This window comes from Cupriavidus sp. SHE (assembly GCF_000812445.1).
Taxonomy (GTDB): Bacteria; Pseudomonadota; Gammaproteobacteria; order Burkholderiales; family Burkholderiaceae; genus Cupriavidus; species Cupriavidus metallidurans.
In genome coordinates this window covers 1-56,526 of record NZ_JWMB01000064.1, presented here as the reverse complement: position 1 = coordinate 56,526, position 56,526 = coordinate 1, and the positions used below count along the sequence as shown (strand labels likewise).

The 56,526-nt window shown below is 64.4% G+C and carries 53 protein-coding genes (1 of these 53 only partly in view); 27 read left to right on the top strand and 26 right to left on the bottom strand.

From position 1 onward, the window contains the following. The 4 genes from RN01_RS28460 to RN01_RS28445 form a co-directional block, all read right to left on the bottom strand. On the bottom strand, window positions 1-776 hold the 5' portion of the coding sequence (locus RN01_RS28460; protein ID WP_017510666.1) for an NAD(P)/FAD-dependent oxidoreductase. It extends 472 nt beyond the left edge of the window; the window shows 776 of its 1,248 coding nt (coding positions 1-776); it begins with the start codon at window positions 774-776; its stop codon lies off the left edge, out of view. Then, window positions 776-2,056: an MFS transporter gene (locus RN01_RS28455; RefSeq protein WP_017510667.1), complete on the bottom strand. Its 1,281-nt coding sequence runs from the start codon at window positions 2,054-2,056 to the stop codon at window positions 776-778. The genes RN01_RS28460 and RN01_RS28455 overlap by 1 nt, the downstream gene beginning before the upstream one ends. A 166-nt stretch (window positions 2,057-2,222) precedes the next feature. After that, complete coding sequence (locus RN01_RS28450) at window positions 2,223-3,416, bottom strand: thiolase family protein (protein WP_017510668.1); 1,194 nt, start codon at window positions 3,414-3,416, stop codon at window positions 2,223-2,225. Between the two features lie 2 nt (window positions 3,417-3,418). Further along, window positions 3,419-3,847, bottom strand: coding sequence for a Zn-ribbon domain-containing OB-fold protein (locus RN01_RS28445; RefSeq protein WP_017510669.1), 429 nt, complete (start codon window positions 3,845-3,847; stop codon window positions 3,419-3,421). A gap of 180 nt (window positions 3,848-4,027) precedes the next feature. Here RN01_RS28445 and RN01_RS28440 point away from each other — a divergent pair, with 180 nt between their 5' ends. The 13 genes from RN01_RS28440 (at window position 4,028) to RN01_RS28380 (ending at window position 17,633) form a co-directional block, all read left to right on the top strand. Beyond that, a complete protein-coding gene (locus RN01_RS28440; RefSeq protein WP_017510670.1) occupies window positions 4,028-4,732 on the top strand; it encodes an SDR family NAD(P)-dependent oxidoreductase in 705 nt (234 codons plus the stop codon). Next, entirely contained in the window at window positions 4,732-5,241 is a 510-nt protein-coding gene (locus RN01_RS28435) for a bacteriohemerythrin (protein ID WP_017510671.1), read from the top strand. The genes RN01_RS28440 and RN01_RS28435 overlap by 1 nt, the downstream gene beginning before the upstream one ends. 15 nt (window positions 5,242-5,256) lie before the next feature. Beyond that, window positions 5,257-6,270, top strand: a complete 1,014-nt coding sequence (locus RN01_RS28430) for a fumarylacetoacetate hydrolase family protein (RefSeq protein ID WP_017510672.1) — start codon at window positions 5,257-5,259, stop codon at window positions 6,268-6,270. Further along, window positions 6,267-7,280: a tripartite tricarboxylate transporter substrate binding protein gene (locus RN01_RS28425; RefSeq protein WP_017510673.1), complete on the top strand. Its 1,014-nt coding sequence runs from the start codon at window positions 6,267-6,269 to the stop codon at window positions 7,278-7,280. The genes RN01_RS28430 and RN01_RS28425 overlap by 4 nt, the downstream gene beginning before the upstream one ends. A gap of 62 nt (window positions 7,281-7,342) precedes the next feature. After that, a complete protein-coding gene (locus tag RN01_RS28420) occupies window positions 7,343-9,625 on the top strand; it encodes a CoA transferase (RefSeq protein WP_024569001.1) in 2,283 nt (760 codons plus the stop codon). Window positions 9,626-9,656: 31 nt separating this feature from the next. Continuing rightward, the gene (locus RN01_RS28415) at window positions 9,657-10,394 is read left to right on the top strand and encodes an SDR family NAD(P)-dependent oxidoreductase (protein ID WP_017510676.1); all 738 of its coding nucleotides are present in this window, start codon (window positions 9,657-9,659) and stop codon (window positions 10,392-10,394) included. A 27-nt stretch (window positions 10,395-10,421) separates the two neighbouring features. After that, window positions 10,422-11,696, top strand: coding sequence for an acyl-CoA dehydrogenase family protein (locus RN01_RS28410; RefSeq protein WP_017510677.1), 1,275 nt, complete (start codon window positions 10,422-10,424; stop codon window positions 11,694-11,696). A 12-nt stretch (window positions 11,697-11,708) separates the two neighbouring features. Further along, window positions 11,709-12,764 (top strand): phosphotransferase family protein, encoded by a 1,056-nt coding sequence (locus tag RN01_RS28405; protein WP_017510678.1) that lies wholly within the window; start codon window positions 11,709-11,711, stop codon window positions 12,762-12,764. A 40-nt stretch (window positions 12,765-12,804) separates the two neighbouring features. Beyond that, window positions 12,805-13,575: an SDR family NAD(P)-dependent oxidoreductase gene (locus RN01_RS28400; RefSeq protein ID WP_017510679.1), complete on the top strand. Its 771-nt coding sequence runs from the start codon at window positions 12,805-12,807 to the stop codon at window positions 13,573-13,575. Window positions 13,576-13,591: 16 nt separating this feature from the next. Beyond that, entirely contained in the window at window positions 13,592-14,431 is an 840-nt protein-coding gene (locus RN01_RS28395; protein ID WP_017510680.1) for an SDR family oxidoreductase, read from the top strand. A 99-nt stretch (window positions 14,432-14,530) separates the two neighbouring features. Beyond that, a complete protein-coding gene (locus RN01_RS28390) occupies window positions 14,531-15,556 on the top strand; it encodes an amidohydrolase family protein (protein WP_017510681.1) in 1,026 nt (341 codons plus the stop codon). A gap of 48 nt (window positions 15,557-15,604) precedes the next feature. Further along, on the top strand, window positions 15,605-16,555 hold the full coding sequence (locus RN01_RS28385; RefSeq protein ID WP_017510682.1) for a Rieske 2Fe-2S domain-containing protein: 951 nt from the start codon (window positions 15,605-15,607) through the stop codon (window positions 16,553-16,555). A 16-nt stretch (window positions 16,556-16,571) separates the two neighbouring features. Further along, on the top strand, window positions 16,572-17,633 hold the full coding sequence (locus RN01_RS28380; protein ID WP_017510683.1) for a hypothetical protein: 1,062 nt from the start codon (window positions 16,572-16,574) through the stop codon (window positions 17,631-17,633). A gap of 28 nt (window positions 17,634-17,661) precedes the next feature. On the opposite strand, the gene RN01_RS28375 is transcribed toward RN01_RS28380, so the two are convergent. From RN01_RS28375 to RN01_RS28335, 9 genes are all read right to left on the bottom strand, one after another. Then, a complete protein-coding gene (locus tag RN01_RS28375) occupies window positions 17,662-18,468 on the bottom strand; it encodes an SDR family NAD(P)-dependent oxidoreductase (RefSeq protein ID WP_017510684.1) in 807 nt (268 codons plus the stop codon). A gap of 56 nt (window positions 18,469-18,524) precedes the next feature. Then, window positions 18,525-19,394, bottom strand: coding sequence for an alpha/beta hydrolase (locus RN01_RS28370; RefSeq protein ID WP_017510685.1), 870 nt, complete (start codon window positions 19,392-19,394; stop codon window positions 18,525-18,527). 10 nt (window positions 19,395-19,404) lie between these two features. Further along, a complete protein-coding gene (locus tag RN01_RS28365; RefSeq protein WP_017510686.1) occupies window positions 19,405-19,998 on the bottom strand; it encodes a thiamine pyrophosphate-dependent enzyme in 594 nt (197 codons plus the stop codon). Then, window positions 19,995-20,531 carry a thiamine pyrophosphate-binding protein gene (locus tag RN01_RS28360; RefSeq protein WP_024569000.1) on the bottom strand — a complete coding sequence of 179 codons (537 nt, stop codon included), beginning with the start codon at window positions 20,529-20,531 and terminating at the stop codon, window positions 19,995-19,997. Before RN01_RS28360 ends, RN01_RS28365 begins: the two co-directional genes overlap by 4 nt. A 116-nt stretch (window positions 20,532-20,647) precedes the next feature. Beyond that, on the bottom strand, window positions 20,648-22,126 hold the full coding sequence (locus RN01_RS28355) for an aldehyde dehydrogenase (protein WP_024568999.1): 1,479 nt from the start codon (window positions 22,124-22,126) through the stop codon (window positions 20,648-20,650). 31 nt (window positions 22,127-22,157) lie between these two features. Further along, window positions 22,158-22,931 carry a fumarylacetoacetate hydrolase family protein gene (locus RN01_RS28350; protein ID WP_017512695.1) on the bottom strand — a complete coding sequence of 258 codons (774 nt, stop codon included), beginning with the start codon at window positions 22,929-22,931 and terminating at the stop codon, window positions 22,158-22,160. A gap of 10 nt (window positions 22,932-22,941) precedes the next feature. Continuing rightward, window positions 22,942-23,592: an RraA family protein gene (locus tag RN01_RS28345; protein WP_017512696.1), complete on the bottom strand. Its 651-nt coding sequence runs from the start codon at window positions 23,590-23,592 to the stop codon at window positions 22,942-22,944. 190 nt (window positions 23,593-23,782) lie between these two features. Further along, complete coding sequence (locus tag RN01_RS28340; RefSeq protein ID WP_017512697.1) at window positions 23,783-25,063, bottom strand: MFS transporter; 1,281 nt, start codon at window positions 25,061-25,063, stop codon at window positions 23,783-23,785. Between the two features lie 197 nt (window positions 25,064-25,260). Then, entirely contained in the window at window positions 25,261-26,229 is a 969-nt protein-coding gene (locus RN01_RS28335) for a LysR family transcriptional regulator (protein WP_017512698.1), read from the bottom strand. A 211-nt stretch (window positions 26,230-26,440) separates the two neighbouring features. On the opposite strand from RN01_RS28335, the gene RN01_RS28330 reads away from it, so the two are divergent. The 4 genes from RN01_RS28330 to RN01_RS28315 all read left to right on the top strand — a co-directional run bounded on the left by RN01_RS28330 (window position 26,441) and on the right by RN01_RS28315 (window position 30,992). After that, window positions 26,441-27,868: an aldehyde dehydrogenase family protein gene (locus RN01_RS28330; RefSeq protein WP_017512699.1), complete on the top strand. Its 1,428-nt coding sequence runs from the start codon at window positions 26,441-26,443 to the stop codon at window positions 27,866-27,868. Window positions 27,869-27,896: 28 nt separating this feature from the next. Beyond that, on the top strand, window positions 27,897-28,811 hold the full coding sequence (locus RN01_RS28325; RefSeq protein WP_017512700.1) for an NAD(P)-dependent oxidoreductase: 915 nt from the start codon (window positions 27,897-27,899) through the stop codon (window positions 28,809-28,811). A gap of 175 nt (window positions 28,812-28,986) precedes the next feature. Then, entirely contained in the window at window positions 28,987-30,387 is a 1,401-nt protein-coding gene (locus tag RN01_RS28320; RefSeq protein WP_017512701.1) for an aromatic ring-hydroxylating dioxygenase subunit alpha, read from the top strand. Window positions 30,388-30,431: 44 nt separating this feature from the next. After that, window positions 30,432-30,992 carry a 3-phenylpropionate/cinnamic acid dioxygenase subunit beta gene (locus RN01_RS28315; protein ID WP_024568998.1) on the top strand — a complete coding sequence of 187 codons (561 nt, stop codon included), beginning with the start codon at window positions 30,432-30,434 and terminating at the stop codon, window positions 30,990-30,992. A 101-nt stretch (window positions 30,993-31,093) separates the two neighbouring features. On the opposite strand, the gene RN01_RS28310 is transcribed toward RN01_RS28315, so the two are convergent. Then, window positions 31,094-31,855, bottom strand: a complete 762-nt coding sequence (locus RN01_RS28310) for a DUF2889 domain-containing protein (RefSeq protein WP_024568997.1) — start codon at window positions 31,853-31,855, stop codon at window positions 31,094-31,096. A gap of 128 nt (window positions 31,856-31,983) precedes the next feature. Here RN01_RS28310 and RN01_RS28305 point away from each other — a divergent pair, with 128 nt between their 5' ends. Next, the gene (locus RN01_RS28305) at window positions 31,984-32,784 is read left to right on the top strand and encodes an SDR family NAD(P)-dependent oxidoreductase (protein WP_017511300.1); all 801 of its coding nucleotides are present in this window, start codon (window positions 31,984-31,986) and stop codon (window positions 32,782-32,784) included. Window positions 32,785-32,906: 122 nt separating this feature from the next. Here the strand turns inward: RN01_RS28305 and RN01_RS28300 are convergent, their stop codons facing one another. The 4 genes from RN01_RS28300 to RN01_RS28285 all read right to left on the bottom strand — a co-directional run bounded on the left by RN01_RS28300 (window position 32,907) and on the right by RN01_RS28285 (window position 37,416). Continuing rightward, complete coding sequence (locus RN01_RS28300; RefSeq protein WP_017511301.1) at window positions 32,907-33,671, bottom strand: crotonase/enoyl-CoA hydratase family protein; 765 nt, start codon at window positions 33,669-33,671, stop codon at window positions 32,907-32,909. 45 nt (window positions 33,672-33,716) lie between these two features. Further along, a complete protein-coding gene (locus RN01_RS28295; protein WP_017511302.1) occupies window positions 33,717-34,484 on the bottom strand; it encodes an SDR family NAD(P)-dependent oxidoreductase in 768 nt (255 codons plus the stop codon). 40 nt (window positions 34,485-34,524) lie between these two features. Further along, window positions 34,525-35,703 (bottom strand): thiolase family protein, encoded by a 1,179-nt coding sequence (locus RN01_RS28290; protein ID WP_017511303.1) that lies wholly within the window; start codon window positions 35,701-35,703, stop codon window positions 34,525-34,527. Window positions 35,704-35,784: 81 nt separating this feature from the next. Further along, complete coding sequence (locus RN01_RS28285) at window positions 35,785-37,416, bottom strand: ATP-dependent acyl-CoA ligase (RefSeq protein ID WP_017511304.1); 1,632 nt, start codon at window positions 37,414-37,416, stop codon at window positions 35,785-35,787. Between the two features lie 141 nt (window positions 37,417-37,557). Here RN01_RS28285 and RN01_RS28280 point away from each other — a divergent pair, with 141 nt between their 5' ends. From RN01_RS28280 to RN01_RS28270, 3 genes are all read left to right on the top strand, one after another. Next, complete coding sequence (locus RN01_RS28280) at window positions 37,558-38,454, top strand: TetR/AcrR family transcriptional regulator (protein ID WP_017511305.1); 897 nt, start codon at window positions 37,558-37,560, stop codon at window positions 38,452-38,454. A 210-nt stretch (window positions 38,455-38,664) separates the two neighbouring features. After that, the gene (locus RN01_RS28275; protein ID WP_017511306.1) at window positions 38,665-39,744 is read left to right on the top strand and encodes an amidohydrolase family protein; all 1,080 of its coding nucleotides are present in this window, start codon (window positions 38,665-38,667) and stop codon (window positions 39,742-39,744) included. After that, window positions 39,741-40,592: a fumarylacetoacetate hydrolase family protein gene (locus RN01_RS28270; RefSeq protein ID WP_017511307.1), complete on the top strand. Its 852-nt coding sequence runs from the start codon at window positions 39,741-39,743 to the stop codon at window positions 40,590-40,592. The genes RN01_RS28275 and RN01_RS28270 overlap by 4 nt, the downstream gene beginning before the upstream one ends. Window positions 40,593-40,623: 31 nt before the next feature. On the opposite strand, the gene RN01_RS28265 is transcribed toward RN01_RS28270, so the two are convergent. The 3 genes from RN01_RS28265 to RN01_RS28255 form a co-directional block, all read right to left on the bottom strand. Then, a complete protein-coding gene (locus tag RN01_RS28265) occupies window positions 40,624-40,971 on the bottom strand; it encodes a hypothetical protein (RefSeq protein ID WP_017511308.1) in 348 nt (115 codons plus the stop codon). A gap of 72 nt (window positions 40,972-41,043) precedes the next feature. Next, entirely contained in the window at window positions 41,044-42,075 is a 1,032-nt protein-coding gene (locus RN01_RS28260; protein ID WP_024568996.1) for a hypothetical protein, read from the bottom strand. Between the two features lie 70 nt (window positions 42,076-42,145). Beyond that, window positions 42,146-43,441, bottom strand: a complete 1,296-nt coding sequence (locus tag RN01_RS28255; RefSeq protein ID WP_051385268.1) for a cytochrome P450 — start codon at window positions 43,439-43,441, stop codon at window positions 42,146-42,148. A gap of 291 nt (window positions 43,442-43,732) precedes the next feature. Between RN01_RS28255 and RN01_RS32615 the strand changes: the two genes are divergently transcribed. From RN01_RS32615 to RN01_RS28230, 5 genes are all read left to right on the top strand, one after another. Then, window positions 43,733-44,713, top strand: coding sequence for a helix-turn-helix transcriptional regulator (locus RN01_RS32615; protein ID WP_017511310.1), 981 nt, complete (start codon window positions 43,733-43,735; stop codon window positions 44,711-44,713). A 111-nt stretch (window positions 44,714-44,824) separates the two neighbouring features. Beyond that, on the top strand, window positions 44,825-46,243 hold the full coding sequence (locus RN01_RS28245) for a hypothetical protein (RefSeq protein WP_017511311.1): 1,419 nt from the start codon (window positions 44,825-44,827) through the stop codon (window positions 46,241-46,243). Between the two features lie 7 nt (window positions 46,244-46,250). Next, on the top strand, window positions 46,251-47,708 hold the full coding sequence (locus tag RN01_RS28240; RefSeq protein ID WP_017511312.1) for an acyl-CoA reductase: 1,458 nt from the start codon (window positions 46,251-46,253) through the stop codon (window positions 47,706-47,708). Window positions 47,709-47,785: 77 nt separating this feature from the next. Next, entirely contained in the window at window positions 47,786-48,514 is a 729-nt protein-coding gene (locus RN01_RS28235) for an SDR family oxidoreductase (protein ID WP_017511313.1), read from the top strand. Between the two features lie 31 nt (window positions 48,515-48,545). Beyond that, the gene (locus RN01_RS28230) at window positions 48,546-49,229 is read left to right on the top strand and encodes a TetR/AcrR family transcriptional regulator (RefSeq protein WP_017511314.1); all 684 of its coding nucleotides are present in this window, start codon (window positions 48,546-48,548) and stop codon (window positions 49,227-49,229) included. Between the two features lie 39 nt (window positions 49,230-49,268). Here RN01_RS28230 and RN01_RS28225 read toward each other — a convergent pair whose 3' ends face one another. Then, the gene (locus RN01_RS28225; protein ID WP_017511315.1) at window positions 49,269-50,915 is read right to left on the bottom strand and encodes an NAD(P)/FAD-dependent oxidoreductase; all 1,647 of its coding nucleotides are present in this window, start codon (window positions 50,913-50,915) and stop codon (window positions 49,269-49,271) included. 238 nt (window positions 50,916-51,153) lie between these two features. Here RN01_RS28225 and RN01_RS28220 point away from each other — a divergent pair, with 238 nt between their 5' ends. Then, entirely contained in the window at window positions 51,154-52,428 is a 1,275-nt protein-coding gene (locus RN01_RS28220) for a cytochrome P450 (RefSeq protein WP_024568993.1), read from the top strand. Window positions 52,429-52,496: 68 nt separating this feature from the next. Here RN01_RS28220 and RN01_RS28215 read toward each other — a convergent pair whose 3' ends face one another. The 4 genes from RN01_RS28215 to RN01_RS28200 all read right to left on the bottom strand — a co-directional run bounded on the left by RN01_RS28215 (window position 52,497) and on the right by RN01_RS28200 (window position 56,501). Next, entirely contained in the window at window positions 52,497-52,820 is a 324-nt protein-coding gene (locus RN01_RS28215; protein ID WP_017513390.1) for a 2Fe-2S iron-sulfur cluster-binding protein, read from the bottom strand. A 47-nt stretch (window positions 52,821-52,867) separates the two neighbouring features. Next, a complete protein-coding gene (locus RN01_RS28210; protein WP_017513391.1) occupies window positions 52,868-53,992 on the bottom strand; it encodes an acyl-CoA dehydrogenase family protein in 1,125 nt (374 codons plus the stop codon). Between the two features lie 67 nt (window positions 53,993-54,059). Continuing rightward, the gene (locus tag RN01_RS28205; protein ID WP_017513392.1) at window positions 54,060-55,367 is read right to left on the bottom strand and encodes an amidohydrolase family protein; all 1,308 of its coding nucleotides are present in this window, start codon (window positions 55,365-55,367) and stop codon (window positions 54,060-54,062) included. A 315-nt stretch (window positions 55,368-55,682) separates the two neighbouring features. Continuing rightward, complete coding sequence (locus tag RN01_RS28200; protein ID WP_017513393.1) at window positions 55,683-56,501, bottom strand: IclR family transcriptional regulator; 819 nt, start codon at window positions 56,499-56,501, stop codon at window positions 55,683-55,685. Window positions 56,502-56,526: the final 25 nt, after the last annotated feature.

Sequence of the window (56,526 nt, the reverse complement as noted above, 5' to 3'; positions counted from 1 at the left end):
ATGCCGTTATTCACGGACAAGCCCGCTTCGGCCGCAAGCTCCGTGTTGGGCAGCACTCCAATGCCATAGACCACCAGGTCCGCCGGCAGCCTGCGGCCGTCACCAGTCTCTATGGCGACTACCCTGCCGGCTTCGCCGTGGATGCCGGCAACCGTCTGGCCGAAATCCAGCTTCACGCCCCAACCCATGTGGGCCTCGCTGAACAGCGCAGACATCGGCGTGGACAGGGCGCGCGCCATCGGCCGGTTGCCCAGTTCGATGACATGCACTGACACGCCTTTGGCAGCGGCTACGGCGGCGAACTCCAGCCCGATGAACCCGGCGCCGATTACCACAACATGCCGCGCGGCCGCTAGGCGTGGTGCCAGTGCGTCGGCGTCAGCGAGCGTGCGGATACCGAAGACACCATCAAGGTCTGCACCTGACACCGGCGGCACGCGATTGCGCGCGCCGGTGGCGAGCACAAGATGATCATAGGCCACGCGCTCGCCGCCGGATAACTCTACGCAGCATGCATCGCGGTCGATCATCGTTACGTTCGCTGGTACGCGCTTCACGCTTTGCTGCTCGAACCATTCCAACGGGCGGAAACGCAGCGCCGCCGTGCTGATCTTGCCCAGGAGGTAGGCCTTGGATAGGGGCGGCCGCTGGTACGGCACGCCCGGTTCGTCACCGATCAGAGTGACATGTCCCACATAGCCTTCCTGGCGCAGCGAAGCCGCCACCTGATAGCCGGCTTGGCCGGCGCCTACGATCACCACATTGTTCAGAGACATCAGATTTCTTTCGCCAGGTTCAGGTTGTTGAAGTTGGGATAGCGGCCGAGCGGCAGCAGCATCATTGCACCTGCGGCGAAGACTGCCGCGCAGATTGCCAGCATGGCCGAGTAGGAGCCCGTGGCCGTGTAGAGTCGCCCGAAAAGCCACGGCGTGAGGGCTGAGGCGATGGTAATCAGCGCAACATGCACGCCGAACAGGCGCCCGTAGTCACGCATGCCGAAGTAGCGCGCCGTCAGGTATGCGGCGATATCGAACTCTGCGCCAGCGCCAATGCCTACCAGCAGTGTTGCCAGCGTCAGCATGCCGGTCTGCTCGGCTCCGCTGGTGGCAAGCAGCAGGCAGCCCAGGGCCGGCATGGCAAGGGCAATGGTCGCCACGCCGGGTGCCCACAGGCGGTCGATCAGGTAGCCGACGAGAATCCGCCCGGCGATCAGCGACAGGCCGAAGGCGCCGAATACGTGACTGGCGTCGGCGGCGGACAGGCCCTTGTCACGCAGCAGCGGTACGGTATTGCTGACCATCGACACCATCGCCCCCACCACCATCGCCAGCGCAATATTCAACGCCCAGAAGCGCGCCGAGCGGATGCCCTGGCGAAAGCTCATGCCGTGGGTAGATGGCAACGGTGCCTTACCACTTGCCTCGGTCTCCAGTTGTTCTGCCGGGCTTTGCAGCCATCGCAGCACCAGTGGCAAGACCAGCACCAGCGGAAGCAGCGCAAGCAGCAGGAAGGCGGCCTGCCAGTTCCAGCGCGCAATCGCCCAGGTGATCGCGGTTGGCAGCAGCGTGGCCGACAGGCCAGTGCCCGACAGCATCAGCGCCAGTGCCAGTCCGCGATTGCGCTCGAACCACAGGTTGACGAGGTGTGTCCAGGTGATGTGCATAGTCCCCATGCCGGCGACCGGCAACAGCGCACACATCAGGTAGAGCCACCAGATCGATTTCCCCATCAGAGTCATTAGTGCAAAGGCCGTGGACAGCGCCACCGTGGACGCCGCAGTAACCCGCCGCATACCCCAGCGGTCGTTGAACCACCCGACCAATTGGGCGCCGATTACGGCGCCGCCGAACAGGAAGCTGATGGCGGGCTGCAACTCGCCCCGGGACCAACCAAAGGCGTTTTGCAGCGGAATCATCATCGCGCCAAAGGCATACAGCATCGATGCATTGGCGGCTACTGCCAGTCCGAGCATGGCAAGCACGATAATGCGCCAACCGCGTCGGAACTCGGCGAAGTCAATGGCGGCGGATGGTGGGGGGCGGTTGGGGCTGGACATCGGCTGTCTCCTTCGTCGGTTTGATGACCAACTGACGATGCGTCGCGGGATGCGATGATCAGGTCAGTTGGCCTTAACGACTGTTATTTCTATATAAGAATAGTATTCTACATACAGATGAAATTGATTGGCTCGGTAGATGCCCTATGACACCGGTGCCGTCCCGTTACGGCTCGCGCACCAGCAGCACGCTGCCGCCGAGCGGACCGCCGCCGGCAGCCGCTACCGCGACTTGGTGCTGGGCGATCTGCCGCGCTCCCGCACGGCCCCACAGCTGGCTACAGGCCTCGTGCACGTAGCCGAGCCCGTGCGTCCGGCCGGCTGACAGTTGGCCGCCATTGGTGTTGATCGGCAGACTGCCTGTGCGGGAAATCCGCTTTCCGCCTTCGACGAATGCACCGCTCTCACCGCGCGGGCACAGCCCCAGGCCTTCCATCCACAGCATTGTCAGGATCGAGAATCCATCATAGAGTTGCGCGTTGCCGACATCCGCCGGTTTCAGGTCAGTACGCGACCACATCATGCGGCCGACGTCGAAGCAGGCCATCTCCGTCAGCGAAATTTGATCCCAGGACCACGGTTGGTGTAGTGCCGAGCCGATGGCCTCAAGCCGGATCGGCGCGTTCGGCCCATGCTGCGCAACGTCCGCCCGTGACAGCACGATGGCGGTGGAGGCGTCGCAATGCACGTCACAGTCAAACATGCGCAGCGGCGACGAGATCATCCGCGATGCCATGTAATCATCCATTGTCATCGGCGTGCGGAACACCGCCTTCGGATTGAGCGCAGCATTGGCGCGGCAGGTCAGCGCGATCTGCGCCAGTTGCTCCGGTGTGGTGCCGTACTCGTGGAAGTGCCGCTGCGCATAAAGCGCCATCAGATTGACCCCCGACACCACATTGAACGGCGTGTACCACTGCCAGAAGTAGCTGCCGTCGCGGCCTACCGTCTTGCTGGTGAGTGCGCTGGCCGCCTTGTTCTTCGTGCGGCCGCTGGCCTCGGTGATGGTGCGGAACACTAGTACGTGGCGGCACAGCCCCGCCGCAATTGCCATGGCGCCATTGATCAGCGCCGTCAGTGGGCCGGGTCCTTCGTAGCCGGCGCCGTACCAGTTCACGCGCAAGCCCAGCACGCTCATCAGTGCGTTGGGTCCCACCGGCGAGAAGGGATTTCCATTGTCGTTGTCGCCGGGCCAGCACGCGATGCCATCGATATCGGCGCGCGTGAGGCCGGCATCGGCGATTGCTTCCAGCGCAGCGTCAACGCTCAACTGCATGGCCGAGCGGCCGGAGGGCCGCCCAACCTCTGACTGGCCGATGCCCGTGATGGCGACGTTCTTCTCGTAAAGATGCTCTTTCACGCTCAATTCCCCGCCTCGTCGTCCCGTTGTGCCGTTTGCTCTGCCTCGAACAGGGGCAGCCAGACATCCTCGATCTGCTCGAACTTCACCTGTACCCGCATGCCAATGTGCACCTCATGTGGCGTACTTCCGACGATGTTGGTCACGAAACGCAGGCCCGGGCGTTCGTCGAGTTCGACGATGGCGACCACATATGGCACCGGCAGGTCTGTTGCCCAGGGTTGGTGATTGATGGTGAAACTCGCCACGGTGCCGCGGCCGGAAACGGCCCGGGGCCCCACTGCTGCGGAGAGGCAGCGCGGGCAGACCAGTGCGGGCGGATGGAACAAATGCTGGCAGTCCTTGCAATGACAGATGTTGAGCACCCCGTTGGCGCCGCCTTGCCAGAATGGCGCGGTATCGGGGGTCAGGAGCGGGAGCTTTCTCGGCATGGATCCGGGTTGATCGTCAGACGTTGGTGGCAATCAGCGGTTGACCGCCTTCGGTGCTAATCATAATATATGAACACAAATCGAAAAAATGTATTGAAACAAAAAAGGGCCAATGAGCCCGGCTCGCCATGGCAAGCACCGGAATCCGGGCCCGTGACGACACCTTCGGAGACAACCAGCATGCTCTCGCAGTCCCCCAGGCCTTCGTTCCATTCTCGCGTCATCGTCACCGGTGGCCTCGGTGTTCTCGGCCGCAGCGTCGGTGCCGAACTGGCTGCGCGCGGCGCCCGCGTCGCACTTATCGACCGTGTGCCGGCCACGGACGTGCCAGGTGCGACGCTAGTGGTCGGCGGTACTGATCTCGCGGATGGCGGCAGCGCGGCAGCGGCATTCGCGCACGCATCGCAGCAACTCGGTGGAGTCGATGCACTGGTCAACGTCGCGGGCGGCTTTGCGTGGGAGTCGTTGGAAGACGGCAGCGTGCTGACCTGGGACCGGCTCTATGAGATGAACCTGCGAAGCGCTGTCGTCGCTTGCCAAGCGGTCCTGCCTCACTTGCAGCAGGCTGGTGGGGGACGCATCGTCAATGTGGGCGCGCTTGCCGCGCAAAAGGCGGGGGCGGGCTTGGGCGCCTATGCCGCCTCGAAGGCAGGCGTCGCACGCCTAACGGAGGCGCTGGCGGAGGAGCTCAAGGATCGGGGCATCGCGGTCAACGCAGTGCTGCCAAGCATCTTAGACACACCTGCGAACCGCACCGCGATGCCCGATGCCGACGCCTCCCGGTGGGTAGCCCCAGATGCTCTCAGCGCCGTCATTGCCTTCCTGCTGTCGGACGATGCACGTGCAGTAACCGGCGCCTGCCTGCCGGTGGCAGGGAGAGTGTGATGACGGCGCTCTCATCTTCCCTGGCCGCGACTGCTGCCGGCGCATGGGCGCAACAGGACGATGCGGTGTTGGGCTGGAATGACGGCTTCCTACTTGGTCTTGCGGCGATGGACTCCACCCATCGCGAGTTCGTCGACTGCGTCGCGGCGTTGCAGCGCGCGGCGGACGCAGACCTTCCCGCGCGGCTGGCGGACTTCGCACGGCACGCGGTCGAGCACTTTGCGCAGGAAGAGCAGTGGATGGCCAGCACCGGTTTTCCCGCCGCGCAATGTCATACCGATGAACATGCGGCTGTACTGAACTCGGTGCGTGAAGTCCAGGCCTTGCTAGACGGCGGCGCGGAGGGCCAGGTTGCCCGCGACCTGGCACGCGCATTGGCCGACTGGTTCCCCGGTCATGCCGATTACATGGATGCAGCGCTCTCACACTGGATGAGCAAGCGTATGCATGGCGGACTGCCCGTGGTACTGCGGCGGCGTGCCCCGGCAGCCCTCGATTTTCCCACCTGAAACGAGATCCATCCGATGAGACTAGTCACTTTCCAGGGCGCGGATGGGCAGCACCGCGCCGGCGCCCTGTTCAATCAAGACGAAGCCGTGCTCGACCTGCGGATCGCGAGCCAACTGGTGCGCGGCGGTGATGGTGCAGCGCTGACGAGCGTGCAGGCGCTGATCGAAGGCGGCGAGGCTGCATTGGCCGAGGCGCAATCGCTGCTGGCGCGCACGCCGTCCGACGCAGTGGTGGCGCGCAGCGCGGTGAAATTGCTGGCGCCGGTGCAGCCCCCCACGCAGATGCGCGATTGCTCCTGCTTCGAGTTGCACCTGCGCCAGTGCTTTGCCGCAGCACGCCGTGCACGCGCGTTGCAGACTCCGGACCCCGAGGCAACGCTGAAGGCCATGAACACACGTGCCGATGACCGCGTTATCGATGCCTTCAATCGCCAGCCCATCTACTACAAATGCAACCGCTTTGCCGTGATAGGACCCGACGATGACGTAGTCTGGCCTGACTACAGTGAGCAGCTGGATTTCGAACTCGAGTTCGGTTGCTATATCGCTGGGCGCGCCAAGAACGTGCCGCGGGACCGTGCAAGGCAGTACATCTTCGGCTATACCATCTTCAATGACGTCAGCGCGCGCGACGCGCAAGCGAAGGAAATGAGTGGTATGTTGGGCCCGGCCAAAGGCAAGGATTTCGATACCGCCAACGTGATGGGTCCGTGTCTGGTAACCGCTGACGAACTCGGCGACCCATATGACCTCACCATGATCGCACGCGTCAACGGCGAGGAGTGGGGGCGCGGCAACACCCGCGACATGCGCTGGCGGTTCGAGGACGTCATCGCGCATATCTCCCGTTCAGAGACGCTGTATCCGGGGGAATTCCTCGGCTCAGGGACTGTCGGCAACGGATGCGGATTGGAACATCTACGTTTCCTCAAGCCTGGCGATGTGGTCGAGCTGGAGGTGGAAGGCCTCGGCATCCTGCGCAACCGTGTCGTGCTTCCCTCCGCGGTCGCCGACCTGGCGGCGCAATGAGGGCCAGCTTCACCGGCAGGCAGCGCCGTCGCGTGCTGCCGAGCCTGCTGCGCACAGTCGCCACCATAGCATGCAGTGCACTCGTCGCGGCTGCGCCCGTTCGCGCTGCCGGACAGGACTATCCGGCGCGGCTCCTAACGTTTGTGGTGCCGTTCACGGCCGGAGCAGTGCCAGACGTCTTCGTGCGCGCCGTTGCCAACGAAATCACGCGCACCACCGGCATTCCGGCCATCGTCGAGAACAAGCCCGGCGCCGGATCGATGCTGGCGGCGCGCACGGTGGCCAAGGCCGAGCCCGACGGCTACACCGTGCTGGTCACCGGCAACGTTGTGTTCACTGGCAACCCGCATACCTTCCGCAAGCTGCCCTATGACCCAGTCGCCGACTTCACGCCGGTCACCACGCTCGCCAAGGGGCCGATGTACCTGTACGTGAACCCGCGGAAGCTGCCGGTGGCCGACACCGGGCAACTGCTGCAGACGTTGCGGGCTCATCCGGGCAAGTTCAATTTCGCCTATACGAGCATCACCAGTCGGCTGCCGGCCGAGCTGCTGCAGCAATCGATGGGTGTCAGGATCCTCGGCGTGCCCTATCGCAGCGGGGCCTCGGCGCTGCCCGACCTGGTCAGCGGACAGGTCGACATGCTGTTCACCGATCTCTCTGCGCTGCCTTACGTGAAGTCCGGCCAGCTGAAGGTGATTGCCACCACGGATCTCCGGCGCAGCCCCCTGACCCCTGACGTGCCGACCTTCGAGGAGGCGGGCATCAAGGGCATGGACATCGGATTCTGGCTCGGCGCCTACCTGCCCGCCCACGCACCCTCGGCGGCGGTGACGCGGCTTCAGCAGTTACTCACCGGCGCAACCAAAGCCGCCGAGGTTAGGCGCGTGTATCAGACCTGGGGCACCTTCGAGTTCTTGCTTTCGCCGGCCGAGCTGGCGAAATTCCAGGCGCGGCAGAGCACAGACTGGGGACGGATCATCCGAGCGGCAGGAATCCAGCCGGAGTAAGACCACGGCACAGCCCCGGCCGGAACCAGCGGTATCGCCCATGACATGATGCGGAGACAGCGGTGAGCAATGCACAAGACCAGAGTCCTCAGGCGAACGCCGGCAGCCAGGACATCCTGTCCGGCCTGCGAGTGATCGACCTTGCCACCGGGCTTGCCGGAAGTGCGGCTTCGCTTTACCTGGCGGAAGCCGGAGCCGAGGTGCTGAAGATCGTGCGCCCACGCACGGATGCCGAACGTGACGCGGTGCTGTACCGCGTGCTGGATCGCGGCAAGCGGCGTGTGGCGCTGAACCTGTGCGATGCCGCCGGGCTGGCTGCGCTGGATGAACTTCTTGCCGGTGCCGACGTGCTGGTGCACGATCTGACGCCGAGTGAAGCCGCCGGCTTCTTGCTGGCCGATGCAAATCTCAGGCAGCAGTACCCCTCGCTAGTCATCGCATCGGTGGCAGGCTGGCCGCCGCGCCATTCTATGGCGAACGAGCCTGCGCGCGAGACCCTGGTGCTGGCACAACTTGGGCTCCTTGACGAACAACCCGGCCACCGGCCCGGGCCGGTCTTTATCCGCATGCCGTTTGCCAGCTGGATTGCCAGCTGGCTGCTCGCTGTCGGGGTGATGGCACGGCTGATTGCGCGTGACCGCGATGGCTGCGGCGGTGTGGCGCACACCAGCCTCGCGCAGGCCGCGCTGGTGCCAATGACCATGCACTGGTCGCGCGCGGATAAGCCGAGTCCGGCCTTTGCCAAGGGACTCGACAAGTCCGTGCCGATTCCGCTCCACCAGTGTTCGGATGGCCGCTGGATTCATGTCCACTACTCGCCCGACGCGGCACCGTGGATGGCGCAGGGTCTGGCGGAAATGGGCGAAACGGGTGTGGCCCACGCGAATGCGCAGTGGCCACCGAGCCATGTCGCCCCGAACTTCGGCGCCAACAAGGCCATCATCGCCACGCGCCCCGCGCAGGACTGGGTCGAGCATTTTTGGGCGCACGACGTTGCCGCGCAGATTGCGGTGCCTTTCGGCGAGATCTATGCGGACGAGCAGGCGCGCCAGAATGGATACGTAGTTGCCGTCGACGATCCCGGGCTCGGCACCTGCTGGCAGCCCGGCCCAGCGATCACGATCGCCCCCCCGGCCCGCGTGCGTGGCCCGCTGTCGCAGGTGGTAGAGGATGCGACGCCGGCGTGGACTGCGAAGCGCAATAAGGCGCAACCTGCTGTGGCGCAACCGGCGGAAGGGAGTGGCGCGATAGCGCCGCTGCACGGTCTCAGGGTACTGGATCTCGGCGCCTACCTCGCTGGCCCGTTCGCCTGTATGGTGCTGGCGGACCTCGGTGCCGACGTGATCAAGGTCGAGCCGCCCGCCGGCGACGCCATGCGCCGGTTAGAGCGAATCTTTGCCGGAACGCAGCGCGGCAAGCGGGGCGTTGCGCTCAAGCTTGGCACCCCCGGCAGCCAGCCGGCCTTGCGGGCGCTGGTCGACTGGGCCGATGTGGTCCATCACAACGTGCGGATGCCCGCTGCGCGCAAGCTCGGCATCGCACCCGAGCAACTACGCGCAGGCAAGCCGGAGCTGGTGTGCGCGCACGTTAGTTCCTACGGCCCAGCCGGCCCCCGTGCGGACTGGCCCGGCTTCGACCAGTTAATGCAGGCGGCCTGCGGCTGGGAGGTGGAATGCGGTGGCGCCGGCAATGCGCCGATGTGGCTGCGGTTTGGGGTAGGCGATCATCTGGCGGCCTTGTCGTCGGTGTTTGCTGTGCTGCTGGCGCTGTACCAGCGCTCGCGCACCGGCCAGGGCCAGGCGGTGGCGTCTTCACTGCTCGGCGCGATGCTGATGACTGCCGGTGAGGCCGTCTGCCGGCAAGACGGCAGGCTGACGCCGGTGGCACAGCTAGATGCGGAGCAGACCGGCCTCTCGCCGACGCACCGGCTCTACCGCTGCCGGGATGGCTGGGTTGCCGTCGCCGCACTGGCCGCGCAGGAGGCACAGGCGCTGATGGAGTTGTCCGACGATGACCCCGCCTCCTTTCTGTCTGCGTTGGACGTGCAGGCCGCCCTGACAGCATTGCAGAACGCCGGCGTGCCTGGTGCTCCGGCGCTGGAGGCGCAGGCGCAGCCATTCCTCGACAGCGCGGCACACGCCGCTGCCGGCCTGCACGCCCACTATCCCCATGCCGCATACGGCAACCTTCAGCAGGTAGGAGCCCTCTGGGATTTCGGAGAGCTGCCACTGTCCATCGACCGGGCGCCCCCGGCGCTCGGAGAACACAGCCGCGATGTGCTGTCGATGCTTGGTTTCAGCAGCCAGCAGATCGACGAATTCGCCGCACAGGGACTGATCGCCTGAACGGACCCTGAACATCGAACGGAGATACGCAATGAATGAACTGGATTTCTCGGGCAAGACCGTCCTGGTGGTGGGGGGCTCCAGCGGCATCGGCAACGGTATCGCACAGTCCTTCCGCAAGCGTGGCGCGACGGTACACGTATGGGGAACGCGTCCGAATGCCGCCTCCTATGCCAACTCGCAAGATTCTCAGCTGGACGGCCTGCAATACGCGCAGGTGGACGTGGCCAAAGCGCACAACGTCGAAGCCTGCGCGCTGCCGTTCGAGCGGCTGGACGTGCTGGTGCAGGCGCAGGGCACCGTGCTGTACGACCGGCAGGAATTCCAGGTGGACGGGTTTCGCAAGGTGCTCGACGTCAACCTGACTAGCCTGATGGCCTGCGCGGACAAGTGCTACGCGGCGCTGAAGGCGGCACGGGGCGCGATGATCGTGGTGAGCTCGGCTGCGGCGTTTCATTCGACCCGCGGCAATCCGGCTTATAACGCGTCCAAGACCGGTGCATTCGGCCTGACGCGCACGCTGGGCGAAGCTTGGGCGCGCGACGGCATCCGCGTCAACGGCATTGCGCCGGGGCTGGTCGATACCAAGCTGACGCGTGTGACCACGGGCAACGCCAAGCGGCTGGAGGGCGCGTTGCGCAACATTCCGCTGGGCCGCCTCGGCACGCCCGAAGACATGGCGGGCGCGGCGCTCTTCCTGGCATCGCCGTTGTCGGCCTATATGCTCGGCCAGACCCTGCTGGTCGATGGCGGCATGTTGCTGGCCTGACGCAGAGAACGAAAAGAAGGAGACAGCATGTCCTGGGATTTTGAAACCGACCCCGCCTTCCAGGCCGAACTCGACTGGATCGAGGCGTTCGTGCGCGACGAGGTGGAACCGCTGGAGCACGTACTTGGCAGCCCGTGGGATATTCATGATCCGAAGTTCATCAAGCTGGTGCGCCCGCTGCAGCAGCGCGTCAGGGAGCGCAAGCTGTGGGCCTGCCACCTCGGGCCTGAACTGGGCGGGGCCGGCTATGGTCAGGTAAAGCTCGCGTTGATGAACGAAATTCTCGGCCGGGCCTTGTTCGCGCCGATCGTCTTTGGGTGCCAGGCGCCGGACTCGGGCAATGCCGAGATCCTGGCGCACTACGGCACGCCGGAACAGAAGGCGCGCTACCTGACGCCACTGCTGGCCGGCGAGATCGTCTCCTGCTTTGCGATGACGGAGCCGCAAGGCGGCGCTGACCCGCAGGTATTTGCCACACGGGCGGTGCGCGACGGCGATGACTGGGTGCTCAGCGGGCAGAAGTGGTTCGCTTCCAATGCACGCTATGCGGACTTTTTCATTGTCATGGCGGTGACCGATCCATCGGTATCGGCATACAAGGGCATGTCGATGTTCATCGTGCCTGCCGGCACGCCGGGGCTGCGGATCCTGCGCAATGTCGGCATGGCCGATGAACCCGCCGCGACCCACGCCTACCTGGAGTTCGACCAGGTCCGGCTTCGCCCGGACCAGATGCTCGGCGCGCCGGGCGAAGCCTTCGTGGTGGCGCAGGTGCGGCTGGGCGGCGGGCGTGTGCACCATGCCATGCGGACCATCGGACTGGCGCAGAAGGCGCTCGATGCGCTGTGCGAGCGCGCGCTGTCGCGCCATACGCAGGGCAGCCTGCTGGCCGACAAACAGATGGTGCAGGAGAAGATTGCCGATTCGTGGCTCGAACTTGAACAGTTCCGCCTGCTGGTAATGCGCACCGCGTGGCGGATCGACAAGTACCAGGATTACCAGAAAGTCCGCAAGGACATCGCGGCGGTCAAGGCCGCCATGCCAAAGGTCCTGCACGATATTGCAGCGCGCGCCCTGCACGTGCACGGCTCGATTGGCGCTTCGACGGAAATGCCCTTTGCCGGGATGATCTCGCGCGCGTTCCAGATGGGCTTGGCCGACGGTCCTACCGAGGTGCACAAGATCACTGTGGCCCGGCAACTGCTGCGCGACTACGCGCCGAGCGACACGCTGTTTCCCGCCTATCACCGGCCCACGGCAGCCGCAGCCGCCCAGCGCAAGTTCAGCGCCGTACTCGGCTGACAGGGAGACATCATGACGAATCACGCATGGCAGGAAGCAGTGGATCTCCCCCGGCTGGCGGCATGGATGGATACGCACCAGCTCGGCAGCGGCCCCATCGCGGATCCGGTGCCGCTGGCCGGTGGCACCCAGAACATTCTTCTGCGCTTGCGGCGTGGCGAGCAGGGGTTCGTGCTGCGCCGACCATCGCTGCACGCCGGACCGGAGATACGCGCCACCATTGGCCGCGAAGCGCGGGTGCTGGCTGCACTGCGCGGCACGCCGGTGCCGCACCCGGCGCTGTTCGCTTCGTGCCTGGATGAATCCGTGCTGGGTACGCCGTTCTACCTGATGGCGCCGGTGGAAGGGTTCAATGCCTCCGGCACGCCTCTGCCCGCCATGCATGCTGCCGACGCCGAAGTACAGCGGCGCATGGGTTTCTCGATGGTCGATGCGTTGCTGCGCCTGGGCGAGGTCGATCCGCAGGCAGCCGGCCTGGCCGATTTCGGCAAGCCGCAGGGATTTCTGGAGCGGCAGGTCGCGCGCTGGCGGGCCCAGCTGGCGCAATACGGTGCGCATGCGGGCTGGCCCGGGCCCGATGCACTGCCAGGCGTCGAGGCGGTTGCGCAATGGCTGGAAGCCAACCGCCCGACGCCGTCGCGCACGGGCATCCTGCATGGCGATTTCCATCTCGCCAACGTCATGTTCCGCAACGACGGGGCAGAGGTCGCCGCTGTGATCGACTGGGAACTGGCCACGGTGGGCGACCCGCTGCTCGACTTGGGCTGGCTGGTGGCAACCTGGCCCGATGCGAACGGTCGCGGCGCGGGCAGCATTCGCGTCTCGCCGTGGCATGGCTTTCCCGCGGCGAGCGAGCTGGTGGCCTACTACCGCGAACGCAGTGACCGCGACCTCGGCGCCATCGACTGGTATGTGGTGCTGGCCCGCTTCAAACTGGGCATCCTGCTCGAAGGCAGCTACGCGCGCTCTTGCGCCGGCAAGGCCTCCGTCGAGCAGGGCGAGCAGCATCATGCTTCGGCACTACGGCTGCTGCTGCAGGCGAGCGAACAGATTGCCGAGCTGGCCTGAGCGGCCGCCGGCGTAACCCGAACATCGAGAGGAGACAGAAATGGATATCAATGGAAAGCGCGTGATCGTCACCGGGTCCGCCAGCGGCATTGGCGCCAGCGCGATCAAAGCTCTCGTGGCTGCTGGCGCGAGGGTGGCCGGCATGGACCTGGCCGATGAAGTGGGCCAGGCGGTGGCATCTGCTGCCACGCAGGCAGGACCGGGCGAGGCCCGCTACCAGCGTTGCGACGTCAGCCGCAAGGAAGATGTAGACGCGGCGTTCACTGCCGCCGTGGACTGGCTCGGCGGGCTCGATGCGCTGGTCAATATCGCCGGTGTGGAGCGCAAGTCGGCGGCGGAATCGATTTCGCAGCAGGACTGGGATCTTATGTTCGACGTCAATGCGCGGGGTACGCTCAATACCAATCAGGCTGCTTTCGTCCATCTTCGCGAGCGCGGTGGACGGATCGTCAACTTCGCGTCGGCCGCCGGCGTGATGGGCGTACCGGGCCTGGCGCATTACTCTGCGGCCAAGGCGGCCGTGCTGGGGTGGACTCGCACCGCGGCCAAGGAATGGGGGCGGTATGGCATCACCGTCAACGCCATGGCACCCGCGATGTGGACACCCATGTACGAGAAGTTCCGTGCCCGCCTCGATGACGCTCAGCTGCAGGCGCATGACGCGATGATGGCCCAGCAGGTGCCGCTAGGCGGCCGCCTGGGCGACCCGGACCGCGACATGGCGCCGGTGCTGGTGTTCCTGGTCAGCGACGGTGCCCGCTTCATCACCGGCCAGACGTTGGCGGTCGATGGCGGGCTGATGATCCCCTGACGGCGGGTACGCGCATATGGCTGAACGTCTGAAGGGTCAGGTCGTGCTCGTGACCGGTGCCGCCAGCGGCATTGGCGCCGCCACGGCGCGCGCCATGGCGGCCGAAGGTGCGTGCGTGGTGCTGGCCGATATCGACGCCGTCAACGGCATGCGGCTTGCCGGCGAGCTGGAAGGTACGAGCTTCATCCGCACCGACGTCAGTGTCGAGGCGCAGGTAGCCGCGGCCGTTGCTCACGCGATCGAGCGCCACGGCCATCTTGACTGCATGGTCAACAACGCAGGCCTGGTCGGTGCCTTCGGCTCGATTCTGGAGACCTCGGCCGAGGCCTGGCATGCCACGCTGGCCGTGCTGCTGGACAGCGTCTTTTACGGCATCAAGCATGCCGGGCGCGCCATGGCCGTACGCAAGCGTGGCTGCATCCTGTCGGTGGCCAGCACTGCGGGGGTGATCGGCGGATTGGGGCCGCATGCCTATACCACGGCCAAGCACGGCCTGATCGGGCTGACCCGCTCGGCCGCCTCGGAACTTGCGGCGCACGGCGTGCGCGTGAACGCGGTGGCGCCCGGTACAACGGTCACCAACATGATCGTGCAGGGCCGGGGCAGCCTGGAGGCGGCGCTCGACGCCGCAGCGCGGTCTTCACCGCTGGGCACGCCGCTGATGCCGGAGGAAATTGCCGCGGCCCTGGTCTACCTGGCCAGCGACGACGCGCGCCACGTCACCGCGCACACTCTGGTGGTGGATGCCGGGGTGACCGTAGCTGGCGGCGCCGGCAGTGGCCAGTTTCATACCCGCGCTGCCGGTTTCATGGGGACGATGCCGTCTTCATCACGCAGCGACCAGACGACAGGGTAGTCCACGCTAGCCGCCCCTTACGGGCGGAGCTACACCGGCTGTTTACTTTTTTGGCCTGAGCAATGCAGGCAACTTCACAAAAGCAATGAGGATATATTCATGCTGATCGACGTTCACGCTCACCTGTTCACCCCCGGCATGCTCAAGCGGCACGACTTCTGGGGTCCGTTCATGAAGACCAAGGGCCTTACGGTCGGCCATTTCTCGCTAGGCACCACACAACCTTCCAAGGCAAAGGACGACGATGAGGCCGAGGCGAACCTGCTCGCGCGCATGACGCATGACGCCCGACGCAAGCTGATGGCCGAGCGTGGAGTGGACAAGCTGGTGCTGTCGACGCCGTCACACGCCTTCATGTACTGGGCCAGCGAGTTTGGCACCGAGTACGCGAAGATCTGCAACGACGAACTCTCGGCATTCTGTGCAGAGGATCCCGAGCACTTCGCGTTCTGGGCGCATGCCAACCTGGCGGATCCGGCCGCGGCGGTGCGCGAGATCGACCGTGCCGTGACCAAGCTCGGCGCCAAGGGCCTGTGCGTCGGCGGCGCGAATTTCAATGGCCTGGAGGCCCATAGCGAAGCGCTGTTCCCAGTCTGGGAAAAGCTCGAGTCGCTCGACGTGCCGATCATGGTGCATGGCTTCAACCAGTCGATCTACTGGGGCGAAAAGCATACCGACGACAAGTTCGAGACCACCTCCATCGTTGGCGACTGCGTCGATGAGACCCTGTTCTTCTGGTACCTGATCAACGGCGGCGCGCTGGATGCCTTTCCCAACCTGAAGACCTACATCACCCATGCGGGCGGCATGGCGGTATTCCAGCTCGGCCGGCTGAACGACCTGAATCGCGTGATGGCGCCCGACTCGCGCAACCAGCGCCCGCTGGCAGATTACCTACCCAACTTCTACTTTGACCTCGACGTGCATGCGCCAGGGCTGCGTCGTGGCGTGGTCGAGGTAGTCGGCGTCGACAACTTGCTGTATGGCACCAATTTCGGCGGTGCCTACGATCATGGCGACCTGACCGCGGGGCTGGGTCTGGCTGATTCCGAGCGCGAGAAAATCCGCAGTGGCAACGCGCTCAGGCTGCTCAAGCTTGACGCCAGGGAGCCAGTTGCGGCTTGAAAAGCGGCCATTCACCCTCCCCCGCAAGGGTCTCATGGAGCAAGTTTGATGCACTACGGCAACTGGTGGACCGTTGCGCTGTCGGAGTCGGTTAACGACAAGACACCGCTGGCGGTGGTCTGCGACGGTGAGGAGATCGTGCTGTTTCGCGGGTCCGGCGGGGAGGCCTGTGCGCTGGAGGACCGTTGTCCACATCGGCGCGTGCCGCTCGCACTGGGAACGGTGAAGCCGGGTGGCCTGCAATGCGGCTACCACGGCTGGACCTTCGATGGCGCAACCGGCGCCTGCACGGCCATTCCGAATCTGCACGCCGACGAGCGCGTGCCTCCCCGTTACGCGGCCCGCGCGTACAGCGTTGCCGAGGGGCAGGGCTTCGTGCATGTCTGGATTGGCGCCGGCGCGCCGTCCGACGAACTGCCAAGTGCCGCGTATCTGGCCGAGGGGCGCGAGTTCACCGGCACGGCGATTGCCAATATTGCGTACGACGAGTATCTGGCCGTCATGCTCGATGGGCCGCAGTGCCTGCTTGCGTTCGAAGGCGTGCGGATCACCGACTTCTTCCTCGGCGATACCCGCACCGAAGACGGCCGCATGGTGCTGGATCGCGGTGCGGTGTGGAAGGCCGGCATGCTGCCCCCGGCCTTCGTGACCGACCACCCGTTGATCGTTCGCACCACGCTGCCGTTGGCCGGCGGCGGCATCCGGGTCGAACTGCTGACGGCTGACGAAGAGCCGGTGGTGACGGTGTACATCGGCGCCAGCGCCAACCTGCGGGGCACCACCAGCTTATGCTGGCGGGGCTATCTGCATCCCCGCCGCGTGCAGGCGGCTCCGCTGCGCTGGAGTGCCGCACGCGTCGCAGGCCGTCCTCCATTCCGGGTGGCGGACGCGATCGACGGTGCCGCCATTGCTGCCCTGCTGGTAGCGCCGTCGCGCGAGCTCGTTGCCGCGCGTGCAGCGTATGTACCTGCCTCGCTGCCCGAGCAGCGCCAGGCCTGACCCAAGGAGGTTCACGATGCAGACCCCGTCCACAAATTCCAGCCAGTCAGACCCAGCCGCCGGTCCGGCGGCGGCCCGCCGCGCGCCGCCGCGGCGCGATTGGACCCCCGTCAACTACGACCTGCGCGACGCCTGGTTTCCCGTGTCGCACAGCCGCGATGTCAGTGAGAGGCCTATCCGGCGCATCATCCATCGGCAAGCGTATTTCCTGTGGCGCGAGAACGGTGTTGCACAGGCGGCCGAGTTTCGTCCGGACCTGCTGCGGCAACACTCTTCACAGGCAACGGCATTTACGGGTGGCTCCGGACACTACCCTGTGCTCGAGCGCTACGGCTACGTATGGGCCTGGTATGGCAATCCTGACCATGCCGATGCCCTGTTGATCCCGCACATTCCATTTCTGCCGCTGGACGGAAATCTGCCTGCCTATACGCGCCGTACGGTGCGCTTCGATGCCTCATCGGCGTTGTCTGTCGAGAACCTGATCGACCTCACGCATGCTGACTTCTTGCATGCCGGCACCATCGGGGACGGTCTGTCCGAGTCCGACGTGGTGGAAGTGGAGTGGACGTCGGAGACCGTGACGCGCACGCGTACCGTCACGCAGAAATCGGTGGCGCCAATCATGCGCTGGGTCGGCGGGGTGCGTGCCAGGTATCAGGATTTTCGTGCCGTGCTGCATATCCACCTGCGCAGCAATGTGTGCATCTCGTACCCGCGATTCCGTCCCGGCTACGATGTGCCCAACCTGCAGCCCTTCCTTCCGGTGGGTCAACATCGCTCGCGCTGCGACGTCACTTTCAATACGACGGCCGCGCCGGCTCCATTGCGCTACGTCATGCCCCGCATCGCCTTCGTGATCCAGCCACAGGACAATTCGGTGGTGCGGCCGCAGAACCAGCGCTACTTCGAGCCCGGCGACCGACCGGACCTGCACTCCCGCTTCGACACACCGGGAACGCGCTACCGCTTCCAGATGGAGCAACTGGCCGCGCGCCAGCGTGCCGGTGATTTCGCGTACGGCTCGGATGCCGATCCCGGGCGGGATATCTGCGGGTTGCTGGGCATGCATGACTAGGGTCTGAGGGATCAGACCCTCTTAGCTGTTACGCCCGCAACGCCGCGAACTGCGGCGTAGTGGGCGAGTGGGCGAAGAATCCGCCATCAACCGACCACGCCTGCCCGGTGATCCAGGCCGAGCGGTCCGAGGCAAGGAAGGCGACCATCTCGGCAATGTCCTCCGGCTGCCCAAGGCGGCCTGCGAGCTTGTGCGCCTCGATGACATCGCGCATGGGCGGCGGCAGCGCACGCCGCATCGGGGGCGTCAGCACCGAGCCCACCAGCAGCGCATTGCAGCGCACGCCTTGCGCGCCATACTGGGTCGCCACGTAACGCGTCAGGGTATTGATCGCACCCTTCGATACGGCGTAGGCGGTCTGGAAGACATCGCCGGCCAGCGAAGTCCCCGAGCTGATATTGATGATGGAGCCGCCGCCGGCCGCAATCATTGCTGGCACCGCGTGCTTGCACATCAGCATCGTGCCGCGTGCGTTGACTGCCATCACGCTGTCCCAGACGTCGGCCGACATCGAGGCCACGTCGCGGTCATCCGGCAGCCCTTTCATTGCCGCGTTGTTGTCCAGGATGTCGAGTCGGCCATAGGTGCGCACCGCAAACGCGATCGCGGCCTCGATGCTCGCCTCGGAAGCAAGATCCAGTTCGCAGGCCCGTACCTCGAGACGTTGCTGGCGCAGATCGTATGCGATACGTTCGCCGTCTGCGCCAGGCAGGTCTGCGATCACCACGCGCGCGCCGCACGCCGCGAGCTTGCTCGCAGTCGCGGTGCCTATCGCACCGGCTCCGCCACTGATCAGGGCGACTTTTCCGTACAGGTCTTCAGATTGCTTGTGCATGGAAATATGTGAGGGCAGAAGAACAGGCGGCGTAGTCCGTTGACTTGCCGCAGACGTTACAGGTTGGCGATGAACGCCAGTGCATCAAGGAAGAACGGATGGGTGGGGTCGGCCAGTGCCTGGAGCACGTCCAGGTGGTCACAGCCGTCCACTGCGTGGAGAGGCATGCGCCGCCGCGGCGTTTCGAAGGCCCGCGCATAGCAGGCCGCCTGGCGATGGAACTCGGCAGTCTCCGCGCTGCCGACGGCGAGCCACTGCGTGGCATCGGTGGCCGGTGGGTGCCGCAGGGGGCTCGCCGCACGAGCTTCCCCTGGGCTCATGCGCAGGTCCTGGTTGACCGAGGTCGGGCACAGTGGCTCGAGGTCATAGAGGCCCGAAACCAACAGTGCACCATGCAGCATGTGCGATGGCAGGTCGTCTGCCAGACCAGGCCAGTGCGTGGCCATCATTCGTGCGGCGAGATGAGCGCCGGCCGAATGCCCGGCGACGATCCAGCGCTTGCGCGTGCATTGCAGCACCGGTGTCTGTCGCCACAGCCATGCCAGCGCGCATTGCGCTTGTCCGACAATCTGTTCCACCCGCACGGCAGGACAGAGCGTGTAGTTGACCAGCGCCACTGAAATTCCGTGCTCAACGAAGGGCTCGGCCACGAAGCTGTAGAGTGACTTGTCCCCGCGCTGCCAGTAGCCGCCGTGGAAGAAGACCAGCAATGGCGAGTCGTCTGCCTTTGCGGGAAACAGGTCAATGCGATCGCGCTCGCCCGGTCCGTAGGCCAGGTCAAGCTGGCAGCCTGCACGGCTGCGGAATGCGGCCGAGCGCGCAATCCACTCCTGCAGCATGCCGGTCTCAAAGTCCGGCCGCAAGGCGCGCATATTGAACTGGACCTCAATCTCTGCATCAATGTGCGCGTCGATGACACCGGTCATGCTGCCTCCTTCACTGCGGTGCGAAGCCCAGGGCCTGCCGGAAGCGGTTCTTTACGTAGACGCCATCGCGCGGCGGCAGCGCGCGCGGCAGTTCGTCGGCCTTGATATGGACTTGCGCAAGACCCATGCCGGAGCGCGCGTTGACTTGCGCCGCCAGTGTCTCGACCTCGTCGATGTCCCAGATCTCGCGCGCCTGCTCGATGCCGCAGGCGCGAGCCACCTGCGCCAGGCGGGTGCCCAGGCTTGTGTGGCTGCGCTGCATGCCGGTTTCGCCGAAGTGCCCGTTGTCCAGTACCACCAGCGTCAGGTTGGGCGGCTGCTGGGCGCCGGCCGTTGCCAGGCCGCCGATTCCCATCAGCTGCTCGCCGTCGCCGGTGATGGCAATGACGGGGCGTTCCGGCTGGGCCAGGGCAAGTCCGAGCGAAATGGCGGTGGAACCGCCCATCGCGCCCCACAGATAGAAGTAGCGGTCGGAATCACCGGCGGCGAACACGTCGTAGCTGGGCGAGCCCAGGCCGGTCACGACAAGTGCATCGGCGCACAGCGCCAGCAGGCGTGCGACGAACTTGCGGCGGTCAATGGTGACGGATGTTTGTTGGCTCATTTGCGTTCCCATTTCTTGCGTCCGACCAGGCGCTGCGACAGCAGCACGGCGACCTGCTGGCCGCCCTCGAAGGCCGCATCCAGCCCGGCTGCAACCAGGTCCTCGACCTCTTCCGGGGTGGAGGCGCGCAGCACGGTGATTCCCATCAGCTCCAGCGCGGCCTGGGTGCTCTGGCCCATCGGACACTGCCACGGGTTGAACTCCGCGTACTCGCCGCGCATCGTCACCAGCGTCAGGAACGGGAAGCGGCAGCACTGCAGCAGCGAGAACATGTTCACGCAGTTGCCCACGCCGCTGCTTTGCATCAGCAGCACCGCGCGCTGGCCGCCCAGCCACGCGCCGCTGACCAGCGCAACGCCTTCTTCTTCGGTGGTCAGCACCACGGCGCGCATGTCGGGGGCGGAATGGACGCGATTGATGACGTGCGCGTGGCCCGCATCGGGCACATAGGCGACCTGCCGCACGCCGCCTCCCTTCAGGGTGGAAAAGATGCTCTCCTGCCAGCTCTGCGCCGGCGCTTCGGGTTGGTTCATGTCTCCTCTCGGGTCGATCGATTTGTGATGACCATCGTAATGGGATACCGGCATCCACCGCCAATAACAAACATTGCTGGCAGCATCAGCTTTCGTCATGGCGTGCCGGCATGCGCTCAGCGCATGACGAACGGATTCGTGTTGCCGGCGCCGGTGTTGATCCAGACGCTCTTGGTCTGCAGGTACTCGCGGATGCCCTGTGCGCCGTTTTCGCGGCCGAGGCCGGAGTCCTTGTAGCCGCCGAAGGGCGACATGAAGCTGACGGCGCGATAAGCATTGACCCAGACCGTGCCGGCCTGCAGTTGCTCCGAGACGCGGAAGGCGCGGCCGATATCGCTGGTCCACACGCCCGCGCCCAGGCCGAAGCGCACGTCATTGGCAATGCGCAGCGCATCTTCCTCATCCTTGAAGCGCAGGATCGACAGCACCGGGCCGAACACTTCCTCCTGGGCGATGCGCATGCGGTTGTCGACATCGCTGAAGATGGTCGGCTCGACAAACCAGCCGCGCCCGCATTCTGGCCTGGTGGCCACGCCGCCGCCCAGCAGCAGGCGGGCACCTTCTTCCTTCGCGATCTGGATGTAGCTGAGCACCTTGTCGTATTGCGGCCGCGTGGTGACCGGGCCAACCTGGGTGTCCGCCGACATCGGGTCCCCCATGCGCGCGGTGCGGGCCAGCGCCAGCAGGCGCTCGACGAATGCGTCGTGAATAGTGTCCTGCAGCAGCAGGCGCGATCCGGCAATGCAGGTCTGGCCGGTCGCCGCGAAAATGCCGGCGACGGCGCCGTTGACCGCGTCGTCGAGATTGGCATCGGCAAACACGATATTGGGCGACTTGCCGCCGAGCTCCAGACTAACGTGCTTAAAGTGGCGGGCGGCCGCTTCGTTGATGGCTCGCCCGGTGCTGTCGGCACCGGTGAAGGTGATCTTCCTCACCAGCGGATGCTCCACCAGCGCGGAACCGACCTCGCGCCCAAAGCCGGTGACGACATTGACGACCCCGCGCGGGAAGCCGGCTTCCTCAAACAGCCGGACGAACTCCAGCGTCGAAGCCGAAGTAAACTCGGATGGCTTGATTACCACGGTGCAACCGGCTGCCAGCGCCGGGGCGATTTTCCACGCCATCAGCAGCAGCGGGGAATTCCACGGCGTGATGGCGACAACCACGCCAAGCGGCTCGTTGCGCGTGAAGTTGAAGTACCCCTTCTTGTCCAGCGGGATCACGCTACCTTCGATCTTGTCGGCCAGGCCGCCGAAGTAGCGGAACCACTGCGGAATATAGTTGAGCTGTCCAAGCATTTCGGCCAGCAGCTTGCCGTTGTCGCGCACCTCGGTCTCGGCCAGCCGCTGGGCGTCGCGCGCAATCAGGTCGCCCACGCGATGGAGCAGCGCGCCCCGCTGGGTGGCGGTGAACCGCGGCCAGTCGCCGCTGCTGAAGGCGTGGTGCGCGGCCTGCACCGCGAGGTCCGCATCGACCGCATTGCCCTGTGCGATGCGAGCCCAGGGCTCGCCAGTGAAGGGATTGTGGGAGTCGAACCATGCGCCGCCCTGCGGCGGGGCATGGTGTCCGTCGATATAGTGGTTGTACTGCTGCATGGTTGTCTCCTCAGTGCGGCTTGCTCTGACGTCAGGCTGCTTCGTCGACCACCGGGTTGCGCAGCGTGCCGATGCCTTCGATGGTGATTTCGCAGACGTCGCCACCCACCAGCGGGCCCACGCCGGAGGGCGTGCCAGTCAGGATCACGTCGCCAGGCAGCAGCGTGACCGCCTGGCTCAGGTACGAAACGATAAACGGCACGCTGAACAGCAGGTCCGAGGTGTTGCCGTCCTGCCGCGCGGTGCCATTGACGCTGGCCTGCACACGCAGCCTCCCGGCATCCAGGCCGGTGGCGATCACCGGCCCGAGCGGGCAAAAGGTATCGAATGCCTTGCCGATCAGCAGGCAGCCGTAGGGCATCTCGCGATTCTGGATCACGCGCTCGCTGACGTCGTTGGCGCAGGTGTACCCGAACACATGCTCAAGCGCTTTTTCCTCGGCGATACGCCGGCCCTTGCGGCCGATCACAATCGCAAGCTCCGCTTCGTGATGCACTACCTGCGCTTCCCGCGGGCGTACGACAGGTTCGTCCGGTCCCACCACGGCCGTGCTTGGCATCATGAAGAACTGCGGAATCTCGGGCGTGCGGGCGCCGGCTTCCGCAATATGGCCCACGTAGTTCATGCCCACGGCAAACAGGCGCGGGGCGGGTAGGGGAGACAGCAGGCGCACCTCGTCGAGCTGGTCGGTAGTGCCAGCCCGCTGCAATGCGTTGAATGGCGAGCCGACCAGACGCTTCAGGCAATCGCCCTCAAGTACGCCATAGTGGATGCCGTCGTGATGCTGGTAGCGTGCGATCTTCATCGGGGTTGCCTCAAAGTTTGCCAAATTCAAGGAAGGCGTCATACGGATCGCGGCCCCCGCGGATCGCCGTGCGCATGCGCGAATCGGTGCTCATGGTCTTGACGGTCTCGGTGATAACGAACTCCGCATGCTCCTTGTCAATCAGCAGGGTGCCGTCGCGATCACCAAGGATGTAGTCGCCCGGCGCGATCGTGACGCCGCCGATCACAACCGGCACATCGGTCGCCTCCAGCTTCCAGCTGCCCACGATGTCGATGGGGCTGGTATAGCGGGCAAAGACCGGGAAGCCGATCTCGCAGATCTCGTCGGCGTCGCGCGACCCGCCATCGATGTAGTAGCCGCGGATGCCACGCTGCTTCAGGGCTTCGGCAGCCAGGTCGCCCATGGCCGAGCGGGCGTGGTCGTGCGGCTGGCACACCACCACATGTCCGCGCGGCGCGCCGGACAGGACCTTCGAAATGAAGAGTTCAAGCGACTCGCTGACGCTGATGGTGGGGTCGGCACGGCCGGTGACCGTGAACACGGGGCCGGCGATCTTCATCGCCGGATCGAGGCCGCGGATTTCTCGCGGAAGTTCTCGCACAGGAAGGCCGTGGATGCGCAATACATCGAACAGGCCGGGGGTATTGCAGGTTGCCAGTTGATCGGCCAGGGAAGTCATGGTGGGTCGCTCCGGTCGCTGCGTTGGTGGGAGGGACGGCGGCTTACCAGGCTGCGCAGGCGCCACCGTCGACAGTTGAATTTGTGGCGTGGGCCATTTTAGGTAGGCCCGGATCGGTCTGTCGAATGACAAAAGCTGATCGACACATCACGTCGCGCTATGGCGCGGCAAGGGTGCACGCGGGCGGCGGCTAGCCCGCATCAGCTGCCTCGGTGGTGGCCGCGGTGGCGGTGGCTACGTCGTGCTTAGGCAGCGCTTCGGCGTCCACCGAGACACGGCGGCTCAGCCACTGTACGGCCAGGCTGGAGGCGGCGGAGGCGATCAGCGCGGCTTGCACCGAGGTCTGGCTTGCCACCTGGCCCCAAAGCGCCGCGCCCGCCGCACTGCCGCCCATGATTGCCATCTGGTAGATGGCAATGCCGCGTGCACGCACGCCGTTGGGCAGCACCAACTGGGCAGACATGGTGAGGGTGTTGACCACGCATAGCCAGACGCCTCCGGACAACGCCAGCGCCGGCGCGACCAGCCACAATGACGGTGCCAGCGCCGCGGCGCAGACGGCGAGCGCGTACAGCACGATGCCGACGGCCACCACGCGATCGCGGGAACCTGCATCGGAGACGCGCGGCAGCGCGATGGCCGAGGCAATCGCGCCCGCCCCCATCGACGCTAGCAGCATGGTGTAGGTGGTGGCATTCGCTTGATGCCCCTTGGCCACCAGCGGCAGAAGTGCGAGCAGACCGTTGGCGTGGACGAAGAAGAGGAACGCCCGCAGCAGCACGTTGCGCATGGGCGGCGACTGCGCGACGAAGGCAAGCCCGCCACGCATGGTCGCCATCAGGCCCTGGCGCCTGGCTGCAGGCAAGTGAGCGGGCGTGCGGCAGTTGAGGATCAACACGCAGGACAGCAGCGACAGTGCGGCGTTGAGCGTAAAAACTGCAACCATGCCGAGTGATGCGATGACCACGCCTGCCAACAATGGCCCGGCGATGCGCGACACATTAATTGCCAGTGCATTAAGCGTGAGTGCTGCCGGCAGCTGCGTGCGCGGCACCAGCGTGGGCACAATGGCGGAGAACACCGGGAATCGCATGGCCAGGCCAACGCCGTTCGCTAGGCTCAGAGCCAGCAGCCAGGGAGCTGTCATGCCGCCCAGCGCCACCAGTACCGCCATAGCGGTGGACACCACGGCGATCCAGAACTGAGCAAACGCGTACAGGCGCTTGCGGTCGAGCAGGTCTGCCAGCGCGCCGCTGGGCAGGCCCAGCAGGAACAGCGGCAGGCTTGCGCAAGCCTGTACCAGCGCCACCATCATCGGTCCGTCGCTCAGCTGGGCCATCAGCCAGGAGGTGCTGACGTCGTTCATCCACATCGTCATGTTGCCCGTCAGCCAGGCTAGCCACAGCATGCGGAACACCGGCTCGCACAGCGGCTGCAGCACGGAAGAGTGGGTGGGGGGCGTCGGCGGCATGGATAGGGGGCTCCGTAGGGGGCTGCGAACCGGTCCATGACCGGCCGTCGCGCTTAGCGCGCTGGCCGGACTGCCTCTGAAAGGCCTCCTGTCAGAGGTGACAGCTATCGCCCGGCAAAGTCGGGCCGAGTGTAGCATAAATGTGAACACATTTGTTGTTTGTGTTCACTAACAGTGCCACGCACGAGCCTTCGCGTTCACTCCGCCGGGATCGCCTCATGGCCGGCAGCCGCCGCGTCCCCGATCCAGGAGGCCCCAAGCCAGTTGCCGCCGGAAGCGATTTCCCTGACACAGGTGCGCAGCGCGCTGGTGACACAGCGGACCGCTGCCGGCGTGCGTCGGGTGATGGGCAATGCCAGTTCGATGCTGCGATGGAAGGCCGGGCTGTCGATGCGTGCGGCGCTGAACAGGCCGCGCTCGATCTCGCCTTGCACCGCCACGCGCGGCATGACGCTGAGCCCGAAGCCCTGCGTCACCAGTGCCTTCTGCACGCTCAGCGCATTGGTTTCCGCCGCGATGGCCACCTGCACCCCCGCCACCGCGCAGGCATGTTCCACCAGGCTGCGCAGCCGGTGGGGCGCGCTGGGCAGGATCAGCGGCGCCATGCCGAGCGCCTGCAACGAGATCGGGTGATCGTCGGCCAAGCCGAGCGATGCGGGACCCACCAGGCTCAAGGCTTCGCCGACGAGCGGTTCCACATTGAGCGCCGGCGAGGGGCTGGGGTCGTACAGCAGCGCGGCATCGATCTCGCCGCTTTCAAGCCAGCGCGACAGGTGATCGGTATAGCCGACCGACAACGACACGCGGATCTGCGGGTACTGTTGCTGCAGCACGCCAATCAGGGGCCCGGCCAGCAGGTCGCAACTGCTCGGCAGTAGCCCGAGGCTCACATTGCCCGAGATCAGGCCGGGGATGGGGCGGATTTCGAGTCGGGCGGCGTCGAGCTCGCGCAGCGCGCGGCGTGCGCGCTCCATCAGGACATGGCCGGCGTCGGTCAGCTGCATGCCGCGGCGGTCCCGCTCGAACAGCGGAGCGCCGACGTCGTCTTCCAGCAGCTTCAGTTGGCGGGAAACCGCGGGCTGCACCACGTGGAGCAGTTCTGCGGCGCGCGTGACGCTGCCAGTATCGGCGATGGCGAGGAAGGCGCGAATCTGGCGGATGTCCATGGGTGTCTCGGCTGCGCCGCGGATACATGCCCGGGCGTGATGTGGCAATCAGTTTTTGTCATTCGACAACGATTTGGATGGAATTCTAAGATGGTTGCCGACCACAGCACCACCCGGAACTTCCGCCCCGCCATCCACCAGTGCCGTCCGCTGGCGCTATCGCAACGCTGCGCGCGGGCCAGCTCACCGGGCCACAACGGAGACAAGCGGCATGACAATCAAGCCAAACCTGATCGGCGGCGAATGGCTCGAAGGATCGGGCACGATCGAGAGCATCAACCCTTCCGACACGCGCGACAGCGTGGGCCAATATGCCATGGCCGACGCGGCACAGATGCGCCAGGCCGTGGCGGCGGCGCGCCACGCGCAACCCGCCTGGGCCGCCACCACCACACAGGTGCGCAGCGACCTGCTGCTCAAGACCGCGCTGGAAATTGCCGCGCGCAAGGAAGAACTGGGCGAGCTGGTGTCGCGCGAGGCCGGCAAGACCCGCGCCGAGGGGATGGGCGAAGTGCTGCGCGCCAGCCAGATCTTCCAGTTCTTTGCCGGCGAGGCCGTGCGCTACGGCGGCGAGAACCTGCCATCGGTGCGGCCGAACATCGGCGTGCAGATCAGCCGCGAGCCGGTCGGCGTGATCGGCCTCATTACGCCCTGGAACTTTCCGATCGCGATTGCCGCCTGGAAGCTTGCGCCGGCGCTGGCCTTCGGCAACACGGTGGTGCTCAAGCCCTCGCAGGACACGCCGGGCGTGGCGTGGGAGTTGTTCCGCATCCTGGAGCGCAACGGCCTGCCCGCCGGCGTAGCCAACTTGGTCAACGGACGCGGCTCGGTAGCTGGCGAGGCGCTGGTCGATGGCGTCGATGCGATCAGCTTTACTGGCAGCGTGCCCACCGGGCGCAAGCTGGCGCAGTCGGCGGTGGCCAACATGGTGCGTATCCAGCTGGAAATGGGCGGCAAGAATCCGCTGGTGGTGCTCGATGACGCCGACCTTGCCACGGCAGTGGAATGTGCGGTCAACGGCTCGTATTTCTCGGCCGGGCAGCGTTGCACCGCATCCAGCCGCATTATCGTCACCGCCGGCATCCATGGGCGCTTCGTCGACGCGTTGCGCCAGCGCATGCGCTCGCTCAAGGTCGGCCCCTCGCTGGCGGCCGGGGTGGACATCGGTCCGGTGATCAACCAGGGCCAGCTCGACATGGTGCAGAGCTATGTCCAGAGCGGACGTGCCGAAGGCGCCGAACTGCTGGAAGGCGGCCAGGTACTGGAGCGCGAGACGCCGGGATTCTTCATGCAGCCCGTGCTGCTGGCGGGGACCAATGACATGCGCATCAACCGCGAAGAGGTGTTCGGCCCGTTCGCCTCGGTGATCTGCGCAGAGGACTACGAACAGGCGCTGGCGTTGGCCAACGACACCGACTACGGGCTCTCTGCCGGCATCTGCACCACGTCGCACAAGCATGCCAGCCATTTCCGCCTGAACGTGAAGAGCGGCATGGCGATGATCAATCTGCCCACGGCCGGACTTGACTACCACGTTCCCTTCGGCGGCACCAAGGCTTCGAGCTATGGGCCGCGTGAGCAGGGCAGCTACGCGGTGGATTTCTACACGCTCAGCAAAACCGCTTATGTCGGGTACTGAAACACCTATCCAGAAAGGAAGACCGGAGATGAGCAAGATCGGATTTATTGGGCTGGGCCGCATGGGCAGGCCCATGGCGGCAAACCTGTGCAAGAAGGGCTTTGAGCTGGTGGTGATGGACTTGAACCCAGACGCAGTGCGGGATCTGCAGAAGCTGGGGGCCAGCGCGGGCAGCACCGTGGCGCAGATCGCGCGCGACTGCGCCATAGTGGTCACCATGCTGCCGAGTTCCGTAGAGGTGGAGCAGGTGGCACTGGGTACCGACGGCCTCTTCGCCAATGCTGCTGCGGGCAGCCTGCTGCTGGACATGAGCACGATCGACCCACTGGCCACCGATCGCTTGCAGGCGGAAGCGGTCAGGCGCGGCATGTCGGTGGTGGATGCACCGGTGGGCCGACTGGCCGAGCACGCCGACCGCGGCGAGTCGCTGTTCATGGTGGGCGCAAGCAAGACGGACTTTACGCGCGTGAAGCCGCTGCTCGATGCGATGGGAACGACGGTCTACCACTGCGGCGACGTGGGCACGGGCGGGCGCACCAAGCTGGTCAATAACTATGTCGCCGTGACGCTCTGTCAGGTCAACGCCGAAGCGCTCGCGCTGTCGCAACGTTTTGGGTTGGACATCACCAGCACGCTCCAGGTGCTGTACGGCACCTCGGCCAGTAACGGGCAGTTGCGCATGAACTTCCCGAACAAGGTGCTGGCCGGCGACACCACGCCCGGCTTCACCATCGATCTGGCGCACAAGGACATGTCGCTGGTCATCGGCGCCGCCCACGCGGCCCGGGTGCCGATGCCCGTTGCCGCCGCCGTGTATGAGTCGTTCAGCCTGGCACGCGCGAGCGAGTATGGGTGCATCGACTTCTCCGGCATTGCCGATGCGGTCTGCGACCTGGCCAGGATCGAGCGGCCGCGCGTACCCAAGGGCTGGGTGGCAGGCTGAGGGTTGCAGGTTCTGCAGTCTCGGGTAAGGCAGGTGGGGCCGGGCCAGTCGCGAGCGGACTGGGCCCGCGCTATGCCGGGTTCCGATGGCCCTCGGCACTACGTTTTATGTACACTAACGCAAAAAATGTTTATATTATTGGCTCACCCCCAGAGGGCAAGCTAAGGAGACACGCATGCTGACCCAGACCAGTCCCACACTGGCAGACGGTACCAAGGTGGCAGACCTTGTCAACGTCGACACACGAGAAGTGCAGATGCGCACGCTCTCGGATCCCGAACTCTATGAGCTGGAGATGGAACGCATCTTCGGCAAGACCTGGGTCTTTCTGGGTCATGACTCCGAGATTCCGAACTCCGGCGACTTCGTCGTCCGCGATATGGGATCGGACTCGGTCCTGGTCACGCGCGACAAGTCCGGTGAAGTCCACGTGCTGCTCAATGTCTGCTCGCACCGCGGTATGCGCATTTCCACTGTGGACGCCGGCAACACACAGATCCATACCTGCATTTATCACGGCTGGGCATTCCGGCCCAACGGGCAGTTCCTTGGTGCTCCGGTCGAAAAGGAATGCATGCACGGCAAGATCCGGACCAAGGACGAGCTTGGTCTGAAGAAAGCGCGGGTGGCGCTCTATGGCGGGTTGATCTTTGCTACCTGGAACATCGATGGCCCGACGTTCGACGAATTCCTCGGCGACGCGAAGTGGTATTACGACATGCTGTTCAAGCGGACCGACCGCGGCATGGAAGTTCTGGGGCCGCCGCAACGGTTTATCGTACGTGCCAACTGGAAGGCCGCTGGCGAACAGTCTGCCGCCGACGGCTATCACACCCTGACTCTGCACCGCTGGCTCGGCGAGGTGGGGGCCTATTCCAAGAAGGGCGAAGGCGAGGGCGCCGGAGGCGACCTTAGCCCGGAAATGTACGGTGTCGAAGTCAGCTCTCCGCACGGGCACGCGCTGCGCTGCATCGACCTGGGCCGGAAGATCCGCCGCCTGACTGGCCTGGACCCAGATGCGCTCAGCATCGAGGAGAAGCTGGAAGTGCTGCCGCCGGCCGGTATGACCAAAGAAATGGTGAGCCAGCTGAAGAACAATCTGAATGAGGGGCAGCTGCAGGTTCAGACGACGATGCCGCCGCAGGTGGGCGGTATCTTCCCAAATGTTCTGTTCGGTTTTGTGTATATCCCGCAGGCCGATGGCACGGCACTGGGCACGATGACCATGCACGCCTACGTGCCAAAGGGCCCGGACAAGCTGGAGTTCGTCAATTGGATCTTCGCCGAGAAGGACGCGCCGCCCGAGATCCGCGAAAAGATGCTGAAGCAGACCATCCAGCTTTTCGGCACGTCCGGCATGGTGGAGCAGGACGACTCCGACACTTGGCCGCACATGACGCTGGCAGCCAAGGGCGCCATGGGCAAGACCATGACGCTCAAGTACCAGGCCGTCTATGAGACAGGCAAGCCACAAGGCTGGCCTGGCCCGGGCATTGTCAACGAAGGCTTCACCAAGGATGACACGCAGTGGCATTGGTGGCTGCACTGGCGTGAGCTGATGACCGCCGAGCGCTGAGCCGGAAACCTGTCAATCATTGCCAAGAACAAGGAGACAATGTCATGAGTGAAGTGAAAGAGGAAACCGCGCCGGCGCTCCGGTCCACCCGCGTGCCGGTCGGCTCGGCGGTCTACAACTCGGTGGTAGAGTTTCTCTATGAGGAAGCCTGCATGCTAGACGAGATCAGGCTCAAGGACTGGGCTGCGACGCTTGCCGAAGACCTGATCTATGCAGCGCCGGTGCGGCAGACGCGGCCGTTTGCCCAGCAGGCAGCCAGCGTGATCCGCACCATGCAGCACTACCACGATGACTACCGCTCGATCATGGGTCGTATAATGCGCCTGACCGAGACCAAGAGCGCCTGGGCCGAAGACCCGCCTTCGCGCACGCGCCGGCTGGTGTCCAACGTGCTGGTGCTCGCAGGCGAAAATCCGGGCGAGTTCCTGGTACGCAGCAACTTGCTGATCACGCGCAGCCGCTTCAACTTTGACGACTTCGACCTGATCAGCGGCGCACGGCACGATGTACTGCGACAGAGCGGCGAATCGTTCAAGCTTGCGCGCCGCGAGATACTGCTGGACCAGTCCGTGTTGGGGACGCCGAATCTGGCAATCTTCCTTTAGCGCGCAGCCGACTATCTCTGTTCAGATTGCCGAACGCCCCTCGCGGGGCGTTTTTTGTTCCCAGATGCCGTACCGGATTCGCGCCTCCTGCTGCCGACCTCTCACCCCCCCGTTGGTCCGCCGTCCCCAGGCGCAGAGAAAGCAAGCCACTCTAGGTCATCGGCACACAGCGCCTCTGGCGTGGTGGCGAAATCCCATGTCGAACCCACTACGCGCAGCGCCTTCATCGCACGCACCGGCTGCTGCGAGTAGCACCGTCCGCTGGGACTGGCATGGACTTGGGCGTCGAGCGGCTTGCCGCGTCCGCGCGAAATGCCGGTACAGCGGCGTAGCACCAGCGCCGCTTCGGCCTCTTCCGCCGGCAAGGTGCTCAGAGCCCAGCGCGCCATACCCAGGTTCAGGTCGATGCCAGCATACGGAGCGGGAGCCGCGATGACGGTGTCCTGCACAGTCCAGGCGAGTACATTTACGCCGTCACGAGCGAGCCGGGGCTGGGTGCGCCCGGCCACCCGCATAGGCACCTCCACGTCGTACTGGCGGCGAGCCGTGCCGCATGCCGCTGCGGCGATGGCTAGTCCGGCCAACTCGAACAGGTGTGTGCACTGTTCGCTGCCATCCGCCACTCGTGTGACCTCATGCGCCACCCTGGATAGCGGCATGCCAATTAGCTCATCGAGCCGGGCTGCAGCGGCGCCGCACGACGTGTAGGGTTGGCGCAGCGCCCACCCGGCGATGCGTGCGACATGTCCGTCCGCGGCATGAACTTCGACGTGGAAGTGATGGAAGTCGTCTTCCAGCGCAGCACGCACCAGCGGTTGGGTGGTGCCGGGTTTGCTGCTGACGATGATGCGACGTCTGAACATGGGGCGCCTCTGGCAATTGGCCCGGGAAGCTGCGCTGCAGCATGATCCGCGCCTTCAATTTGCTGACATCATAAACCATAAAGTGTACGATATTGGAAATTATGTTCAATAAATGCAAGGGGCACACAATGGGTTTGCTGAACGAGAGAGTGGCCATCATTACCGGCGCCGGGGGCGGTATCGGGCGCGGTGTGGCGCATGCCTTTGCGCGCGAAGGAGCGGCGGTAGTGATTGCGGAAATCAACGAAGAAACGGGGCAGCAGGTCGAGCAGGAATTGCAGGGGCTTGGCGCGCGCGCGCTGTTCGTGCGTACCGACGTCACCAGCAAGGCGTCGATCGAGGCGGCGGTGCAGGCTACCGTGGCCCACTTCGGCCGCGTCGATATCCTGGTGAACAATGCGTTCATCCCTACGCCCAATGTGCTGCTAGAAGAGAAGACCGATGAGATGCTCGAGCTGACGCTGACCTCTGCGCTGTGGGCCACGTGGTGGGCGATGCGCGCCGTCATGCCGCATATGCGCGAGCATCGCTGGGGCCGCATTGTGAACTTCTATTCGATTGATACCGAAACCGGCGCCTGGCTGCATGCGGACTACAACACGGCGAAGTCCGGCATCGTCGGCTTGACGCGCAGTGCCGCTTCGGAATGGGGGCGCTTCAATATCACGGTCAACGCGATTGCGCCGACTGCGATGGGTGCAACCTTCTTCAAGCTGGCTGCAGAGAATCCGGGGTTTGCCGAGCGTTCCGCAGCAGCTAGGCCGCTTGGCCGGTCGGGCGACCCCGAGCAGGATATCGGGCCGGCCGTCGTGTTTCTATCTTCGGAGATGTCACGCTTCATCACTGGCGAGACACTACACGTCGACGGCGGGCTACATTTGCCTGGATACAACTCCAGGCCGCCACACGTGCCGGCACGCGAATACTGAACCGCTGCGCCGGTTTCCGGCGCGGGAAGCAGATCTCCCCGCGCGTGGCGGTGGGCGGCCGGACGCAGCGTTCAAGAGCGAGGGATGTTGCAAGTGCGAACGTCCTTGGCAGGCCAGGTGGCCTATTTCCCGCTCCAGGCCGGCTTGCGCTTCTCGGCAAATGCCGCTGCCCCTTCGCGGGCGTCGGCGGAAGCGAAGACAGGGTCGAGCAGCGGCTTCTGGCGCACGAACATCTCCTCGCGCGACCAGTCGCCGGACTCCGCCACCACGCGCTTGCTGGCGGCAATGGCGAGCGGACCATTGGCGCCCACCGCAGCGGCCAGTTGTAGTGCGCTGTCGAGAGCGCCGCCGGCATCGGTCAGGCGATTGGCGAGGCCAAGCTCATAGGCGCGTTCGGCCGGGAGTATCTCACCCGTCAGCGCGTACTCCATGGCCACGTGGTATGGCACGCGGCGCGGCAGGCGGATCAGGCCCCCTGCGGCGGCTGCGAGGCCACGCTTCACTTCGGGAAGGCCGAACTTCGCTTCGCGCGACGCTACCACCATGTCGCAGGCCAGCACCAGTTCAAAGCCGCCGGCCAGCGCGTAGCCTTCCACGGCGGCAATCAGCACTTTGCGCGGCGGGCGTTCGGTCATGCCGCCGAAGCCGCGCCCCGGAATGCTCGGGCGCTTACCGGCAAGGAAGCCCTTCAGGTCCATGCCGGAGCAGAAGTTGCCGCCGGCGCCGGTCAGCACGGCAATGCTCAGGTCGTCGCGCGCGTCCAGTTCGTCCAGCGCTGCGGCGATGGCGGTGGCCGTCTCGAAGTCCATGGCGTTGCGGGCCTGCGGACGGTTGATGGTCATCAGCATCACGTTGCCGCGGGTTTCCAGCAGGAGTGTGTTGTTCACAGGGTGTCTCCTTTTCGCTCGATCAGTTCGGTGGGGCCGACGCGCTCAGCGCGCGGCCATGCGGATGGCGCCGTCCAGGCGAATGGTCTCGCCATTCAGCATCGCGTTTTCAAGGATGTGCAGGGCGGTCGAAGCATACTCGTCCGGTGCACCCAGTCGTGCCGGGTGTGGCACCGAAGCGCCGAGCGCGGTCTTGACGTGCTCGGGCAGGCGAGCCAGCAGTGGCGTGTCGAACAGGCCAGGCGCGATCGTGCAGACGCGGATCATGCGCTGCGCCAGGTCGCGCGCGGCGACGAGGGTCATGCCGACGATGCCTGCCTTGGCCGAGGCGTACGGAATCTGGCCGATCTGCCCTTCGTAGGCGGCCACGGAGGCGGTCAGCACAGAGGCGCCGCGTTCGCCGTCGACAGGCTCGTTGGTCGCCATGCGGGCGCTGGCCAGGCGCAGGGCATTGAAAGTGCCGATCAGGTTGATCCGCACGACCCGCTCGTACGTCTCTAGCGATCCGGGCGAGCCGTCCTTCTCCACCACACGGACCGGTCCCCCAAGGCCGGCGCAATGCACCAGTGCACGAAGCGGGGCCAGCGCGACGGCGGCGTCGAAGACGCGCGTCATCTGTTCAGTGTCTGTCACATCGGCCTGCACGAAAGTGGCCTGACCGCCTAGATCATCCAGTGCGATAGCACCGCGCTCTTCGGACACGTCGGCGATCACGACCTTCACGCCCCTTTCCACAAGGCGGCGTGCGCTGGCGAGGCCGAGACCCGAAGCGCCGCCGGTGACGACGGCAGACATGGTCTTGTCGAGTTTCATGCTGTATTTCCTATCTCTTGCATATGCAGGGAGGCGCCGTTCAGATGCGCTCGATGATGGTGGCGTTGGCCATGCCGCCGGCTTCGCACATCGACTGAAGGCCGAAGCGCTCACCGCTGTCTTCTAACGCATGCAGCATGGTGGTCATCAAGCGCACGCCGGAAGCGCCGAGAGGATGGCCCAGCGCGATTGCGCCGCCGCGCGGGTTCAGGCGAGCTCCGTCGGCCTTCATGGACTTCTGCCAAGCCAGCGGCACGCTGGCAAAGGCTTCGTTGATCTCGTAGTGAGCGATCTGATCGAGCGCCATGCCGCTCTTGGCCAGTACGCGCTGGGTGGCGGGGATGGGGGCGGTCAGCATCTCCACCGGACTGGCACCGATCACGTCGAAGCCGACGAAGCGGGCACGGGGCGTTAGGCCAAGCCGGGTTGCCATGCGCTCGCTGACGAGCAGCATTGCGGCGGCACCGTCGCTGATCTGCGAGGCGTTGCCGGCGGTCACGTTCCAGCCGATCTGCGGGAAACGCGCGCTGAGCTCCTCGGTGCGGAATGGTGACTCTAGCGTCGCGAGGCGCTCGACCGTGGTGCTGGCCCGGATGGTCTCGTCCTGCTCCATCAGTCCGTTGGGCGTGCGAATCGGCAGGATTTCGCGTTTGAAGCCGCCCGCTACCTGAGTAGCAGCAGCGCGCTGGTGGGAGCGTGCCGAGTAGCTGTCCATCTCCTCTCGCGAGCTCTTCCACTTCGCCGCGAGCAGCTCCGCGGCCACGCCTTGCGACACGAGGCCCGGCGCGTAGCGAGACTCCATGGAGGCGCCATATGGGTTCTGCCCGATGCGGGCCGCGCCCATCGGCACGCGGCTCATCGATTCGATGCCGCAGGCGATGACCACGTCATATACACCTGCCATGATGCCCTGCGCGGCAAAGTGCACGGCCTGCTGGCTTGAACCACACTTGCGATCGATGGTGGTGGCCGGCACGTGCTCCGGGAAGCCCGCGGCCAGCCAGGCCACACGGCCAGGGCCGGCGGATTGTTCACCTGCCTGGGTGACGCAGCCCGTGATGACGTCGTCCACCAGCCCGGGGTCGAGATTGTTGCGCTGAACCAGCCCGGCAAGTACCTGCGCCAGTAGTTCGGTGGCGTGCAGTTCGGTGAAGGCGGAGCCGGGCTTGGAGCGCCCCAGGGGGGAGCGGATGGCGTCGACGATGTAGGCTTGTTGCATGTTGAAATTCCTTTAGGGAAACGCTGACGGGGTCGAGATCAATTGCGTGGCCAATCTCCGACCTCACTGATCAGCGGTTCCTCAGCGCTTGGCGACCTGAATGCCGGTCGTTTCCAGATCCCATGTACCCGCTGTTTTTCCCTCGTCGCGCAACTGGTACTTTAGGATGCGGCCCTGGGGATTCTTGGGTAGCGTGTCGCGGAACTCTATGTAGCGCGGTAGCGCGTAGTAGGGGACGGCGTCGGTCGCCCAGTGAAACAGGGCCTCGGGCGTCAGCGTGGCGCCTGGATTCAGGATCGCAGTGACCTTGACGTCGTCTTCGCCCTTGTCAGACGGAACTGCGTGCACGGCGACCTCGGCAATTTCGGGGTGATTTGAGAATGCGCTCTCCATCTCGAAGCTGGAGATATTCTCGCCCCGGCGGCGCAGATAGTCCTTCTTGCGATCCACGAAATAGAAATAGCCTTCGTCATCGAACTTGCCGATATCGCCGGTATGAAACCACATATTGCGCATCAGCTTCAGCGTCTCTTCCGGACGGCGCCAATAGCCCATGAACATGATGTCCGGCCGCAGTGGTCGGCATACGATCTCGCCGGGAGTGTTGGCAGGCAATTCGCGGTCGAGATCGTCGACGATGCGCACGTCGAAGTCGGGAATCCGCTTGCCGGACGAGCCCGGCGCTGCATATTCGCCAGCCGGCAGCGTAGTGATCACGCACGCCTCGGTCAGGCCGTAGCCGTTGCCGCCGACCTGCTTCGCGCCAAAGCGCTCGCGCCAGATTTTCTTGCTTTCCTCGGTGAACGGATTGCCGCGTACGGTATGGATCTGCCCGAAGCAGCGTTTGGCGGCATCCTGGTCCGGGGCGTTAGCGAGCAGTCCCCCCATGCCACCGAGGATCGAGGCAATGGTTGCGCCGCTGCGCTCCACCTCGGGCCAGAAATTGGATACCGAGAAGCGTGGCACGATGGCCACGCGTGCGCCGACCAAGATGTTCGACAGGATGCCCACCGCCAGCGCATTCATGTGGAACAGTGGCAGCGGCGTGATTGTTACGTCATCGGCCGTGGCCGGACCCGCGCGCAACTGCAGACGGGCCAGGTTGCACATGAAGTTGTAGCTGATCATGCAGCCCTTGGACGGGCCCGTGGTGCCGGACGTGTAAATCAGGCTGGCAAGTTCCCAGGGATTGGGCTTGCGCGGCGGAGGTGTGTCATCGGCGCCCCGGTGCGCGTCCAGCGGCGCCAGCGGCAGCTTGCCGCACGATGCGTTTGTGACAGAGCCGCGCTGCAATACCAGCCGTACCTCAGGAAGTCCGTCAGCCACGGCTGCGATGCGGTCGACGTATTCGCTTTCGCAGATCACCAGCGGGGCGCCGGCGTCGGCAACCTGGTGCCGCAGGAATTCGCCGCGCAGGGCGGTATTCACGGGCACGCTGACCGCGCACAGCTTGTTGACTGCCAGCCAGGAAATCACAGCGTCGATGTTGTTGTCCAGCATTGTGACAACGGTTTGGCCGGGCTGGATGCCAAGAGACGCTAGCGAGTTCGCCAGGCGGGTAGAAAGCTGGTCAACTTGCCCGTATGTGTACAGTTCTCCAGCGAAATCGAGCAGAACCCGCTCAGGGTGCGCAGCCACGGCGCGATCCAGCGCGGCGATGACGGTGTCTTGCTGGCCAAGCGACCAAGTTTCCGCCTTTCCCATCCCTGCCATATCATTGTCTCCACAAAAGGATCGGGTGATCTTCCCGAATATTCTCATCCAAGAATGAAATTCTATTATTAGTATTACATGATCGAACTGCGGGTTTTCCCGCGGCCGGACCTGAATCGCACTTTCTCAAAGAGCCTGTAGATGACCCTGAGCACCAAAGACCTTGTCGAAGCACCGCGTGTCAAGCGCCGGCCGGCAGCGGCCAATGACAATGAATCCGCAGCCATGCCGGTTGCCCCTGCCCGCGCGAAAGCAGGCAAGAAGCCTGTAGCGAAGGCTGCCGCCAAGCCCGCGCGAAAGGAGGCCGAAAAGGGCCGGGCAAAGGATGGCAAGGCGCCAGGACAGAAGAAGCCTGACGTCAGCTCCGGAACGCCGCGGACCTCCACCGGCAAGTCCACCGCGGCACGCGTGCGCGAAGGGCAGCCCGAATCCGCTGCTCCGCGCCGCCGTCGCGGTAACAAGCGTTCGGGTGAGACGATCGAGAGCATCTTCGTTGCCACCGAGACGGTGATTCTGCAGACTGGAACTGAACGCATTTCGATCCTTGACGTGTGCAATACCGCCGGCGTGTCGCGCGGCACCTTCTACCGCTACTTTTCTTCGCAGGAAGAGCTCCTGGACGCCTTCTCCCGCCACCAGCGCGAGAGCTTCCACAGGTCGCTGGCCGAGATGCTCGCGCCTTACACGGATCCAGACGCGCGCTTCGACAAGCTAATCAGCTACCTCGACGACTACCTGATCGCCGGCAGCTCGCGCCGCATGCTGGAGGTTGCGCCGGAGTTCGCATTGAGCTTCTTCAAGCGGATCTTTCATGATTCGGTGGTGCGCTTCCAGGATCTGCTTGCGCCCGTCTTCGATGCCTGGGACGAACGCCTGGGCGTGAAGCTGGATCGCGAACTGATCTGCGATCTGATCATTCGTTTCGTGATGAGCGAACACTTGGTCGGCGCCGATGCAGAGCGACGTGCCATGCCGCGGCGGATCGGGCGGCTGGTCGATGCACTGCGTTTCGGTGGCGTCACACGGATCCGCCGCTAGGGAAGAAAGTGGGATGCCATCGTTCATCTCGCATCGAGTCTACACCGATAAGTTGAACACATTTGCAAATAATGACTAATATTGGCATGATGTCGATGATCTGAGCGCGTTCGAGCGTTGACCGGACACGGTCTGTCCGGCGCGCGTTCGCCTCGGATCGACGATTCCGCTGCCGCGCACTAAGCGCGGTGCCCCACAGAGGAGACATTCATGCTGATCGATCTGCACGCCCACGCACCGCATCCGGGTTACTACAACCAACACCCCCACTGGGGGCCGTTCTTCGAGCAGTACCCCGACGGCGACGTCAAGCTGCGCGTGGGCGACTGGATCCTGACGCTGGGCTCGCCTGAGCGAAAGGCCGCGGTGCGCTCGGGCAAGGGGCTGAAGCTCGACGAGTACTTTGCACGCTGGGCCGACCCCAAGGTGCGTCTCGCGGGCATGGATGCCGCCGGACAGAACGCACAGGTGGTGTCAGTGCCGTCGCATTGCTACATGTACTGGACCGAGCCGGAGTTTTCGGTGCCTTACGCGCGCAAGGTCAACGACACGCTGGCCGAGTACTGCTCGGCAGCACCCGATCGCCTGATGTATTGGGCCCATGCACCGCTGAACGTGCCGCAGGAGGCCGCAAAGGAACTTCGTCGCGCATGCGGCGAGCTGGGCGCAAAGGGCCTGGTTGCGGGCGGCGCCAACTTTGGAGGGCTGGAATTCGACTCGCCTGAGCTGGACCCGGTCTGGGAAGCGCTTTGCGACCTTGATCTCCCTATGTTCATCCACGGCTATAACCAGTCGGTGACATGGGGCGACAAAGCCAACACCGACCGCTACGAGACCACCGCCATCGTAGGCATGCAGTACGACGAGACGCGCTGTTTCTGGAACCTGGTCTGCGGTGGCGTGTTCGACCGCTTCCCCAACCTCAAGGTCTACATTACCCACGGCGGCGGTTACGTGCCTTACCAGCTTGGTCGCCTGGCGCAATGCAATACCAATCTCGATTTCGTCCACAACAAGAAGCCAGTGCTCGAGTACCTGAAGAACTTCTACTTCGATGTGGAGCTACACGAGATTCCGATGCGCCAGGCGCTGGTCGATATCATCGGCGCAGACCGTATCGTCTACGGTAGCAATTTCGGCGGCAGCGATGCAGTGCGTCACGACCTGACCGACGGCTTGCGGCTTTCGGACGATGACCTGCAGAAGATCCGCTGGCAGAATGCCTGCAAGCTGCTGCACCTGGACCCGGCGAAGCTGGGCTCGCCATCCAGCCAACTGGTGAGCGCATGAAGATCGCCCGCTGCACCGATGGCGGTGCCCCGTTCTGGGCAGTGGTGGATACGTCGCGCAGCGAAGTCACGCCGATCTCCGGCGCCTTTTCCGAGTGGGCGCCCGCGCTGACCCGCGGCGCGGGCGCCGCGGCGCTGAAGCTGGCCGATGCGCCGCGGCCGCTTGATGGCGTCCGCTTGCTGCCGCCCATCGAAAAGACCAACCGCGTGGTGGTGGCCGGTGCCAACTATGCCAAGCATCTTCAGTCCGATTTCGGCCTGAAGAGCCATAGCCAGCCGGTCGCCTTCCTCAAGGCCTACGGCGCGTTGATCGGCGCTGGCGATCCGATCCGCTATCCGCCGCTGACCGCCGAGTTGGACCACGAGGTCGAACTGGTGGCGGTGATCGGTGCGGAGCGGGTCGACCGCGACGATCCGCTTTCCAGTGTACTGGGTTACACGGTCGGCAATGACGTCAGCGCCCGGGACCTGCAGCGCAGTGGCCCGCCAGGGGTTGGCATGGACCTGTTCGGCGCCAAGAGCCAGGACCGTACCACGGGACTGGGCCCCTGGATCGTCACGCGGGATGAGTTTCCGGCGGGCAGCCCCAGCCTGCGGCTTACGCTCAAGGTCAACGGCGAAACGCGCCAGGATGCCTCCTCCGGTGAAATGACCTGGAATGTTGCCGAGTTGGTGCGCTTTGTCGACGAGCGTTCGTCGTTCGACTGTGGCGACGTGCTCTATACCGGCTCGCCGGAAGGCACCGGCCAGGGCACGGGGCGCTTCCTGAGACCCGGCGACGTGGTGGAAGCCAGTGTCGAGGGCATCGGCACGCTGCGCAACGTGGTGACCACCGAGCAGCCCGCGTAGCCGACGCTCGTCGGCGATGCCAGAACCGCTGTCAGGGCTTAATGAAGTAGCGGACGTACAGCCGGCCCGCCTCGAAACGGAACAACTCGATGGTTTCGATGGCGCGGCCCGTGCCGACGATGACATTGCGCACGTGGCAGGCGGCTTCGTTGCCATTGACGATCTTGACGACCGGCTCCACGCGGATCTTCGCACGCTGCTGCTCCCACATCTGTTCCAGCACCGACCAGCCGTCTTGCGGCGCGCGGCCAACATATTCAATCGAAAGACCTTCCGGCGCAACGCGCCGGTAGTCCTCCAGGAAGGCCTGCTTGTCGCCCTGGTTCCAGTGTTCGGTCTGGTGGTTCAGGAAGGTTTCGATACGTTCGGTGTCGATCATGCTTAAGCTCCGAGGAAGGCGGGACAGGGCCGGCCCGCAGCGGGTGTGCGCGCCGGGATTGGACTGTGCAGGTCAGATGTCGGTGCCGCGCACATTGCGGGCGGTGCCGTTGCGGCGGTCGGATTCGCCCCAGCCTACCCAGCGGTCGGGCTCGCGGGTATCGCCGACGCGCCGCCAGCGGCCTTCCTGCTGGGCGGTGATCGGAAAGCCGCCGACGAAGTCGGTCATCTCGCCCTTGGGGCAAGGCAGGTATTCCCATTCTTCGTGGCCGTCTAGCACGATGCGCGCGCTCTCAACGAAGTAGCTGCCGTCCTTGTGCCGCACGCTGCCTTCGATATCGGTGGTGGTGCGGATCTCGCCCTTGTCGTTCTGAAAAATGGCGTAACCGAGGTTGTCATGGCCGACCATGAAAGAGCCCAGATCCCAGCTGCCGTCCTTGTAGACCGTGGCGAACGTCCACCAGATTACATGCATCTTGTTGTTGACGACGAGGTCCTTCTTGAAATGGATGGCGCCGCCTTCGGCCATATAAGCTTGGTCGAATGCCATCAGACCCCTGACCTCGCGCCCCTCGCAGATGCCGGCAATATCGTATACCTGCGAGACATAGAACGTGCCCCAGTTCACACCGGGGAGGTACCACTGCATGCCCTGGCCCAGCAAGCGCCCGCTGAATTCGAACAGGCCTTCTTCCTTCCATGTCAGACCCTCACCCGATGCCGTCAGCAACCATGGATTGCCTGGCTCGCCGTCCAGGCTGGACCAGCAGGCCGTGTCGCCTTCCAGCCAGCGCCTGGGGAACAGTGTCATGGCCTGCGCCTTGATGCGCGACTGGTCGATGCGCAGGTGTTCTCCGTCAACGCGCGTGGACTGGTAGATGAACCGGGTCGGATTCGGCGTGCTGCCTGGCTCGTTGACGGCACGCACGAAGGCGTAGATCTCGCCTTCATCATCGCGCACGCAGCCAAAGGGCATGCCCTTGGTCAGCCTGAGGCCGAAGAAGCCGCGCAGCTCGTGCATGGCGCGGCCGCTGACCTTGTGGGGGCCGACCAGCACTTGGTACGCGAAGTCGCCACGCTCGGGGACGGTCTTGAAGTTCTTCATGATGTTCGGTAGTAAAAACAACGTGATAGTGACGACGGAGCCGCGCGATGCGCCGCTTCACCTATGACGGTCAGTCCCAAATTACGGGTACCGACTTCGCACCCCGCAGTTGGGCGCCGGCAATCTGCGGGGCAGGCTTGTCGGGGTCCAAGCGTATATTTGGAAAGAGATCGAGGATCGCGTTGATCGCGCATTGCAGTTCCACCTTGGCGACAAACTGGCCAATGCACATATGGGTGCCGAAGCCGAAGCCGAACGAAGGTTTCGGCTTGCGGTCGATATCGAAGACATCGGCGTTCTCGAACGCCTCTTCGTCGCGGTTGGCGGATATCACCATGCACTGCACTAGCGCGCCCTTGGCCACTTTGACGCCGCCGATCTCGACATCACGCGACGCTTGCCGCACCTTGAAGGTGGCCACCGGCTCGTAGCGAACTGCTTCGTCGATCAGCTTCGGGATCAGGCTGCGATCATTTCGTACGCGCTCGACCAGAGTGGGTCGCTCGAGCAGCAGCGTCATGACCGAGCTGAAGGTGCGCGTGGTGGTCTCGCCGGCCGCAGGTAGCAGCGAGCGCACGAAGGTGGTGACCTCATGGTCGTCAAGCTGGTGACCTTCGTACTCAGCGCGCATCAGGCGGCTGATCAGGTCATCGCCTTGCGCACCTTCTGCGCGGCGCTGAACGACCGCTTCCTTTACAGCGTCATAGAGACTCTTCACCGCAGCCGCAGCGATCGGTCCGTAGATCTTGATTTTCTCCGGATCTATCTGGTTGCCCGCGACCATCGCCAGCGCCCAGGTGGCGTACTGGTTGAACCTGGCCGGATCGTCGCTGGGGAAGCCCATCAGCGCGTACATCTCGCGAATCGGGAAGTAAAGGCCGAAGTCCATCAGTTCGGCGCGCTTCGCCGGCACCATAGGCTCGAGGAAGTCCTGGCGGATCACGCGGTCAATCTCGGGCCGCCATCGGTTCACTGTTTCCGGCATGAACACGGGTTGCAGCAGGTTGCGCGCCCTCCGGTGCGCGTCGCCATCCATCGCCAGCACGATCAGTCCATCGAAGAAAGCGCCAAGGCCCTCCGCAATGAAGCCGTTGGTGAAGGTGGTGGCGTCGCGCATTACCGCCATCACGTCCTTGTACTTGAACAAGGTGATCGCGCACTTTGCTGCCTTGGCGCCGGCGTTGGTCGGCACGCCCAGGTGGGTGGCGACGAAGTCGCCCTCCATCACGGGGTTCTTCTGCCGCATCTCGCGGCACAGCGCTTGGATGTCCAGGTCGGGACCGCGAAAGGTGTCCGAGACTGCGTGGTAAGCGGCCTCGAGATCAAGTTCCGGAATAGCGGTTTGTGTTGCCAGTGGTGCGTTCATGGGTCTCCTTCCAGTGTCCTGCCTTGCGCACGATGGCGTCAGGCTGTGTTGTGTTCTGTACTGGGCAGCTTAGCGACGCAGCGCGAGGAAGTCCGGCATTCCTGTTTGACGCGGTGTCAAACCATTGGCTGTCATTCTCGTGCCATCAGGGCAAGCTGCCATGGCAGATATTAGACAGTTACGTCGATAGTGTGTAATATTTTCGGCAACAACCGGGCATTCTCTTCCCTTGCCCTGATTGCATCGGGAGCGCTCCGGCATCTCCGCAGCCGACAACCAGACAGGCAGCGCATGGATCAGAACGTCTCCGACCTCTACACGGTGACGGACGGCGGGCTCGTCCGCCGGCCGCGCATGCCGGCACCGCATCTCACCATCGATGCGCATATCTGTGCGCCAGCGCTGGAGGTCAGCGTGCGGACCCTGACGCTGGAGGATCCGCTCGATGCGATGTTCCGCCCTTCGATGTGCTATCTCGATCAGTGCTTGGACGAGCGCAGCGCACTGGATCGCGGTACCTTTGTCGGGAATGGCGGCTACATGGATTTCGCTCCGCTGGGCGACAGCGTACTGGTGCCCGCCGGCCAGACCTTCCATGTCCGCTGCGGGCCCATCCGCCGCCGGGTGGTGTGCTGCATGTTCGAAGCCGAATGGCTCGACGGCCTCCGCGACTGGCAGTGGGGCGCGGCCGAACTGGACGTGTGCCGCGATTTGCGCCTGCCGGCAGTGCGCGACACCATGCTGCTGCTTGCGCGCGAGGCCTTGGAGCCGAGTTTTGGTAGCGAGTGCCTGGCGGAATCGCTGGTGCATGCCATGCTGGTCCACGTCGCCCGTCGCTTCCGGTCTTTCCAGACCGCACGCAAAGGCGCGGGCGCGAAGCTCGCCCCCTGGCAGTTGCGGCTGATTCGCGAGCGGGTCGAGGCGGCCAGCGGCCCGTCTCCGGGCATCACCGAACTGGCCGCGGCGTGTCGGATCAGTCCACGGCATCTTGCTCGGGTGTTCAAGCAGAGCACCGGCACCACGCTGGGGGCATTCATTGCCGACGCGCGCATCCGCCAGGCCAAGTCGCTGCTGTCGCGCCGCGACGTGCTGATCAAGGCTGTGGCGTTCGAGTGCGGCTTCCAGAGCGCTGCTGCCTTTGGCGCGGCGTTCCGCAAGACCACTGGCCGCACGCCGCGCGAGTACCGTATCGACGCCATCGGCCTGCGCGTCGGGCCGTCAGATAGCGCTGTGCGTGTGCGAAGTCCGTCTGGCGATAGTTTGACTGGATAGAACAACAACTACGGCTTCTGTTCATCGACGGGTCTCAATAGCATTCCTGCATGCACCAACCAACAGGTGCAGCGGCCCGAGGCGGTCCGCGAACTCAACCTGGGAGACCCTATGTCAGACCTGTATTCCCGCCTTCTGGAAGAACCCACGGCGCTGATCGGCGCGTGCTACGACGACGCCTTCCACTTCACCGCTGAACAGATCGAAAACATTCAGCTCAGCGGCGCGCGCAAGCGATTTGCCGAGATGCGCAAGAAGATCCCGGTACTCGACCGGCTCGCCACCGAGCAGGGTATCGGCGAGATCGCCAGCATTGCCGACGTGGCGCCGCTGCTGTTTGCACATACCGTATACAAGTCTTACCCGATGTCCTATCTGGAGCGTAGCCAGTTCAACAAGCTGACGCGCTGGCTTAACGGCCTCACGACGCAGGACCTGAGCGAGGTCGATGCAAGCGGTGTCACGCTGATCGACGAATGGATGGACCTGTTGGACGCCCAGACCGAGCTGCGCGTATTCCATACCTCGGGCACCACCGGCAAGCTGTCCTTTCTGCCTCGCACCGACCGGGAATGGCGGCAGAACATCGAGCTGTCAGCGAGCCGCATTCGCGACTGGCGCGGCCCGGGCAGCGGCCCCGACATGATGAAGAACAGGCGCCCCCTGATCGCTCCAACCTACCGAAAAGGGGCGAGCGCCGCGGCCCGGGGCAGCGGCTACCAAGTGGAGATGTATGCCGGTGGCGAAGAGAACGCGCTGTTCATGTATCCCGATTCGCGCTTCTCCGCCGATGTGGCGTCGCTCTCCGGGCGGCTTGCCGCTGCCGAAGCACAGGGTGAGCTCGGCTCGCTGCAGATCTCGCCGGCGCTGATGGCCAAACGTGAAGAACTGGTGCGTGTGGAGCGCGAGCGCCCCGAGCAGTTGCGCAAGTTCTTTGCTGAGGCCATCCGCCGGTTTGGCGGCAAGGATGTCTATATCGGGGCGGTTTGGACCATTCTGTACGACACCGCGGCAGTGGGGCTTTCGCACGGCGCGCGCCAGGTGTTCGGCCCCGCCAGCGTGCTGCACACCGGCGGTGGCAAGAAGGGCAAGAACATGCCTGACAACTGGCGCGAGCAGTTGGTGGAGTTCCTCGGCTTCAACAACTTCTATGAGTTCTACGGGTGCAGCGAGCAGATGGGCTTTTGCATGCGCTGCGAGGAAGGGCACTACCACGTGCCGCCGACCACCATTCCGTTCCTGCTCGATCCCTCAAACGGACGGCCGCTGCCACGGAAGGATGGCCTGACCGGGCGCTTCGCCTCGCTGGACCTATTGCCCAGCACGTACTGGGCCGGCCTGGTGACCGGGGATGAGATCACCATGCACGGTCTCGAGACGCCATGCAAATGCGGCCGCACGGGTGCCTACCTGCTGCCCGATATCCGCCGCTACAGCGAAAAGGAGGGCGGCGACGACAAGGTGATCTGCGCGGGCGCGCCTGCCGCGCACGACCACGCGCTGGACTTTCTCAACGAACTGTCAGAGTGAGACATCCATGAGCACACCCTACGGAGTCCCGCTGATCATCCGCGGCAAGATCATCGAAGGCGACGAACTCACCTTCGGCGGCCGTCGCGGTGGAGTATCGTTCACCGCACCGGACGTCAGCAAGTACGCGTCAGAACTTGCGCTACGCGCGCCGTCGATGATGTCGGACCTCTACACACTCAGCCTCGACCAGATCGTCGAGTACCTGGTCGAGCTGGGGCAGCGCCTGGTTTTCTCCGACAACAAGCACCTGCAGCAGGCGTTCGAGCTGTCGTGCGCAACGTCCGGCCTGTCGGAAAGCATCCTGCGCTTTCACTACAGCCGCGCGCCGCGCCTGTTCGAGCGCCAGGAGCTCCACAACATCGTGGCCCGTTCGGTGGGGGCGGATTACCTTGAGGGCTGGGTCGAGCAGCCGGGCAGCCTGATTCCGGGCGTGACCGCCCGAACGCGCGCGTTCGGCGCTCGCTGTGTCCACGTGATTGCCGGCAATGCGCCGGTGGTCGCCGTCCTGACGGTGATCCGCAACGCCCTGACGCGTTCGGACGCGATCATCAAGGCGCCCTCGAACGATCCGCTGACCTCCATGGCGATCGCACGAACAATGATCGATATGGCGCCCGACCACCCGCTGACGCGCCACCTGAGCGTCGCTTACTGGAAGGGCGGTGATGAGCAGGTGGAGCAGCGGATCTACGACCCGCGCAAGGTCGAGAAACTGATTGCCTGGGGCGGCTTTGACTCGGTCAAGCACATCACCAGATACCTGCAGCCAGGGCTGGATCTGATTACGCTCGACCCCAAGCTCAGCGGCACCATCATTGGCCGCGAGGCCTTCGACGACGAGGCCACGCTGGTCAGTGTGGCGCGCAGGCTGGCGCTGGATGTCGGCGCGCAGAACCAGGAAGCCTGTGTCAGCGCTCGCGTGGTCTACGTGCAGTCCGGCACCGACGCAGCCGGGCTGGCACGCTGCGAGCAGCTTGCCCGGCTAGCCTTCGAGGCGCTCCAGGAGCTGCCCGCCACATTGTCGACGCCGCACAAGGCATTCGATCCGGCGCTGAAGGAGGAGATCGATGGCGTCAAACTGGTCGAGGAGGACTACACGGTCTTCGGCGGCAGGAGCAACGAGGGCGCGATGATCGTATCGCGCGACGGCACGCCGGTAAGCTTCTCGCAGTTGCTTGGCTGCCGGGTGGGGAACCTGGTGCCGGTCGACGACATCGACATGGCGATCCGCTCGGTCAATGCCTATACGCAGACCATCGGCATTTTCCCGGAATCACTGAAGGTGGCAATGCGCGACAAGCTAGCCTTTCAAGGCGCGCAGCGGCTGGTTTCGCTGGGCGCTGCCGCGACGCTGCAGCACAACCTGGACCGCCAAGATGCCATCGAGCCGATCCGGCGCATGGTTAAGTGGGTGACCGAGGAAACGGGTGAAGCCCGCCTGATCGAATCACTTGCCGGATGAGGGCCGCGGGACGTCGCCAGCCGTATGCGTCCCACAGCCCCCGGGGAGCCAGGAACAACCAAAAGAGGACAGAGAGCATGAATCCAATCGAAGGAAAGGTCGTCATGATCACGGGCGCCAGCAGTGGCATCGGCGAAGCCGTTGCACGTCAACTCGCCAAGCAGGGCGCCCGGCTGGTGCTGGCCGCGCGTCGCGTCGACCGGCTCGCCCAGCTCGCGCAGGAGCTGGGTGACAACGTGCTGTGGGCCGCCACAGACGTGACCAGGGTGGAAGAACTGCAGGCGCTGGCGGTGTCGGGCCGTGAACGCTTCGGCCGCATCGACGTGCTGGTCAACAACGCTGGCATCATGCCGGTCTCGATGATCGCGCAAGGTCTGGTCGAAGACTGGAACCGCATGATCGACGTCAACATCAAGGGCGTGCTGTATGGCATCCATGCCGTGCTGGGCGACATGCTCGCGCAGGGCCATGGGCATGTCATTAACGTTTCGTCGGTGGCCGGTCTGTCGGTCGGCCCCGGCGGCACGGTGTACTCGGGCACGAAGTTCGCCGTACGCGCGATCAGCGACGGGTTGCGGCAGGAGTGCGTGGGCAAGATCCGGGTGACGTCGATCTGTCCGGGGCTGGTCACCAGCGAACTGGTCGAGAGCATTACCGTGCCTGCGTTCAAGGAGCGCTCCCGGCAGCTGTACGAGGGGGCGATGTCGGCCGACGTGATTGCCGATGCGGTGATCTATGCAATCTCCCAGCCGGCCCATGTTGCCGTCAACGAGATCGTCGTACGGCCGCTGACGCAGGGCTTCTGAACGGGCCTCGTTTCAATCAATTGATCCGACCATGAATCGTACCAGTCCCGGCGCCGGCGCGGCCGCATTGCCGTCGAAGAAGCGCGCCACAATCGCGCGGCTACTGAAGGAAGCGCGGCAAGCGTTCTCGGTCAAGGGGCTGGCGGGGGCGCGCGTGGACGACATCGCGCGCGCGGCCGGTGTGACCAAGCAGCTGGTCTATCATTACTTCAGCAGCAAGGAACAGCTCTTTGCGAGTGTCCTCGACGAGTCCGCCGAGGGGGTACTAGCCGACTTGCTCGCGCTGGATCTTGATCATCTGCAGCCCACTGCTGCGTTGCGATCGTTCCTGGAATATGCGTTCGATCAGTACCGGACCGACCCGACACTTGGCTTGCTGGCGCAGGAAGGGCTGCGTTATCACGAGCAGAACACGGACGAATGCCGGCGATTTCCTGACAAGGCGCCCGCGCTGGTCGCCCAGGTCGAGCGGATCCTGCGCCGTGGCGAGCAAAGCGGGGAGTTCCGCGCGGGCACCGACGCGCGGCTCTTCTACGCTGCGTCTGCGTTGCTGACGACCGGCGGATTCACCAATCGCTATACCGTTTCCGCCGTGTCCGGCTTCGATAGCACTTCGCCCGAGGGAATCGCCGTGTGGCGGCGCTTTTCAGTCGAGTTCGTGCTGGCCGCAGTGCTGTCGGGCGAGCGCCCGGTGCTGGCACGGCCTGCGCAGTGAGCGCTTGCGTGCTGACGCCGAGGCCCGCCGGCGCCTCGGTCAGGCGGCGTGATCGGGTGTGAGAGCGTGCACAGAGCGATTCATCTCCGCTTGGTCGTCGGTGATCGTCTTCGCCAGGAAGCGCTGCACCCTTTGTGCGGCAATCCGCCCGGGCATGCCATTGACGCCGCCGCCGGGGTGGATCCCGGCGCCGCCGAGGTACAGCCCGGCTACCGGAAGCGTCTTGCCGCCCAGGCCATAGGCTGGCCTCAAGGTGCTGGAGCGCATGGATGTGGTGTCGATATGCACCACGCAGCCGTTGACCGTGTTCAGACGGCGCGTGAAATCCGGCGCGGCCTCCATGCGGGTCGCAATCTCCTGCGTCCGCAGGCCGTCAACATACTCGCTGGCTTGGTCGATGACCTGCTGCGTCACGCGCTCGCGTATGGCGTCCCACCCTTCGCGTGGCGCTACCGGCATGGCGGGCGGATACAGATACACGGTGTCTTGTCCCGGTGGCGCCTGTGATGGATCCACCGCGCTGGGTGCAGTGATGGTGAGGTAGGGCAGCGTTGGCACTTCTCCACGCGCGGAAGACGCAAAATTCTCGAGCACCGCCTCGGCGGTGCCAATCAGCAGGCAGGTCTTACGCAGGTCGAGGCCGTCGCCACGCTGGTCTTCAAAGCGCTTGAGTGAGATCTGGCCACTGAGCGCCATGTCGACCTTCACCGGCGACGCGCCGTGTGCGTTGGCCGGCGCGTGGGCAATACGCGTGAGCAAGCGCGGCTCGATCTGGCCAGGTGTGACCAGCTCAAGCGTCACCTTCGGATGGCAACTGCCGATCACTGCGCGCGCGCCGAACTCCCGGCCATCGGCGAGCCGCACGCCCCGCACGCGGCCGCGGCTGGCAAGGATCTCGCTGACTTTGGCCGAGGTCACGACGTCGCCGCCGAGTTCGCTCAGGCGGGATGCCATGGCGTTGGAAAGGCTCTGCATGCCACCAACCACGCGGCCCACGCCGAAACGATGCAGGAAGCCAAGCAGCGCGTAGTAGATGCCGCTGCCGTCGCTGGTGATCGAGCCAGCCAGCCCGGTCAGACAGCACATTGCGGAAATCGTTATGGGATGCTCGAATCGCTCAATAGCGGCCTGGTACGCCGAGCCCGTCAGCAGCGCCATCAGTTCCGGCTTGAGCCTGCGATTGCGCAGGGCCGCACGGAACGCCGTGAATTTGGCGCCAAGATTGAACTCCGTGGGGTCCACGCGCATCATTGGTACCGCCATGTCGATGAAGGCATTGACGACCTTCATGAAAGCAAGGAACGCCTCGGCGTCGCGCTCGCTGTAGCGGCGGATCTCGGCGGCAGTCTTCTCGGGGTCGCGCCAGAACACCAGGGAGGTACCGTCCGGATGCAGGTACACATAGCCCGGTGACAGTTCAATTTGCCGGAAGCCATGGCGTTGCAGTTCAAGCTCCAGCGGCACACGGGGATGCACGCGCATCGACATCATGTCCAGCGCGCAGGGATGCACTAGATGCTCCGGCGCACCAGGCAGCAGATAGCCCGAAGATGCCATGCCGCCAACCTTTTCCAGCGCTTCCAGTACCAGCACCTTCCTGCCGGCCGCAGCCAGATAACACGCGGCGGACAGGCCGTTGTGGCCGCCTCCGACAATCACCACATCATAATTTTGGCTAGCTGTCATGGCTGTCTCGATCCTGGGTTGTCACCGGTAACCGGGCCTGGCGCGATCGCCATCCGGGTCTCCGACCGGGTTGCGCCTCAGGGACGCCCCGTCTTGTCTTGAATGGATAAGTAGATCAGAATTAAGAAAAATGTTCAATAAAGTTGGCTTGACTATGAGTCAGCGTGCCGTGGCGATTCTGATGAATCCCCGCTTCAGCTACCGGCGCGGCTAACCTCGAATTCCACTGGAGACTGTGATGACAAACGCGAAAGCGACTTCCCTTGAAAGCGCCTTTGCTGGCGTGGCAAACAATTACCGCGGCGCGGATGTAGATCTGCACGCGGTGTATCGCGACATGCGGAGGAACACGCCGGTACTGGAGAGCGATTTTATGGCAACGCTCGGTGTGCCAACCATTGCGGGACTCGATCCGAACCGCCCGACGTTCACCCTGTTCAGGTACCAGGATGTAATGACCGTATTGCGCGATGCGGCCAATTTCACCAGCGGGTTTATTGCCGAGGGCCTGGGCGCGTTCTTCGATGGCCTCATCCTGACCGGCATGGATGGGGAAGCGCACCGGCGGGCACGTGCGCTGCTGCAACCGGTGTTCATGCCGGACGTGGTCAACCGCTGGCGCGAATCGAAGATGGAGCCCATCGTGCGCAATGAGTACATCGGTCCGATGGCCGCCGCCGGGCAGGCTGATCTGATGGACTTCGGCCTGCATTTCCCTATCCGCCTGATTTACTCGCTGATGGGCTTCCCCGACGACCGGCCCGAGCAGATTGAACAATACGCCGCTTGGGCCCTGGCGATCCTGGCGGGGCCGCAGGTGGACGCAGAGCGCGCCGCGCTGGCCCGCAAGGCCGCGATGGAAGCGGCTCAGGCGCTCTATGACGCAGTCAAGGTAGAGGTGGTCCAGGTGCGCAAGGCCGGTGCGCAGGGCGAAGACCTGATCAGCCGCTTGATCCGCGCTGAGTATGAGGGGCGCGGGCTGGACGATCATGAGGTCACGACTTTTGTCCGCTCCCTGCTGCCGGCGGCGGGAGAAACCACCACGCGCACGTTCGGTTCGTTGATGGCGCTGTTGCTTGAGCGACCGGCGCTGCTTGAAAGGGTACGCGCGGACCGCAGCCTGGTGCCTAGGGCCATCGATGAAGCCGTGCGCTTCGAGCCTGTGGCGACATTCAAGGTCCGCCAGGCCGCAAAGGATGTCGAGATCGGCGGGGTGCGCATTCCGATGGGGGCGATGGTCCAGTGCATCGTATCTTCGGCGAACCGAGACGAGGAAGCCTTCGAGAACAGCGAGACCTTCGATATCGACCGGCGGCCCAAGCCCTCGTTCGGCTTTGGCTTTGGCGCGCACATGTGCATCGGCCAGTTCATCGCCAAGGTCGAGCTGCAGGTCGCGCTCAATGCCATCCTGGACCTGCTACCCAACCTGCGGCTGGATCCGTCAAAGCCGGCGCCCGAGATTGTCGGTGCGCAACTGCGCGGGCCGCACTCGGTGCCTGTGATTTGGGGCTGAGAGAGGTGTGAGGGGGCGATACAGCCCCGCGGAGCGTTGCATCCCCGGGGAACGGGGATGCGCGTGGTTCATATCTGTGAGGGCGGTAGGTGAACCACCAGGCCGTCCAGCTCGGCGGTCATGGTCAGCATGCAGGACAACCTGCTGTTGGACCGCCTCGGTTCAGCGGTGCTGTCAAGCATGGCATCTTCCATGTCGTCGAGCGGCGGTAGCTTCGACAGCCACGGCTCCTCGACGAAGACATGGCAGGTGCAGCACTGACAGGCACCGCCACAGTCGCCGTTGATACCGGTGACGCCACGTTCCAAGGCGGTTTGCATGACAGTAACGCCGCTGGCGACTTCCACATCGGTCCGTGCGCCGTCGTGGGCAATGTACGACAACATGGGCATAGTAGGTTTCCTTGTTTGTTGGAATTCAGCGGGGATTGCGACAAGGATCACAGCGAGCGGCTGATGATCTCCTTCATGATTTCCGAGGTGCCGCCATAGATGCGTGATACGCGTGCATCCACCCATGAGCGGCCGATCATGTATTCGCTCATAAAGCCGTAGCCGCCGTGCAGCTGCAGAAGCTCATCCAGCAGCTTGCCCTGGAGCTCAGAGCCCATCAGCTTGCACATTGCGCCGGTCTCGGCCGTCAGTTCGCCGCGCATGGCCCTACCCAGACACTCGTCGACGAATGCGCGCAGCATGGTAGCGTTGGCTTTCACCTCGGCCAGCTTGAAGCGCGTGTTCTGGAATTCGAACACCGGCTTGCCGAATACGACGCGCTCGCGGGTGTAGCGGATCGTCTCGCCAAGAAGCGCCTCGACCGAGGCTGCGGCGCGTATGCCAATAATGGTCCGCTCCCAGGCGAGTTGGTGCGTGAGGTAGCGGAAGCCCTGGTTCTCCTCGCCCAGGCGGTTTGCGACGGGCACGTGCACGTTGTCGAAGAACAGCTCCGAAGTGTCCTGGCCCTTCAGTCCGATTTTCTCCAACAGCCGGCCCTTGGAGAAGCCTTCGCGCTCTTCCTCGACGCAAATCAACGTCAAGTCGCGTGACTGCGGATCCAACTTGGTGGCGGTGACCATCAGGCCGGCATTGCCACCATTGGTGATAAACGTCTTCTGCCCGTTGACGATATAGCCGTCGCCATCGCGCTTCGCAGTGGTGCGCATTGCGCGCAGGTCGCTGCCGATCCCTGGCTCGCTCATTGCGATCACGCCGATCAGCTCGCCTCTGGCCATGCGCGGCAGCCATCGTTGCTTTTGCTCCTCGGTGCCGTAGGCGACGATGTAGGGTGCGACGATCTCAGAGTGGGTGGTGAAGCCGACTGCGGTGGCATTGACGCGTGCCAGTTCCTCGATCATTACGGCGGAGTGACCGAAGTCACCGTCCGAGCCGCCATATGCCTCCGGCACGGTGGTGCAGAGCAGGCCTGCATCGCCGGCCTTGCGCCAAACGTCTTTTGGAACGATACCTGCACGTTCCCAATCGGCAAGGTGCGGCGCAATTTCCTTGTCGATAAAGCGCCGGGCCTGCTCGCGAAAATGCTCGTGGTCTTCCCGGAATACGGTGCGCATGTCAATTTCCAGAATATCGAAGTGATGCGAGTTGCAGGCGCCGCGGCGCCCGCAAACTTGGGCCGGCTTACAGCGCGGTTTGCGCGTCCGCGGCAGCAAACATTCGATTGATGTCACCGGAGGTGACGGGCTTGCTGGGGTCACGCACCGGTGCCGCGCCGCCCATGCCGAGCGCGGGCTCTACGCTGACGTGGGTGGCCTTGGCACGTAGCGCGCCCACTGTGCAGTTCTCGCGGCCGAGAGTGGCGAACGGATCGTACGAGAACTCACGCATTGCGTTCAGGTGTGTGATCTTGTTGATCACGTCGTCTGAAAGATGCCGCGACTGTTCCCAGAAGACATTAGCCGACAGAGGCCAAGTGCAATCCGAGTGCGGGTAGTCGCACTCCCAAGTGACCTTGTCCACGTTGATTGAATCGAGGTTCTTCAGGCCGAATTCGTCTTCGATAAAGCAGGTGATGATGTGCTCGTTGAAGACATCGCTGGGCATCTTTCCGCCGAAGTTCGACATGGTCCACGCGTGATGGTGGCGGTGCGTGAAGTCTGCGCGTTCCAGCAGGTAGGGAATCCAGCCGATGCCGCCTTCGGACAAGGCCATGCGCAGCTTTGGGAACTTCTTCCACATCGGAGCCCAGATCCAGTCGGCGGCCGAGTTGGCGATCGAGATCGGCATCGAGGTGATCCACGCGTCGATGGGCGAATCATCGGAGGCATGGGCCGCCTTGGCGCCGGTGCCGATATGGCAGCAGATCACCACGTCGTTGTCGGCGCAGGCCTTCCACAGCGGATCCCAGTAGTCGCTGTGGATCGACGGATATCCATGCAGCGTGGGATTGTCGGACAGCGCCAGCGCGTGCACGCCCTGGCGGGCCAGCCGTTCGACTTCCGATGCGGCGGCCTGCATGTCCCACCATGGTGTAAGCATGAGCGGAATGAAGCGGCCGGGGGCGGCGTTGCACCAATCGTGCAGGTGCCAGTCGTTGTAGGCCTGGATTGCTGCCAGGGAAACGCCCCGATCGGCGTAGCCCTGGAAGCGCTGGCCGGCGAAGCCAGGGAAGGTCGGGAAGCACAGCGAGCCGAGCACGCCATTGGCGTTCATGTCGTCGACGCGAGCCTGGATGTCCCAGGTGCCACGGCGCATCTGGTCATAGCCCAGCGGCTCCATACCGTACTCCTCCTTGGGTCGCCCGACCACGGAGTTCAGGCCCATATAGCCAGTGGCCTGCTCTTCGAACACCCACACGTCACGGCCCGCCTTTTGCACGACCTTGGGCTCGCGGCCCTTGTACTTTGCCGGCATGTGTCGCGTGAAGGCATTGCGCGGCTCGATTGCGTGGTCGTCTACGCTGACAAGAATGAGGTCTTCCAGTTTCATCGGGTTCCCCGTGGGTATATGGGTGAGGCTGTCCGGCGGATGCCGGCACAGGTCGAATAGTGTTCGAGATATTAGAGAAAGATGTGAACACAATCAACAGATGTGTGTAATTTATGGGGCGCCTGTGTCGATTCTTGAGGGTTAACGATGAGGCCGGCACAAGGCAGCGCACCGCCACGGGCCGTGTGACGACGAGTGGTGGCATGCGGAAGCTTGGGGGGATTTGCCGATGCTGGAGGTGCACCGGCTCTGAAAGAGGAGGGGCTCGCAGCGTGCTCAGCGCGCCGGGGGGATGTGTGGCAGTGCTTGTACTCGTCAGAAGATGACGGTCTCCAGGTGCTGCGCCAGGTCGCGCACCGCATTGCCGAGCGTCTCGACGGCCGCTTCGTCACGGTCGCCCCGGATCATCACCGTCGAGACGGTGAAAGAGATGCCGGTGGACGGATCGCGGACTGGCGCGGCGATGGCGAGTACACCGGTGGCGAAGTAGCCGTCGTCGCTGGCCCAGCCGCGGCGCTTGGCACGGGTGACTTCGCGCATATAGGTTTCGAATGAGAGTGGGCGTGCCCAGCGCAACTGGTCGAACTCGTCGCGCAGCTGCTCGTCGCTCAGACCCAGGCTACCTGCAAACAGCCTGCCGCTTGCGCCCATCAGGATCGGCAGCCGCTGGCCGGCGGGCATGCCGATATGCAGGTCTGTGGGACTGGATTCGGAGCTGACGAGCACCATGCGGTCGATGCCGATGCGGCGCCACAGCGTCACCGTAACGCCGAACCTGGCAGCAAGTTCATGCATCAACGGTGTGGCCAACTGCAGGCGCTGCCCCTGCGTTACCAGATGCTCCACCAGGCGGGTCAGCCCGAGCCCGGCGGAGTACGTTTTCGACAGCGCATTGAAATCCACTACTTCCTCGGCAACCAGGGTGCGGAGGATATTGAAGCAGGTGCTGGGGTTGATGGATAGGTGGCGTGCCACATCGGCGGCGCGTTCAGGCGCACCAGTCTGGGTCAGATGGCGCAGGATCCGAATCGCATTGGAAACCGGCTTGACGATGACGGCGGCGCCAGATGCGGACATGGCGGTAGAGGCGCCATTGGCGCGTGGTGCTTTGGTGACGGAGGTCTTCAGGTTCATGAGTCCGCAATCATCTGGTGATGGC

Bases quoted from the DNA above. Each gene is read 5' to 3' on its own strand.
- RN01_RS28200 (WP_017513393.1), bottom strand. From the start codon at position 56,501: ATGAACCTGAAGACCTCCGTCACCAAAGCACCACGCGCCAATGGCGCC.
- RN01_RS28355 (WP_024568999.1), bottom strand. From the start codon at position 22,126: ATGCAGCAGTACAACCACTATATCGACGGACACCATGCCCCGCCGCAG.
- RN01_RS28215 (WP_017513390.1), bottom strand. From the start codon at position 52,820: ATGCCCATGTTGTCGTACATTGCCCACGACGGCGCACGGACCGATGTG.
- RN01_RS28270 (WP_017511307.1), top strand. From the start codon at position 39,741: ATGAAGATCGCCCGCTGCACCGATGGCGGTGCCCCGTTCTGGGCAGTG.
- RN01_RS28225 (WP_017511315.1), bottom strand. From the start codon at position 50,915: ATGACAGCTAGCCAAAATTATGATGTGGTGATTGTCGGAGGCGGCCAC.
- RN01_RS28280 (WP_017511305.1), top strand. From the start codon at position 37,558: ATGACCCTGAGCACCAAAGACCTTGTCGAAGCACCGCGTGTCAAGCGC.
- RN01_RS28205 (WP_017513392.1), bottom strand. From the start codon at position 55,367: ATGAAACTGGAAGACCTCATTCTTGTCAGCGTAGACGACCACGCAATC.
- RN01_RS28285 (WP_017511304.1), bottom strand. From the start codon at position 37,416: ATGGCAGGGATGGGAAAGGCGGAAACTTGGTCGCTTGGCCAGCAAGAC.
- RN01_RS28365 (WP_017510686.1), bottom strand. From the start codon at position 19,998: ATGAGCCAACAAACATCCGTCACCATTGACCGCCGCAAGTTCGTCGCA.
- RN01_RS28455 (WP_017510667.1), bottom strand. From the start codon at position 2,056: ATGTCCAGCCCCAACCGCCCCCCACCATCCGCCGCCATTGACTTCGCC.
- RN01_RS28235 (WP_017511313.1), top strand. From the start codon at position 47,786: ATGAATCCAATCGAAGGAAAGGTCGTCATGATCACGGGCGCCAGCAGT.
- RN01_RS28370 (WP_017510685.1), bottom strand. From the start codon at position 19,394: ATGACCGGTGTCATCGACGCGCACATTGATGCAGAGATTGAGGTCCAG.
- RN01_RS28325 (WP_017512700.1), top strand. From the start codon at position 27,897: ATGAGCAAGATCGGATTTATTGGGCTGGGCCGCATGGGCAGGCCCATG.
- RN01_RS28445 (WP_017510669.1), bottom strand. From the start codon at position 3,847: ATGCCGAGAAAGCTCCCGCTCCTGACCCCCGATACCGCGCCATTCTGG.
- RN01_RS28305 (WP_017511300.1), top strand. From the start codon at position 31,984: ATGGGTTTGCTGAACGAGAGAGTGGCCATCATTACCGGCGCCGGGGGC.
- RN01_RS28415 (WP_017510676.1), top strand. From the start codon at position 9,657: ATGAATGAACTGGATTTCTCGGGCAAGACCGTCCTGGTGGTGGGGGGC.
- RN01_RS28245 (WP_017511311.1), top strand. From the start codon at position 44,825: ATGTCAGACCTGTATTCCCGCCTTCTGGAAGAACCCACGGCGCTGATC.
- RN01_RS28240 (WP_017511312.1), top strand. From the start codon at position 46,251: ATGAGCACACCCTACGGAGTCCCGCTGATCATCCGCGGCAAGATCATC.
- RN01_RS28265 (WP_017511308.1), bottom strand. From the start codon at position 40,971: ATGATCGACACCGAACGTATCGAAACCTTCCTGAACCACCAGACCGAA.
- RN01_RS28410 (WP_017510677.1), top strand. From the start codon at position 10,422: ATGTCCTGGGATTTTGAAACCGACCCCGCCTTCCAGGCCGAACTCGAC.
- RN01_RS28440 (WP_017510670.1), top strand. From the start codon at position 4,028: ATGCTCTCGCAGTCCCCCAGGCCTTCGTTCCATTCTCGCGTCATCGTC.
- RN01_RS28275 (WP_017511306.1), top strand. From the start codon at position 38,665: ATGCTGATCGATCTGCACGCCCACGCACCGCATCCGGGTTACTACAAC.
- RN01_RS28430 (WP_017510672.1), top strand. From the start codon at position 5,257: ATGAGACTAGTCACTTTCCAGGGCGCGGATGGGCAGCACCGCGCCGGC.
- RN01_RS28395 (WP_017510680.1), top strand. From the start codon at position 13,592: ATGGCTGAACGTCTGAAGGGTCAGGTCGTGCTCGTGACCGGTGCCGCC.
- RN01_RS28260 (WP_024568996.1), bottom strand. From the start codon at position 42,075: ATGAAGAACTTCAAGACCGTCCCCGAGCGTGGCGACTTCGCGTACCAA.
- RN01_RS28390 (WP_017510681.1), top strand. From the start codon at position 14,531: ATGCTGATCGACGTTCACGCTCACCTGTTCACCCCCGGCATGCTCAAG.
- RN01_RS28315 (WP_024568998.1), top strand. From the start codon at position 30,432: ATGAGTGAAGTGAAAGAGGAAACCGCGCCGGCGCTCCGGTCCACCCGC.
- RN01_RS28375 (WP_017510684.1), bottom strand. From the start codon at position 18,468: ATGCACAAGCAATCTGAAGACCTGTACGGAAAAGTCGCCCTGATCAGT.
- RN01_RS28335 (WP_017512698.1), bottom strand. From the start codon at position 26,229: ATGGACATCCGCCAGATTCGCGCCTTCCTCGCCATCGCCGATACTGGC.
- RN01_RS28330 (WP_017512699.1), top strand. From the start codon at position 26,441: ATGACAATCAAGCCAAACCTGATCGGCGGCGAATGGCTCGAAGGATCG.
- RN01_RS32615 (WP_017511310.1), top strand. From the start codon at position 43,733: ATGGATCAGAACGTCTCCGACCTCTACACGGTGACGGACGGCGGGCTC.
- RN01_RS28340 (WP_017512697.1), bottom strand. From the start codon at position 25,063: ATGCCGCCGACGCCCCCCACCCACTCTTCCGTGCTGCAGCCGCTGTGC.
- RN01_RS28255 (WP_051385268.1), bottom strand. From the start codon at position 43,441: ATGAACGCACCACTGGCAACACAAACCGCTATTCCGGAACTTGATCTC.
- RN01_RS28350 (WP_017512695.1), bottom strand. From the start codon at position 22,931: ATGAAGATCGCACGCTACCAGCATCACGACGGCATCCACTATGGCGTA.
- RN01_RS28295 (WP_017511302.1), bottom strand. From the start codon at position 34,484: ATGAAACTCGACAAGACCATGTCTGCCGTCGTCACCGGCGGCGCTTCG.
- RN01_RS28405 (WP_017510678.1), top strand. From the start codon at position 11,709: ATGACGAATCACGCATGGCAGGAAGCAGTGGATCTCCCCCGGCTGGCG.
- RN01_RS28320 (WP_017512701.1), top strand. From the start codon at position 28,987: ATGCTGACCCAGACCAGTCCCACACTGGCAGACGGTACCAAGGTGGCA.
- RN01_RS28360 (WP_024569000.1), bottom strand. From the start codon at position 20,531: ATGAACCAACCCGAAGCGCCGGCGCAGAGCTGGCAGGAGAGCATCTTT.
- RN01_RS28425 (WP_017510673.1), top strand. From the start codon at position 6,267: ATGAGGGCCAGCTTCACCGGCAGGCAGCGCCGTCGCGTGCTGCCGAGC.
- RN01_RS28230 (WP_017511314.1), top strand. From the start codon at position 48,546: ATGAATCGTACCAGTCCCGGCGCCGGCGCGGCCGCATTGCCGTCGAAG.
- RN01_RS28345 (WP_017512696.1), bottom strand. From the start codon at position 23,592: ATGACTTCCCTGGCCGATCAACTGGCAACCTGCAATACCCCCGGCCTG.
- RN01_RS28290 (WP_017511303.1), bottom strand. From the start codon at position 35,703: ATGCAACAAGCCTACATCGTCGACGCCATCCGCTCCCCCCTGGGGCGC.
- RN01_RS28220 (WP_024568993.1), top strand. From the start codon at position 51,154: ATGACAAACGCGAAAGCGACTTCCCTTGAAAGCGCCTTTGCTGGCGTG.
- RN01_RS28310 (WP_024568997.1), bottom strand. From the start codon at position 31,855: ATGTTCAGACGTCGCATCATCGTCAGCAGCAAACCCGGCACCACCCAA.
- RN01_RS28435 (WP_017510671.1), top strand. From the start codon at position 4,732: ATGACGGCGCTCTCATCTTCCCTGGCCGCGACTGCTGCCGGCGCATGG.
- RN01_RS28380 (WP_017510683.1), top strand. From the start codon at position 16,572: ATGCAGACCCCGTCCACAAATTCCAGCCAGTCAGACCCAGCCGCCGGT.
- RN01_RS28210 (WP_017513391.1), bottom strand. From the start codon at position 53,992: ATGCGCACCGTATTCCGGGAAGACCACGAGCATTTTCGCGAGCAGGCC.
- RN01_RS28400 (WP_017510679.1), top strand. From the start codon at position 12,805: ATGGATATCAATGGAAAGCGCGTGATCGTCACCGGGTCCGCCAGCGGC.
- RN01_RS28385 (WP_017510682.1), top strand. From the start codon at position 15,605: ATGCACTACGGCAACTGGTGGACCGTTGCGCTGTCGGAGTCGGTTAAC.